This is a genomic window from Rummeliibacillus sp. JY-2-4R (assembly GCF_053847205.1).
The window spans coordinates 1,038,089-1,095,759 of sequence record NZ_CM132623.1; the positions used below are offsets into that span (position 1 = coordinate 1,038,089).

The following is a 57,671-nucleotide window of genomic DNA, read 5'->3' on the forward strand; positions in this document are numbered from 1 at the left end:
TTGTTGATAGTAAGGCAGCAAAAGAGTGGGATTTCCCGCTCTTTTCTGTTGTTATGACAACTATATATGTCAGGAGGATTGTATGAGCAAAGTTACAACTGAAGTAGAACAACTGGTGACGCCAATTGTTGAAAGTTTAAAACTTGAATTAGTTGAAGTGGAATTTATTAAAGAAGGCCGTGATTGGTTTCTACGCGTATATGTGGATACTCCTGAAGGAAACATTGATATTGAGCAATGTGCTCAAGTAAGTGAATTATTAAGCGTAAAACTGGACGAAGTAGATCCAATTGAACAAAATTATTTCCTTGAAGTATCCTCTCCGGGTGCAGAACGACCACTTAAAAAAGATGCAGACTTTGAAAAAGCAATAAATCAATTTGTGCATATTAAATCATATGAAGCGATTAATGGTATGAAAGAATTTGAAGGATATCTAAAATCGTACACAGACGAAGGACTTGAACTTGCTGTACAGATCAAAACAAGAAAAATTACAGTTCAAATACCGAAAGATAAAATTGCGAAAGCTCGTTTAGCAATTGATTTTTCAGCAGAACGTTAACTTTAGGAGTGAAATTACTATGAGTAAGGAATTAGTCGGTGCCCTAAGCGCACTTGAAGCGAAAGGTATCTCTAAAGAGGTAATTGTCGAAGCAATTGAGGCGGCACTTATTAATGCGTATAAAAAGAATTACAACCAAGCAGCAAATGTCCGAGTAGAACTTAACTTAGAACGAGGTACAATGAAATTATATTCTCGTAAAGATGTAGTTGATGAAGTTGAAGATGAACGCTTACAAATTTCATTAGCTGATGCACAAAGAATTAACCCAAATTATGAAATCGGTGATATTGTAGAGGAAGAAGAAACACCTCGTAATTTTGGGCGTATTGCGGCAACTACTGCAAAACAAATCGTTACACAACGTTTCCGTGAAGCAGAACGTGGCATAATATACGAAGAATATGTAGACCGTGCGGATGATATTATTAATGGTGTCGTTGAACGTTTAGATGCACGTAATATTTATGTAGGTATCGGTAAAATTGAAGCCGTACTTCCACAAAACGAACAAATTCCAGGTGAAGTATATAAACCTCATGATCGTATTAAAGTCTATATTACAAAAGTCGAACGTACTTCTCGTGGACCTCAAGTATTCGTTTCTCGTACTCATCCTGGTCTATTACGCCGTCTATTTGAACTTGAAGTGCCTGAAATTTTCGAAGGTACTGTAGAAATTAAATCCATCGCCAGAGAAGCTGGAGATCGTTCAAAAATCTCAGTTTTAGCACACAATGAAGAGGTAGATCCAGTTGGTGCATGTGTTGGTGCTAAAGGCGCACGCGTTCAAGCAATTGTTAACGAATTACATGATGAAAAAATTGATATCGTTGAATGGTCTGAAGATCCAGTTGTTTTCGTAGCAAATGCTTTAAGTCCTTCACAAGTATTAGACGTTCAAGTTAATGAAGAAGAAAAATCTACAACAGTTGTAGTACCTGATTACCAATTATCATTAGCAATTGGTAAACGTGGTCAAAATGCTCGATTAGCAGCAAAACTTACTGGCTGGAAAATCGATATTAAAAGCGAAACAGACGCGAGAGAAATTGGAATTTATCCTCGTCCGGAAGTACAAACAGATGTCTATGAAGATGTTTTAGTAGAATCTGCAAGTGTTGATGAAGAAATCGAAGTCGATTTATATAAAGACGACGAAGAATAAGAGTAGATTGTATTAGTAGTGAATTCATTTCAAACTAATTGACTTTCGAACCAAGAAGAAAGGTGAGTTCTAATGCCAATCAATCGTAAAGTGCCTTTAAGAAAATGCATCGCTACAGGCGAAATGCTTCCTAAGAAAGAAATGATTCGTGTCGTCCGTACTAAAGAAGGGGAAGTCACTGTTGACCTAACAGGTAAGAAATCTGGCCGTGGTGCATATGTTTCTAAATCAGAAGCAGCGATCAAAACAGCTAAGGAAAAAAACGTGTTTGAACGTCAACTTGAAGTGAAAATTCCTGATCAAGTATATGATGATTTATATGCAATAGTACGGAAGGAACCAACTTCATGAATCCAGAACAAGAAATATATAATTTATTAGGTTTAGCCACTCGAGCTCGTAAAGTAGTTACTGGAGAGGAACAAGTAATTAAAGAAGTTCGAGGACAAAAAGCAAAACTTGTGATTTTATCAACCGACGCTTCAAAAAATACACGAAAAAAAATGCAAGATAAATGTAATTCTTTTAACGTTGAGCTACATGAATTTGCGACAAGAGATATTCTTGGACACGCTATTGGTAGGGAGGCGAGAGTTTCCGTAGCTATTATGGACAGTGGTTTTGCTAAAAAGCTGTCACAGCTACTCAACGAAATCTAACCGGGGGTGAATACATGACAAAATTACGAGTTCATGAATATGCGAAACAAGTAAGTAAGTCAAGTAAAGAAGTAATTGAACAACTATCTAAGCTCCAAATTGACGTAAAAAATCATATGTCTATGTTAGAAAAAGAAGCGATTAGCAAATTGGATGGTGTATATAAAAAGAATAGCGGTACACAACCAACTCATCAAAACATGCAAAAAGGACAGCCAGGAACTCGTCCTGTAGCAAGAAAAGATCAAAACTCTTCTAGTCCTGCTCAAACAAAACAAATAAATAGCCAAGGAAGTACTATGACTAACAATTCAACTTCAAAAGATCAATCAAAATCAAAACAAAATTCAAATAATAGTCAAAATCGTTCAAATAATAACGGAAATCATGGAAATAATAACAATCATGGTGGCCGTGGAGGTAACAATAACCAAAACGGAAATCGTAACTTTAACCAAAGAAGAAAACCGGGCATTCATGGTGGTCAACGTCGCAAAAATCGTCCACAGCAAACACCACAACCTGCAGTTAAAAAAGAATTACCAGAAAAAATTACATTTTATGAATCATTATCAGTTGGCGAATTAGCGAAAAAATTAGGTCGCGAACCATCTGAAATTATCAAAAAGTTATTTTTACTTGGTGTAATGGCTACAATTAACCAAGAATTAGATCAAGATGCCATTGAATTAATCTGTGCTGATTATGGTGTAGCAGTAGAAGAAGAAGTACGTATCGATGTGACTGACCTAGATACCTATTTCGAAGAAGCTGAAAACGAAAAAGCAGAAGATCAAAAAGAACGACCACCAGTTGTTACTATTATGGGTCACGTAGACCATGGTAAAACAACATTATTGGATTCAATCCGTAATACAAAAGTGACAGAAGGCGAAGCTGGCGGTATTACCCAACATATTGGTGCTTATCAAGTAGATGTTAAGGACAAAAAAATCACCTTCTTAGATACACCAGGACACGCTGCGTTTACAACTATGCGTGCACGTGGAGCAAAAATCACTGATATCACCATTTTAGTTGTAGCTGCTGATGACGGTGTAATGCCTCAAACAATTGAAGCAATTAACCATGCAAAAGCTGCAGAAGTGCCAATTATTGTTGCGGTAAACAAAATCGATAAGCCTACTGCAAATCCAGACAGAGTTATGCAAGAATTAACTGAACATGGTTTAATTCCTGAAGATTGGGGTGGCGATACAATTTTCGTTCCAATTTCTGCGTTAACAGGAGTAGGAATTGATCAATTACTTGAAATGATTTTACTTGTTTCTGAAGTAGGAGAATTAAAAGCAAATCCTAATCGCCATGCAATTGGTTCAGTAATTGAAGCTCAATTAGATAAAGGGCGTGGCTCAGTAGCTACATTATTAGTACAAAACGGAACTTTACATGTAGGTGATCCAATCGTAGTCGGCCATACCTATGGTAGAGTACGTGCTATGGTCAATGATGTAGGTCGTCGTGTTAAATCTGCAGGACCATCAACACCAGTTGAAATTACTGGTTTAAATGAAGTCCCTCAAGCAGGAGATCGCTTTGTTGTATTTGATGACGAAAAAACAGCTCGTCAAGTAGGTGAAGCTCGTGAAGCTACAGCAATTCAAGCGCAACGTACTGAAAAACAACGTGTTACACTTGATAACCTGTTTGAACAAATGAAACAAGGCGATATGAAAGAATTAAACTTAATTGTTAAAGCAGATGTTCAAGGTACAGTGGAAGCCATGGCTGCTTCACTTATGAAAATTGACGTTGAAGGCGTTAATGTGAAAATTATTCATACAGGTGCAGGTGCCATCACAGAATCAGATATTTCACTTGCCGCAGCTTCTAATGCTATCGTAATCGGCTTCAATGTACGTCCAGATGTGAATGCGAAGCGTGCTGCTGAAGCAGAAGGCGTAGATATTCGTCTTCATAAAATTATTTATAAAGTAATTGAAGAAATTGAAGCTGCTATGAAAGGTATGCTTGATCCAGAATTCGAAGAAAAAGTGATTGGTTCTGCCGAAATTCGTGAAACATTTAAAGTTTCTAAAGTCGGTACAATTGCTGGTGGTTATGTAACAACTGGTAAACTTACACGCGATAGTGGTGTTCGAGTAATCCGTGATGGTATTGTAATCTTCGAAGGTGTATTAGATTCTTTAAAACGTTTTAAAGACGATGCAAAAGAAGTTGCAAAAGGTTATGAATGTGGTTTTACAATCAAAGACTACAATGATATTAAAGTCGGAGATGAAATTGAAGCATTCATTATGGAAGAGATTAAACGCTAATGATTGTCTATGCAGAGTGTGAATTCTTCGTCCCTTCTGCACATTCGCTAAAAGAGAAAAGAGCAGTATTGCAGCGTATGATTACTCGTACGAAACAAAAGTACAATGTCTCAATAGCGGAAATTGATCATCAAGACGTTTGGCAAAGAACCCTTCTGGCACTTGTAACAGTTGCATCCTCACAACAAGCAGCAGAAAAAGAATTAAGTCGTGCTATTGCCTTTTTAGAATCAAATCCTGAATGGCAATGCCAAAACATACAACGAGAGTTTTTATAGAACAAAAGAGGTGAATCGATATGTCAATGCGTTCAAACCGTGTTGCAGAACAAATGAAAAAAGAACTTGCTGATGTTATTAGTCGTAAGCTAAAAGATCCAAGAGTTGGATTTGTAACTGTAACAGATGTAGATGTAACAGGAGATCTACAACAAGCAACAGTCTATATTACTTGTTTAGGTACAGAAAGAGAACGTCAAGATACGATGAAAGGTCTCGAAAAAGCAAAAGGCTTTATTCGTTCTGAAATTAGCCATCGTATTCGTTTACGAATAACACCAGAAATTACATTTGAGTTTGACTCATCTGTTGAGTACGGTAATCGAATTGACACATTGTTACGTCAACTTAACGATTCGCAAGAACAATAATCAAAAAGCCTGCAGATAAAAATTTGCAGGCTTTTTCTAATATAAAGTGAAACGTGCCCGTTAAAAGGAAGATAGCCTAAAAGCGTGACATCATGTCACAACGGCTATCTGACCCACATCCTGTGGGCCCCCGACAAGAACTGGAAGGCCTGACAGATGCACATCTTTTTAGCTTTCGACAGAGCGATTAAAGTGCTAAAAGAGCTATTAAAAAATCTTATTTTAAGCAAAGGAGTGAACATGCATGCAGCATGGCATTCTCCCATTATGGAAAGAAAGAGGCATGACCTCTCATGATTGTGTTTTTAAAATCCGTAAAATCCTACATACTAAGAAAGTAGGGCATACAGGTACATTAGACCCTGGTGTTGAAGGCGTTTTACCCATTTGTATTGGTAATGCAACAAGGCTGGCCGAATACTTAACTAATGCTGGTAAAGTATATGAAGCAATAATAGAAATCGGAACTGCTACAACCACAGAAGATGCTGAGGGTGAAGTGGTTGAAGAAGATTCATCAGAAAAGCGCCTTACCCGTGCGCAAATTCTAGGAGCTCTAAAATCATTAACTGGTGTTATTTCTCAAACACCACCAATGTTTTCAGCAGTGAAGGTTAATGGTCGAAAATTATATGAATACGCTAGAAATGGTGAAACCGTGGAGCGACCTACTCGCCAAATTACAATTTACTCGATAGAATTATTGAGTGATGACGAAGTCTATGAAGGCAAGACGATTAACTTTCCAGTTCGTATAGCATGTAGTAAAGGGACATATATTCGTACATTAGCTGTTCAAATCGGTGAAGCACTTGGATATCCAGCTCATATGGCATCTTTAATTCGTACAAAATCTGGTACTTTTACAAAAGAGGATTGTGTCACATTAGAGAAATTACAAGAATTAGCAACTAGCAATCATTTAGAAGAATGCATTAAACCATTAGAGTATGCACTGATTGATTTCCCTAAAATAGAAATTACTTTAGATACTCATAAAAAAATTACGAATGGTCAAGTGCTACCAAGTCATCCTTATCTTAAAGAACATGATAAAATAGTTTATATGGAAAATAACAAAGCGGTTGCGGTTTATGTCCAGCATCCGGATAAAAAGGGATTTATGAAGCCAGAAAAAATGTTCCCGAAAGTTGATTAGGAGGCAGTCGCATGAAAGTCATTCAACTGATGTACCCTCATCAAATTAGTTCACATGAAATTAATGGACCATATTCTTTAGCAATTGGATTTTTTGATGGCGTACATCTTGGACATCAAGCTGTTATTGAAGAAGCAAAAAAAATTGCAAAAGACAAAAAGTCAAAGCTTGCAGTAATGACGTTTGATCCACATCCATCAATTGTATTAGGTCAGCGAAAAGAGCAAGTATTTTATATTACGCCATTAAAACAAAAACTTGAGATACTAAAAGAACTACAAATAGATACAGTTTTTGTTGTGCGTTTTACATCTGATTTTGCAAAATTAAGTCCACAACAATTTGTAGATGTATTTATCCGAAATTTAAATGTTCAACATGTAACTGCCGGATTTGATTTTACATTTGGAGTGAAGGGAAGCGGAACGATGAAGGATTTTGAGGGAATGAGCAATGGCGATTATGGAGTGTCAGTTGTAGAAAAGCAACAACTAGCCTCAGAGAAAATAAGCTCAACTCGTATTCGTCATGCATTAAAAGAAGGGGATATGGAGCAAGTTCGAGAGTTTCTTGGACGACCATATCAAATACCAGGAATAGTAGTACATGGCGATAAGCGCGGAAGACAAATTGGCTTTCCTACAGCAAATGTACAAGAAGCAGAAGGATCCTTCATACCTGCAACAGGTGTTTATGCAGTTCGCATAGAAGTGCAAAATAAGTGGCATGATGGTGTATGCAATGTAGGATATAAACCTACCTTTAAAAGCCCTGATGAAAAGAATTTAACAATAGAAGTATTTATCAATAATTTTGACAAAAACATTTATGGTGAAGAAGTAAAAGTTGATTGGTACAAGTACATTCGTGGTGAAAAAAAATTCGATGGTATTGAATCATTAAAAGCGCAAATTGAATTAGATAAACTACATGCACTAGAATATTTGAGTCACTGTTAGTCCAATTAAATATAGTTGCATGAGATAAAGCTTTGTGTTAATATTTTTAGAGTGACTTGTATAAAAGGTCACTTAACCATTACTTGGCACATCGAATCACCAACGAGTAGCTCAGTAATTGGGGATATTTTAATTTAGGAGGTGAAACGGATGGCACTTACACAAGAACGTAAAAATGAGATCATTGCTGAATTCCGTACACACGAAAGTGATACTGGTTCACCAGAAGTTCAAATCGCTGTTCTTACAGAAGAGATTAACAACTTAAACGAACATTTACGTGTTCACAAAAAAGACCACCACTCTCGTCGCGGTTTATTCAAAATGGTCGGACGTCGTCGTAACTTATTAAAATACTTACGTGAAAATGACGTACAACGCTACCGTGAAATCATTACAAAACTCGGCTTACGTCGATAAAATGCACTTTTCGAAAGCGGGCTTGTCCCGCTTTTTCTTTATGTTTTAATAAATAAACCCTCCTAATTTATAATTGAAACTAATGAATAAAGAAATGTTTCGCAATGCATAAATATTTTTGATAAACTACAAGTAACTACATAACATAATCACATACGTGATCAGGTTTTCTTTTTAAGAGAGGAGTTCAGTATATGAACGAGAAACAGGTATTTACCTACGAATGGGCAGGGCGACCTTTACAAGTTGAAGTCGGGCAGCTCGCAAAACAAGCAAATGGAGCCGTTATGGTCCGCTACGGGGAAACTGCTGTATTATGTAATGCAACGATGTCAAAACAAGCGAAACAAACAGACTTCTTCCCATTGACAGTGAACTATGAAGAAAAGCTATATGCTGCAGGTAAAATCCCAGGTGGGTTTATTAAACGAGAAGGCCGACCATCTGAAAAAGCAGTGCTTACATCGCGCTTAATCGATCGTCCAATCCGTCCACTTTTCCCTGATGGATTCAGAAATGAAGTACAAGTTATTTCTATGGTAATGTCAGCAGATCCAGATTGTAGTACAGAAATGGCAGCAATGGTTGGTTCATCTCTTGCACTAATGGTTTCTGATATTCCATTTGATGGTCCGATTGCCGGCGTTCAAGTTGGTATGATAAACGATAAATTCATCGTTAACCCAACAGTTGAACAATGGAAGGATTCAACAATCAATTTAACAGTTGCAGGTACAAAAGATGCGATTAACATGGTTGAAGCAGGTGCTCTAGAAGTTCCGGAAGAAACAATGCTTGAAGCAATCATGTTTGGTCATGAAGAAATCAAAAAACTAATCGCATTCCAAGAAGAAGTAACAGCACAAGCTGGTAAAGAAAAGATTGAAGTAACTCTTCACGAATTAGATGCTGAGTTAACAGAAGTAATCACAGCCGAATATGAAGAAAAAATGGTTGCAGCAATCCAAACACATGAAAAACATGCACGAGACGAAGCGATTGAGTCGGTAAAAGCTGAAGTCGTTGCAAAATATGAAGAACAAGAAGCAGACGAAGATACATTAAAACAAGTTTCACAAATTTTAGATAAAATGGTTAAAGAGGAAGTTCGTCGTTTAATCACTGAAGAAAAAATTCGTCCAGATGGTCGTAAATTAGATGAAATTCGTCCATTATCATCTGAAGTAGGTCTATTACCACGTGCTCATGGTTCAGGTTTATTTACTCGTGGACAAACACAAGCATTATCAATTTGTACATTAGGTTCATTGAGTGATGTTCAAATTATCGATGGTCTTGGTGTAGAAGAATCTAAACGCTTTATGCATCATTACAACTTCCCACAATTCTCAGTTGGTGAAACAGGACCTATGCGTGGACCAGGTCGCCGTGAAATCGGTCATGGTGCTTTAGGCGAACGTGCTCTATCAGCGATCATTCCTGATGAAAAAGACTTCCCATATACAATCCGTTGCGTATCAGAAGTTTTAGAATCAAATGGTTCAACTTCACAAGCAAGTATTTGTGGATCATGCTTAGCACTTATGGATGCAGGTGTACCAATTAAAGCGCCAGTAGCTGGTATTGCGATGGGACTTGTGAAAAAAGGAGATTATTACTCCATTTTAACTGATATTCAAGGGATGGAAGACCACCTTGGTGATATGGACTTTAAAGTTGCAGGTACAGCTAAAGGTGTTACTGCACTTCAAATGGATATTAAAATTGATGGCTTATCTCGTGAAATCTTACATGAAGCGTTGGTACAAGCAAAACGCGGTCGCATGATTATTCTTGACTCAATGCTTGCAACAATTTCTGGGCCTCGTAATCATTTATCAACTTATGCACCAAAAATCAAGAGTATCCATATCAATCCAGATAAAATCCGTGATGTTATCGGACCTGGTGGTAAACAAATTAACAAAATCATCGAAGAAACTGGCGTGAAAATAGATACTGAACAAGATGGTACAATTTTCATCTCATCTTCTGATGAAACGATGATTAACCGTGCAAAAGAAATTATTGAAAATATTGTTCGCGAAGCAAAAGTAGGCGAATATTATATGGGGAAAGTAAAACGAATTGAAAAATTCGGCGCATTCCTTGAAATTTTCCCTGGAAAAGACGGCTTACTTCATATCTCTGAAATTCAGGAAGAACGTACAAAAGCTGTTGAAGATGTCTTAAAATTGGGTGATGAGGTATTGGTTAAAGTGATTGAAATCGATCACCAAGGTCGCGTTAACTTATCACGCAAAGTTGTACTTAAAGAAGAAAAAGAACGTGCAGAAGAAAACTAATATCAAAGCGATTTAGGATAATTTGTTCGAACAGGCGAAAAGCAATTGCCTACAATACAAAGAAATATAGGTGTAAGCTGATTTGTTCTAGCATATACTTCAATATGAATTTGTAAAAAGGCTCACATTTAAAAACAACCAGGGTTGTCCATGTTAATTCGGGCAACCTTTTTTACATAAGGAGGAAACTGATTGGTTACAAAACATGTTTGCCAAAATGGCGTTCGGATTTTAGTAGAAAAATTACCATATGTACGTTCTGTATCTATGGGGATATGGGTAAATGTAGGTTCTTCCAATGAGTGCACAGAGGAAAATGGGATTACACATTTTATAGAACATATGCTTTTTAAAGGTACATACAGTAGAACAGCAAAAGAAATTGCAGAATCTTTTGATCGAATGGGTGGTCAGTTAAATGCTTTCACTTCAAAAGAAAATACCTGCTACTATGCTGTTACATTAGACCAACATGCAAAAGAAGCCATTACTATTCTAGCTGATATGTTCTTTAATTCTAAATTTGAAGAATCAGAAATTGAGAAAGAACGACAAGTAATTTTTGAAGAGATGGCAATGGTAGAAGATACACCAGATGATGATGTAGATGAACGCCTTTGGAGTGCCATGTATCCAAATCATCCAATGGGAGCTCCAATTTTAGGTACAGAAGAGACACTGACTACTTTTACAAAAGAAAAAATCGAAGCATATATGAATGAGCATTATACCCCAGATAAAGTAGTGATTTCTATTGCAGGGAATATATCGAATAAATTAGTTAATCAAGTGATTTCTCTTTTTGGCCAATTTACAAGAACAAATCAGCAACAAAAGTCTTTACATATAGCTAATCCTTTATTTATCCCAGGAAAAGTGAAAAAAGAAAGTAATACAGAACAATCTCATCTTGCTTTAGGCTTTGAGGGTTTGACAATTAATGATCCAAATCTTATGAGCTTACTTGTACTTAACAATATTTTGGGGGATACGACATCTTCAAGGTTATTTCAGAAAGTAAGAGAAGAAAAAGCATTAGCTTATTCCATTTTTTCCTACTATTCTTCCTATGAAAATGCTGGAGCTTTTATGATTTATGGAGGTACTTCACCAGAAAAGCTTTCAGAACTTGAAGAAACAATACTTCAAATCACTGATCAATTAGTTACTAATGGGGTATCAAATATAGAAATTCAATATGCCAAAGAACAATTAGAAAGTAATTTATTATTAGGCCTTGAAACTTCAAATGATTTTATGAACCACAATGCTAAAAATGAGTTAATATATGGTAAAGAAAAGACTGTAGAACAAACGTTACAAGAACTAAGCGATGTTAACGAAGTCAGTGTAAATCAAATCATTCAAGGAATTTTGACAAAACCATATGCAAGATCTGTTATACAACCAGCTAAGGGGATATAGTCTTATCTCCTTAGCTTTTTTATGCACGGGAAAAGCTTGGGCGTCATACACTGTTAATACGGGAAAAAAGGAGGGATTGAATGCTCTTATCGGAGCTTGCTGACAAAGAGTTAATCCAGATTAAAGATGGAGTTCGGTGTGGTTTACTTGCTGAAACTGAGTGCTTGATTAATGCTCAAACAGGTCAAATTTATGGTTTTGAATTAGTAAATAAAGGATATCGCTTACCTTTTCAATCAAAAGAAGCGAAAACCCAATCTTTCATTCCATGGACTGAAATATCGTTAATTGGGGAAGACCGCATATTATTTCATAATACACAGCCGTTATCTTCGGGGTATATAAAATGACGAATGAAACATGGTTAATACTGGGAAAAGATTTGCGATTTAAGGAGTTAGCATTACAACTTTCTCAGAACTTTGAGAATGTAATTTATAAATATTCAGATCAATGGAATGATGAAATTCAAAAAATTGTAACGAAAGAGAAGCCTCAACGAATTGTACTTCCTATACATGCTGTAGAATTGCCAAAATACGCTTTTAAAGAATTGCCTAGTAATACTGCGATATTTGTCGGGAAAAGCAATCAAACGCTACAACAAGAGTTACAATACCTAAATGAAGAGCGCATCATTTACTATTTACAAGATGAGTCATATATTTGGTTAAATGCGAGACTAACAGCTGAGGGAATGGTTTGTGCATTTTATGAACTTGAAAAATCATCTATTTATGGTAAGTCTTTTTATATAACAGGATTTGGACGTGTAGCGAAAATGCTTGCATATATGCTACACAGATTAGGGGCAAATGTTCATATCCTAGCACGTTCAAATAGTCAAATTCAAGAAGCAATCGCGTATGGGTATGTTGCTTCACAGTTATTACCTGAAAACATGAAGCAATCGTATTACCTAATCAACACTATTCCAAATAAGTGGTTGACCGAAGAATTTAATGTATTAATTGATCATGAAGTGAGAATCTTTGATTTGGCATCTGCACCAGGATGCTTAAATTTAGAGGATTATTCTTCTGTAAATTATAAATTACTACCAGGTTTGCCTGGGAAATACTATCCTCAGGACGCAGCAAATCTTTTAGCACAAGTCATCGTTCGTAAAAATAACGAATTAAGAGAGGGATAACAATGTTAGAAGGAAAACGAATTGGACTTGGTATTACGGCATCACATTGTACTTACGGAGATGTAGTTCCTAAAATTACAACATTAACAGAACAAGGTGCTACCGTAGTGCCAATTATTACAAACTCAGTATTAACGGCAGCGACTCGCTTTGGCACAGGTGAAGAGTGGATTGAAAAAATAGAAGAATTAGCTGGGCATAAAGTAGTTAAGAGTATCGTAGAGGCAGAACCATTTGGACCATCGAATCCGCTTGATTGTATGGTTATTGCTCCAATGACTGGAAACTCGATAAGCAGATTTGCAAATGCAGCAACTGACTCTGCTGTATTAATGGCTGCGAAAGCTACCTTACGAAATGGTAGCCCAGTTGTATTGGGGATTTCTACAAATGATGCACTTGGGCTAAACGGGGTAAACGTTATGAAGTTGATTAACACAAAGAATATTTTCTTTATACCATTTGGGCAAGACGATCCGATTAGTAAACCTAATTCATTAATTTCTGATTTTACACAATTATTACCTACCGTTGTTGCCTCTTTAGAAAAGAAACAATTACAGCCACTGATAATCCAATATACAAAATAATTAAATTATTATACAAAAACTTTGTAAATTATGATACAATAGCGCCATTATCTAATGAAGAGTTGAGGAGAGATGTATGATGGCTAAAGAATATACAGTAGCAGTTGTAGGAGCTACAGGAGCAGTTGGTACAAAAATGATGGAGCAACTTGCAAAGCGTGAGTTTCCTATTGGAAAATTGAAGTTACTAGCATCAAAACGTTCTGCTGGTAAGGAACTAACTTTTAATGGTCAAACATACACAATTGAAGAGGCTACTCCTGAAGCATTTGAGGGTGTAGACTTTGCATTATTCAGTGCTGGAGGTTCAGTTTCAAAAGCATTAGCACCTGCTGCAGCAGAACGTGGGGCAGTTGTAATTGATAATACAAGTGCATTTCGCATGGATCCAGAAGTTCCTTTAGTTGTACCGGAAGTAAATCCACAAGATTTGAAAGAGCACAAAGGGATTATTGCAAATCCAAACTGTTCTACTATTCAAATGGTTGCAGCACTAGAACCAATTCGACAAAGCTATGGATTGAAAAACGTAATCGTCTCTACATATCAAGCTGTGTCTGGATCAGGAATCAGTGCAATCGAAGAGCTAAAAGAACAAAGTTTACATTTTGATGATCCACAACATGTTGAGGCAAACATTTTACCAGTAAAAGGTGATAAAAAACACTATCCGATCGCTCGTAATGTGATTCCACAAATTGATGTCTTCACTGAAAATGGATTCACATACGAAGAGATGAAAATGATTAATGAGACAAAGAAAATCATGCATGCAAAAGAACTTCCAGTGGCAGCAACTTGTGTTCGTGTACCAGTAGTAGCTGGACATTCTGAGTCTGTATATATTGAAATCGATCAAACAGGTGTAACTGTTGAAGATTTAATTAAAGTATTGCAAAATGCACCGGGTGTCATTGTGCAAGATGATATTACATCACAAGTTTACCCAATGCCAATTTTCGCTGAGGGTGAAGATGCAGTGTTTGTAGGACGTATTCGTAAAGATTTAACAAAAGATAATGCATTCCATCTTTGGGTTGTATCAGACAATTTACTAAAAGGTGCAGCATTAAATTCAATTCAAATTGCAGAAAGAATGATTGAAGATGGATTAATCTAAGGAGGCACTACAAATGGATATTGGTAATATTGCTACTGCGATGATTACTCCTTTCCATGAAAATGGCTCAATCCACTATCCTATGGTTTCAGAATTAGTTGAACATTTAATATCGAATGGTACTGATTCGATAGTAGTTTGTGGTACGACAGGGGAATCACCAACATTATCCCATGAAGAAAAGGTTAATTTATTTCAATTTGTTGTGAAAACAGTTGATAAAAGAATTCCAGTCATTGCAGGAACAGGCAGCAATAATACACAAAATTCAATAGACCTCACAAAAGAAGCAGAATCAGCAGGTGTTGATGGCATTATGTTAGTAGCACCATATTATAACAAGCCTAGTCAGCTAGGCTTGTATACTCATTTTGCAACTATAGCAAAATCCACTTCATTGCCGATTATGGTATATAACATTCCAGGACGCTCAATCGTTAATATCCTTCCACAAACAATAATTGAATTGAGTAGGGTTCCGAACATCAAAATTGTGAAAGAGGCAAGTGGTAATCTTGACCAAATGACTGAAATCTTAGCAAGTTCTCCACATGGCTTTAAAGTGTATTCCGGAGATGATGGATTAACACTACCACTTTTAGCAATTGGCGGTTCAGGAATTGTTTCTGTTGCATCACATATCGTAGGTAACGATATGCAGAGAATGATTCATGCATTTAAAAACGGAAGACATGCTGAGTCAGCTACAATCCATCAGGCGTTACTGCCATTAATTCGTGGACTATTTGCAACTCCAAGCCCATCCACCTTAAAATATGCACTAAGTAAATTGGGAATCGGCACTGACACTGTAAGACTACCAATTGTGGCTCTTACAGATAAAGAAAAGTCAGCGTTTGATTGTATATGGGAAGAATATTTGGAAAAGCAAAAACAGTTTTAAATAAGATTTTGAATGGGCGGAATCGTCCATTCTTTTTTTTGTTTGTGAAAACTCTCAACTACAGATATAATGAGAGTAAGTGGTTTGTGTTCGGGATTATTTTAGGAGGAAGACAAGTGGCAAAAACAAAAAATGAAGTTATTCGCGTCATTCCATTAGGTGGCGTTAGTGAAATTGGCAAGGCTATGTATGTCGTTGAAATCGATGAAGAGCTTTTTGTCGTAGATAGTGGACTAATGTTTCCTGAGGATGAAATGTTAGGAATAGATTACGTTATTCCTGATATGTCGTACTTAGAAGAAAACAAAACACGTGTAAAAGGGATCTTCCTTACACATGGTCATGAAGATGCGATCGGTTCTATAGCATATCTTCTACAAAAAGTGAGTGCACCTGTATATGGTTCTAAATTGACAATAGCATTAGCTAAAGAACATTTAAAAGATTTACCAGCACCATATCCTGTTAAATTTTTTGAAGTAACAAGCAAAAGTCGTATGAATTTCCAATCTACATATGTGACGTTTTTCCATACAACACATAGTATTCCAGATTCTTTAGGCATTGCTTTCCATACTTCTGAAGGAGCTATTGTCCACACAGGTGAGTTTAAATTCGATCAGTCTGCTCAAGGTAAATATAAACCTGATATAGCAAAAATGGCTAATTTAGGTGAAGAAGGCGTCTTTATCTTAATGTCTGATTCAACTGAAGCAGAACGCCCAGGATATACAATCCCTGAAAATGTAGTAAAGGAAAAATTAGCTCATACATTCCATCATGCGGAAGGTAGAATATTAGTAGCCCTTTATGCATCGAATTTTATACGCATTCAACAAGTGTTTGACCAAGCAACTGCTGCGGATCGTAAAATTGTTGTAGTTGGTCGTAGTTTGGAGCATGTATTTGAAATAGGTATGCGATTAGGATATCTGTCTGTTGATCCGGATCGAATCATTCCTATTAGTAAAATTAACAACTATCGAGATGAAGAAATAGTAGCAATTATTACAGGAAATCAAGGTGAACCACTAGAAGGATTAGAAAAAATTATCCGTAAACACCACCGCGATATCCGTATTAAATCATCAGATACAATTCTCATAACATTTACACCTTCACCCGGAATGGAAGTTCAAATAGCTGATACGATGAATAGCCTTGCAAAAGCAGGTGCTAAAGTATTATCAGCTGATACGAAGGTACATGTATCAGGACATGGATCTCAAGAAGATTTGAAATTGATGTTAAATCTTATGAAACCTAAATACTTTATCCCAATACAAGGCGAATACCGTAGCCTAATCGCTCATTCTAAATTAGCTCAACAAACTGGTCTTTCTAAATCTCAAATTTTTATCGCAGATAAAGGAGATATCGTCGAATATAAAGGCGGTAAAATGCGAATGAGTGGTCGAGTAACTGCTGGTAACGTCCTGATTGACGGTATTGGTGTCGGTGATGTTGGAAATATTGTATTACGTGATCGTAAATTACTAAGCCAAGATGGAATTTTCATCGTTGTTGTAACAATTAATCGTCAAATGAAAAAGATTGCTTCAGGACCGGAAATATTATCACGTGGATTTGTTTATGTGAGAGAATCTGAAGAACTATTAAGCGAATCTTCAGAACTAGTAAAAGTAGTTGTCGAAAAGTATGTGAATAAAGGCTCTTATGAATGGACAAACATAAAACAAGAAATCCGTGACACGCTAAACTCTTATTTATTCCAAAAAACAAAACGCCGCCCAATGATTATCCCGATTATTATGGAATATTAGCGTTAAGCGGACAAAAAGGATTTCCTAACCTCTCTCATGGTAGGAAATCCTTTTTTCCTTTCAAATTAGAAGATAACAAAATTATTTCGAAATGAAATTATACATAATATGTCAATGAAAGTAGGTGGAAAAATGGCAGTAGCAAAAAAGAAACCAGCTAAAACAAAAAAAACAACAACATCCAAATCAAAGAAAGAATATCCGTTGAGATATGAAATTATTGGTCTAATATTAATCGGCTTTTCTATCGTCATATTTTTTGAATATGGAATTGTTGGGAGATTACTTCAAGGATTAGCGTTGTTTTTGTTTGGTAACTGGGCCGTTGTTGTTCCATTTTTACTAGTTGTGAGTGCAATATTATTAATGGTAAAACGTACAATTCCTAATTTCAAGAATAGATTAATTTTAGGGTGTTTATTGATTACTGGGGGACTTACCCTTTTTAGTCATATTGCATTGTTTGAACAATTGTTTGAAGGAAATGAAATACAAAGTAACTCTGTATTAAGAGAGACTTGGCGTATTTTAATTACTAGTGATGGGATTAAGAATCATAGCAATGCACTAGGAGGAGGCATAATTGGCTCCATACTATTTGCATGTTTCTATGCACTATTTGACTCCGCAGGTGCGAAAATAGCTGGTTGGTTAATGGTCCTTATAGGGATTGTGTTAATTTCAGGTAAGGCATTGATTCCATACTTAGTAAGTGTGTGGCCATCAATTACAAAATCAATTTCTGAAATGAAAGAGGAATCAAATCAATCAGTAAGTCGGCGTAAAGAAGCAAAAAAGAAGAAGGCTTCTAATAATAAGGATAATAATCGTAAAAGCAGAAAAAATGATCAACAAGAAGTATCTACTCATGAAGAAGAGCATCATGCTGCAACAGAAATAGAGGCAATGCCGGTAGAAGAGCGAAGAGAACCTATTATTTCTGCGTTTACACAAAGAGTTCATCAAGAACTTGAGGAACCGGATCAGACTACTACCGAAGAGGACAATACACATCAAGACGTAGATCATCCACCAATTGATACATTAGATGTGGTAGAAAATGAAGCGTATCAATTACCATCTATGAATAATTTGAGACTACCACCACATACAGATCAAAGTGGTGAATTTGAAATTATTCAAGATAACGCACGTAAATTAGAACAAACTTTCCAATCTTTTGGTGTAAAAGCGACCGTAACGCAAGTGCATTTAGGACCAGCTGTTACTGAATACGAAGTTTTGCCCGATCGTGGTGTCAAAGTTAGCAAAATTGTGGGGCTTCAAGATGACTTAGCATTAGCGCTGGCAGCTAAAGATATTCGAATTGAAGCACCAATCCCAGGGAAATCTGCAGTAGGTATAGAGGTACCAAATAAAGAAGTTGCTATTGTTAGCTTGAGGGAAGTTCTGGAATCTAAAGAAAATAATAGACCTGATGAAAAACTATTAATTGGGTTAGGAAGAGATATTACCGGTGAGGCAAAACTAGCAAAGTTGAACAAAATGCCACATTTACTTGTTGCTGGGTCGACAGGAAGTGGGAAATCTGTTTGTATTAACGGAATTATTATAAGTATTTTGATGAGAGCCAAGCCTCACGAAGTGAAAATGATGATGATTGACCCGAAAATGGTAGAATTGAATGTTTATAACGGGATTCCGCACCTATTAGCTCCTGTAGTAACAGATGCTCGTAAAGCTTCTCAAGCATTGAAAAAGGTAGTAGCTGAAATGGAGAGAAGATATGATCTTTTTTCTCATACTGGAACTCGAAATATTGAGGGTTATAATGAACATGTCGATCGATTTAATGAAGAAAACGGAGAAAAGCATCCTAAAATGCCATTTATTGTGGTCATCGTAGATGAATTAGCAGATTTAATGATGGTTGCTTCAAGTGATGTTGAGGATTCAATTACCAGATTGGCACAAATGGCCCGTGCAGCAGGGATTCACTTAATCATTGCTACTCAAAGACCAAGTGTTGATGTAATCACGGGGATTATTAAAGCGAATATTCCTTCACGTATAGCGTTTGCCGTTTCCTCAGCAATTGATTCGAGAACGATCCTTGATATGGGTGGTGCAGAACGTCTTTTAGGTAGAGGGGATATGTTATTCTTGCCGGCTGGAGAATCAAAGCCTGTGCGGGTACAAGGTGCATTTGTTTCTGATCAGGAAGTAGAACAGATAGTAGACTTTGTTATAGCACAGCAAAAAGCCCAATACCAAGAGGAAATGATCCCAACTGAAGAAGAAGAAATTCAGGATTTAGATGATACAGATGACCTTTACGAAGAAGCTGTACAGTTAGTAGCATCACAAGATACGGCGTCAGTATCATTTCTTCAAAGAAAGCTAAAAATAGGCTACGCACGTGCAGCACGGATAATGGATCAGATGGAGGAAAGAGGAATTGTTGGACCAGCTGAAAAAAGTAAACCAAGAGAAGTTTTGATTGGAAAATAGATTAATTAGATAGATGAATCAATTTCATAATATAAACATATAAAAATATACGAACATTTATTGAATTTTAATTTACTATTTGTTTTCGCCACAGAAGGCTACTCTTATTAGAAGGAATCTATTAAAGAGCTTTAACTAAATTAATGTAGAGGCAATGGAAGCCTAGCACAATAGAAATTTCCTTCTGAAGCGATAAAACAAAAAAACGAACATTTTTGATTGAAATAAATAAAATGTTCGTTTTTGTTTGTTAAAATTACTTTAAATTGTAAAAAAAGTTTATTTTGCTAATTGTGAGATATTTTTTTCTCTGTTTTAATACAGTTTTTTTTGAAAGTTATTTATTTACCTAAATAAACATGGTATAGTAATGCTTGATTAGTAGGAATGTTTTACGTCTGATGTCTGATCTTTACTGGTGGTGGTATAAATGACAATCAAGTCGGATCATCGTCATCTCTATCTTCAAGTTATTGATAAATTAAAGGCGGATATTGAGGATGGTGTTTATAAAGAAAATACTAAACTACCTTCTGAATTTGAATTATCAAAATCTCTTGGAGTCAGTCGTGCAACATTACGAGAAGCACTTAGACTGTTGGAAGAAGAAAATATTATAGTTCGAAGACATGGTGTAGGAACTTTTGTTAACACGAAACCCTTATTTACATCAGGAATTGAACAATTATCAAGTATTTCCTCAATGATTGAGGATGCTGGAATGCAGCCTGGAACAAACTACATAAGTTCACTAGAGTTGCTTCCTAATGAAGAAGATATAAAACGCTTTCAATGCGATGTTGATGAACCTGTAATAACAATAGAACGTGTGCGTACAGCAGACGGCGAACCGGTTGTATATTGTGTTGATCAAGTACCTGCGAAGTATTTACCAGCAGATTTCTTGAGTCGACATAATTCATCCATTTTCTCAGCTTTGGAGGAATCTGGTGAGATTCATGTTGAATATGCGGTAACCTTCATTGATCCTGTAGGTTACCATAATCAAGTTTCTCCAATATTAAATTGTGGTCGCGATAAAGCACTTTTAGTTTTAAAACAGCTCCATTATGATAATAACGATCGTGTGGTGCTCTATTCACGTAACTATTTTAGAGCTGATAAATTCAGCTTCCATGTAGTACGAAAACGTGTGTAAACATGTATTCATTCCTGCTATTTCAAAATGTCAAAAAATTATTATTATTTTTAGGGGGATTTCTAGTGAAAAAGCGCAAAATTGGCCTAGCTCTTTCTGCACTTCTAGCTTCAGGTACTTTACTTGCAGCATGTGGTAATAACAATAACGCGAATGAATCAAAAAGTGGTAACGGAAAAGACACATTTTCTGTAGCAATGTTAACTGATACTGGTGGTATTGATGACCGTTCATTTAACCAATCAACTTGGGAAGGTATCCAACAGTTTGGGAAAGATACTGGTTTAGAAAAAGGTGACGGTGGTTATGATTACCTTCAATCTGCTTCTGAAAGTGATTTCACTACAAACATTAACAACCTCGTTCGTCGTAATTTTGATCTAGTATTTGCCGTGGGATATAAACTACATGATTCTGTAGTCGAAGTAGCTGAACAACAAAAAAATGCTAAAATCGCAATCATTGATTCAGTAGTTGAAGGTCAAGATAATGTTGCTTCTATTATTTTCCGTGCAAACGAAGCATCTTATCTAGCAGGCGCAGCAGCTGCTCTACAATCTAAAACTGGTAAAATCGGCTTTATCGGCGGTATGGAAGGCGACATCGTTGGCGGATTCGAAGCTGGTTTTGTGGCTGGTGCTAAAGCAGCAAATCCTAAAGTTAAAGTTGATGTACAATATGCAGGTTCATTTAGTGATGCTGCAAAAGGCCAAGCAATTGCGAAACGTATGTACGATTCTGGTGCTGATATTATCTTCCATGCAGCAGGTGGTTCAGGTAACGGTCTATTTACAGAAGCTAAAGAACGTAAGAAAAAAGATTCAAATGCTGATGTATGGGTAATCGGTGTTGACCGTGACCAATACGATGAAGGTAAAGTAGACGACAAAACAAATGTTACTTTGACTTCAGTATTAAAACGTGTTGATGTTGCAGCTGAAGACATTTCTAAACAATCTAAAGATGGCAAATTCCCTGGTGGTAAAACAATTTCATTTGGTTTAAAAGATGACGGTGTTGCATTAGCTGATTCACATGGTGCAATCAGTGCAGACGTACAAAAGAAAATAGATGATTACAAAGATAAAATTATTAATGGTGACATTAAAGTTCCTGAGAAACCAGAAAAATAATCTTTAACCATCATCATAAAGATCAGCCTTTTCTGGTCTTTATGATGTTTTAAACTATTAAAAAATTAATAGATGAAGGTATTTAAAGATTTAAATCGTGTATTTATTAACATACCATACATCAATTATTTGATTGTGTAAAATGATAGATAATTATCAATTATTTAATTACTCATTAGCTTTAAATACTTTCTTGTGTAAATTTTTTTAACCAAGTTAATTAAATTGAAACAAAAAATAAATAGTATCCAAGGGAGTGAACACATTGGAATATGTGATAGAGATGCTTGGAATTCGCAAACAATTTGGCGATTTTGTAGCAAACGATAATATCACTCTTCAGCTGAAAAAAGGAGAGATTCATGCACTATTAGGAGAAAATGGTGCAGGGAAATCAACGTTAATGAACGTACTTTTTGGTTTATATCAACCAGAAGCAGGTACTATTCGAGTTCACGGTAAGGACGTAAAAATTACCGATCCGAATAAAGCAAATGTTCTTGGAATAGGCATGGTTCATCAACACTTCATGTTAGTTGAAAATTTTACAGTCACAGAAAATATCATACTAGGTAGCGAACCTACTACAGCAGGTATGATTAATATTCGAGATGCAGCAAAAAAAGTACAAGAATTATCAGAAAAGTATGGTTTAAATGTTGACGCAAATGCGAAAATTGAAGACATTTCAGTTGGTATGCAACAACGTGTCGAAATTTTAAAAACATTATATCGCGGTGCGGAAATTTTAATCTTTGATGAACCAACTGCTTCTCTTACACCACAAGAGATACTTGAATTAATGCAGATTATGAAACGCCTGATAGAAGAAGGTAAATCTATTATTTTAATTACGCATAAATTAAAAGAAATAATGGAAGTAACAGATCGCGTAACCATTATTCGTAAAGGTAAAGGGATTGGTACGGTTACTACAGCTGATACAAACCCTGACCAACTTGCAGAAATGATGGTTGGTCGTCAAGTTGTATTTAAGACAGAAAAAACAGAAGCTCATCCTACTGATATTGTATTAAATATTGAGAATTTAACGGTAAGTGACAATCGTGGAGTAGAGAAAGTTAAGCATTTAAATCTTTCTGTTAGAGCTGGAGAAATTGTGGGTATTGCAGGGATTGATGGTAACGGACAATCCGAATTAATCGAAGCTATAACTGGTCTTCGGAAAGTGAAACACGGAAGTGTGACTCTTAAAGGAAAGAATATTACGGGGTTAAAACCACGTAAAATTACTGAATCAGGAATTGGACATATCCCTCAAGACCGTCACAAACATGGTCTGGTTTTAGATTTTCCGATAGGTCATAATATCGTATTACAAACTTATTATCAACAACCAGTTTCAAAAGCAGGCATTATTGATTATAAGCACGTTAATGATATTGCCAAGAAAATTATTGAAGAATATGACGTTCGTACACCAAGTGAAATGACTCCTGCACGTGCATTATCAGGTGGTAACCAACAAAAGGCAATTATTGGTCGTGAGATAGATCGTGATCCAGAGTTGCTTATTGCGGCACTACCAACCCGTGGTCTTGATGTGGGGGCAATTGAGTTTATTCATAAGAGACTCATTGAACAACGTGATAAAGGGAAAGCAGTATTGCTCATTTCGTTTGAATTAGATGAAGTTATGAACGTTTCTGATACGATTGCGGTTATTCATGATGGTCAAATTATTGATACTGTAAAACCTCATGAAACAACAGAACAAGAATTAGGTTTATTAATGGCTGGTCATTCACAAATTCATGAAAAGCAAAAGGTAGGTGACGAATAGTGTCTAAACGAATGACAAATTTTCTTGTCCCAATTGTCTCTATCTTATTAGGCCTAATCGTAGGTGCAATTGTGATGTCTGTCAGTGGATTTAGTCCTGTAGATGGTTATATTGCATTGTGGAATGGTGTCTTTGGAGATAGTTATAATATGGGAGAAACCATTCGTCAAATTACACCATATGTGTTTGCTGGTCTAGCTGTAGCTTTTGCATTCCGGACAGGCTTATTTAATATCGGTGTAGAAGGTCAATTAATTGTAGGGTGGTTAGCAGCTGCTTATGTTGGTTATGCAGTGGATCTTCCTAAAATTATTCACATTCCTTTAGCACTACTTGCAGCAGCAGTTGCAGGTGGATTATGGGCTTTTATCCCTGGATTATTAAAAGCTAAATTACAAGTGCATGAAGTTATCGTTACAATCATGATGAACTATATTGCACTTTATGTAGTTAATGCGGTTATTACAACATTATCTGGTGGTGGCGAAAAAACAGACAAAATCCATGAATCTGCATCACTACGCTCACCATTTTTTGAATCGATTACACAATTTTCTAGAATGCATTGGGGATTTGTAATAGCCATACTTGCTGTTATTGTTATGTGGTTCATACTTGAGAAAACAACCCGTGGATTTGAGTTAAAAGCAGTTGGATTTAACCAACATGCGTCTGAATACTCAGGGATGAGTGTAAGTAAAAACATTGTTCTAGCTATGGTGATTTCAGGAATGTTTGCTGGTCTTGGTGGTGCTATGGAAGCATTAGGTACTTTCGGTAACATGACTAAGATGACAGGATTTACTGGAATTGGTTTTGATGGAATCGCTGTAGCCTTGCTTGGTGCCAACCAACCATTTGGTGTTCTATTAGGAGCCATTCTGTTTGGTTCATTAAAAAATGGCGGTTTGAATATGCCAAACGAAGCAGGTATTCCGGTGGAAATTGTTTCAATTGTTACTGCGTTGATTATTTTCTTCGTAGCATCTGGTTATATCATCCGAGTAGCACTTGAACGTTTAAGTAAGAAAAAAAAGGAGGAAAAATAACATGAGTTTTTTAGATGTGTTATATTTCATTATTCCTTCTGCCATCTACTATGCAGCACCGCTAATTATGACTGCAATTGGCGGTGTATTCACTGAACGATCAGGTGTTGTTAACATCGGTCTTGAAGGTGTAATGATTATTGGAGCCTTCAGTAGTATTGTATTCAACTTAACATTTGCAAATGAGCTTGGTGGATTTACACCATGGGTTGGTTTACTTGTAGCTATGGCTGTAGGGACTGTATTTTCATTAATCTTAGCAGTTGCAGCTGTTTCATTCCGAGCTGATCAAACTGTTGCAGGGGTTGCACTTAACTTGCTTGGTTTAGCGGTTTCAGTATTCTCCGTTAAAATGTTATATGATAAGGGTCAAACAGATACAATTTCAGAACGTTTTTCACGTTTTGACATTCCTATTTTAAAAGATATTCCTCTATTAGGGAAAATGCTATTTAGGGATGTGTATGGAACTTCCATATTAGCTATTGTTGTGGCATTCATTGCGTGGTTTGTCATCTATAAAACACCTTTTGGTCTGCGATTACGTGCAGTAGGTGAACACCCAATGGCAGCAGATACAATGGGGGTTAACGTATCCAAAATGCGTTATATTGCTGTGATGATTTCAGGTGCACTTGGCGGTATTGGAGGTGCGATTTTTGCACAAGCAATAGCAGGTAACTTTAGTCAAAGTACAATTAGCGGCCAAGGTTTCATGGCTATTGCAGCTATGATATTCGGTAAATGGCATCCACTTGGTGCTATGGGAGCAGCTCTATTCTTTGGCTTTGCACAATCTTTAAGTATTGCAGGTGCTTCTATTCCAGTAATTAAAGACGTACCTGAAGTAATTTTATTAATTTTACCTTATGTATTAACAATCTTAGCTTTAGCAGGATTTATCGGAAAAGCAAGAGCTCCAAAGGCTTCTGGTACACCTTATATTAAAGGAAAACGTTAATCAAAACTGCTATACGATTATTCTATTTTAAAAAAATATAGTATTCAATAAACGGAAATCTGCCACTCTTTTTATAGATTGGCAGATTTTTATTTTATGAATAAGTATGTTGTTTTACGAGCAAGTTGGTGATTTTCACATAGAATAGGTCAAACTTTTAGATTTACAATAGAAAAGTGGAGCCGAAAAGTAGTTTTTACGGGAAAGTTAAAAATGAAATTACTTAGTTATAAAGTCTAAGTTGTAACCTACTTTTACATTAGTTGCAATTTTATTCAATTGGCATGTATAGTTGGGGTAATGGTTTGTTATATTAAGTAGATAGGAGGGGTTTGAATGTTTAAATCCATTGAAATAGCAAAAGACGTTCATATTCATACAAGAGTAACCGATCAATTCAAAACCGTGAATTTTTCGCTTAAATTTAGAAGACCTTTAAAGGAAGAGGAAGCAGCACAAAGAACTGTTTTATCAAATGTGTTGCAACATAGTAATGCCAAATTCCCATCTACTGCTAGTATGCGTATGTATCTTGATGATTTATACGGTACAGTATTGTATTTAGATACATCTAAAAAAGGCAATGAACATGTTGTATTATTAAATGTTGAAACAGTCAATGATCAATACTTGCAACATGGAGATGTATTAGGAAAAGTATTAGAATTAATGCATACTGTACTATTCGAACCAAATTATGAGAATGGTGTCTTCAAAGAAAATATCGTAACGCGTGAAAAAGAAATGGTTAAAGAACGTATACAATCCATTTTTGATGATAAATCTCGTTACGCACAAAATCGCTTAACGAAAATTTTAGCTCCAAATCATCCAGCTTCCATTTCTGCAAATGGCACAATTCCAGCAGTAGAAGTAATTACCCCACAATCTTTAAAGGATACATATCAACACATGATAGAAGAAGATGTGATTGATATCTATGTAGTAGGGGATATAGATGAGGATAAAATGATCGAAGAATTAAAAAAAGCATTACCATTCGGCGATCGTAAGTTGGTATTTGAAAATCAAAGCATGCCTAAAATCGAACCAACTGATTCTTACGTAAAAGAAACGCAAGAAATGAAACAAGGAAAACTGCATATCGGTTTTACTACTCCTGTTTTCTTTAAAGACGCAGATTTCCCGAAGATGCAAATCTTTAATGGCATTTTTGGTGGCTATCCACATGCCAAGCTATTTATGAATGTTCGTGAAAAAGAAAGCATGGCTTACTATTGTTCAAGTTCTTATTCTGCACAATATGGCTTAGTTTACGTCATGTCTGGTATCGATGCAGAAAATGAAAAGAAAGCAACACAATTAATTGATGAACAATTAAAAGCTATGCAAAATGGTGAAATAACGGATTTAGAAATTACACAAACAAAGGCAATGCTCCAAAATCAATTGAAAGAAGCTTTAGATTCTGCACGAGGTCAAATTGAAATTTTCGATCAATATAAAGATTTAGATGAGGAATTCAGTGTTGAAGCTTGGCAAGCAAAATGGCAAGCGGTGACTAAACAAGACGTCGTAGATATGGCAAAGCAATTGCATAAAGAAACCGTCTATTTCTTGAGTGGAATGGAGGACCAAAAATAATGGAAACAATTCGTTTTGATCAATTAGATGAGACTTTGTATTATGAAAAACTTGAGAATGGTTTAGATGTTTATATTTTGCCGAAAAAGGGCTTCTCTAAAACATTCGTTACATTTACTACGAAATATGGTTCAGTTGACCGTTCTTTTGTACCACTTGGTGAACAAGAAGCAATCACAGTCCCCGACGGAATTGCACACTTTTTAGAACATAAAATGTTTGAAAAAGAGGATGGAGATGTATTCCAAAAGTTTAGTGAATATGGTGCTTCAGCAAATGCCTTTACTTCATTTACAAGAACAGCTTATCTGTTTTCTGCAACCAATCATGTATTTGAAAGTACTGAAACATTATTGAATTTTGTTCAAGAACCTTACTTCACTGAAAAAACGGTTAACAAAGAAAAAGGGATTATTGGTCAAGAAATTACAATGTATGACGACCAACCTGATTGGCGTTTATATTTTGGTGCAATCGAGAATATGTTCAAGGAACATCCTGTTAAAATTGATATCGCGGGTACCGTAGAATCGATTGACAAAATTACAGCAGACCATTTATACACTTGCTATAATACGTTCTATCATCCATCCAATATGTTGTTATTTGCAATTGGAGCTTTAGAACCTGAAAAGATGATGGAACTTATTCGGAAAAATCAAGCAAAAAAAGAATTCGCTAAACCAACAACAATTAAGCGAATTGAAGTTAAAGAACAAACAGAGGTTGCTATTCCCGAACGCTCATTACGGATGGATGTGTCAAAGTCAAAGGTATCTGTAGGTCTAAAAGCAAAGGAAACAAGTCTATCTGGGCGTGAAATGTTAAAACATGAACTTGCGATTAGTTTAACATTAGATATTTTATTTGGCCGATCATCTGATTTTTACACAAAGGTGTATGAAGAAGGATTAATTGATGAATCTTACTCATACGATTTTTCTTTAGAACATGGATTTGGCTTTGCGATGATTGGTTCTGATACGTATAAACCAGACGAACTAGTTCAAGCTATTAAAGGACAATTGAAAAAAGCAGAGGAAAAATGGCCTTTTGGGGAAGAAGAATTAGAAAGAGTAAAACGTCGTAGAATTGGATTTAATTTGAGAGCGCTAAATTCGATTGAATTTATTGCTAATCAGTTTACACGTTATAAATTTAATGATATGAATTTATTTGATTCTGTTTCTGCAATTGAAGAGTTGACCGTAGCAGATGTGCAAGAAGCTTTTAAATCTCTACAGGGAGAATCACAACAAACTGTATTTAAAATTTTACCGTTAGAAGATCATTCAAAGACTGATTCAGTAAAAGAAGGTTAATCATTAATATGAAGAAATTTGCGTTAGTATTAGGCGCTTCCGGTTCAATCGGAAGTGCCATCTGTCATGAATTAGCGATGGACGGTTGGTCGTTATATATGCAATACAATGACAATAAAACAAGCATACAGGGTTTGGTTCAAAATCTTATAAAAGAATTTCCTGATCAAGAGTTTATGACAATACAAGCTGATTTAACTAGTGATGATGGTGCTAAGAAAATCTCCCAATCTATTTTTTCATTAGAAGCTATTGTTATCGCAAGTGGTCATGCATTATATAAACTAGTGGAAGATACGACAGTTGAAGAGATGAATACACTTTGGAAGGTACATGTTCAAACCCCAATTCAGTTGATAAGCTTACTTACTTCTAAACTACGGCAGCATAGTGTTAGCTATATTACAATCATAGGTTCAATCTGGGGTGAAACAGGTGGAGCTTACGAAACTTTATACTCAACTGTAAAAGGTGCAATACATGCATTCGTTAAAGCATATGCCAAAGAAGTATCTTACAATGGAATTCGTGTTAATGCAGTCGCACCGGGATTAATAGATACGAAGATGAATGGACATTTAAGTGATGAAGAAATGTCTACTTTAATAGATGAAATTCCGTTAGAGCGCGCTGGTAAGCCAGAAGAAGTAGCCTACTTAGTAGCATTTCTACAATCTGGAAAAGCAGATTATATAACAGGGCAAATACTAAGCATTAATGGTGGTTGGTACATATAATTGTAGTTTTAATACATTCTCAAAAATGATAGTGTTAAAAGATTATAGTAGGGTAAAGTATAGTATTGAATAGTAATGTATATACGTTTTTTTGTGTTCTGGGATGCCCTAAAAGTGTTTAATTACACTTTTAAGAAATCCCTTTCCTTTTTTTCTTTTCTTCTATGGGAAAATCGGCTATTATGGAACATAGAAAATGTTTTAAGCGTCTTATAATAGAAGGGATCGTTGTATCGTGAGAGAATGGTATTTTGAATATGAAATACAGATCAATCGCCCCGGATTATTAGGTGATATTGCATCATTATTAGGAATGCTTCGCGTTAATATAGTTACAATCAATGGTGTTGACCAAGTACGAAGAGGAATGCTTTTACGTGCTGAGAACGAAGAGCAAATTGAGCGCTTTAGAAATATTGTTTCAACTATGGAAATGATTAAAGTTACTAAATTCCGACAACCTACTACACGGGATCGTTTAGCAATTCGGCATGGTCGTTATATTCAAAGAGAAGCGGATGAGAAAAAGACATTTAGATTTGTTCGAGATGAGCTTGGAATTCTTGTAGATTTTATGGCTGAGATTTTCAAAAAGGAAGGCCGGAAATTAATTGGAATTCGTGGTATGCCTCGTGTTGGTAAAACTGAGTCAATTGTCGCATCAAGTGTTTGTGCAAATAAAAAATGGATATTCCTATCTTCGACTATGATTAAACAAACTTTACGTAATCGACTTTTGGGAGATGAATTTAACAGTAACAATGTATTCATCTTAGATGGAGTAGTTACAAGACGTTCGTCGGACGAGGGACATCAACAATTGGTTCGTGAAATAATGCAATTACCGACAATTATCGTGATTGAACATCCTGATATGTTCGTGCAATATTCTGAATATACAATTGATGACTTCGATTATATTATCGAATTAAGACATCATCCAGATGAAGAAATTACATACGAGGTGTTAGAACGTAATAATAGCTTTCTGCAAGATTCGGGTGGTTTCGGCGGTTTTGGAGGATTTAATTTTTAACAGGAAGGTGTTTACAATTGACAGAACTAGGAGCTCGTTTAAAGGAAGCGAGAGTGTCAAAAGGTTATAGTCTGGATGATTTGCAAGAAATTACTAAAATTCAAAAAAGGTATTTATCTGCTATTGAAGAAGGTAATTTTAACATGATGCCTGGGACATTCTATGTACGAGCATTTATCAAACAGTACGCAGAAGCAGTGGGCTTAGATTCAATCGAATTGTTGGAAACTTATAAAGGTGAAATACCTGCAAATAAAACGGCAGAAAATGTATCAGCAACGGCGAACATCCAACAACCTCAAGCTAGAAGAAGTCTTACAAAAAAAACAGCTGGAGGAAGTTCTGATTGGATGCCGAAGATAATTGTTGCCTTATTTATCATCATTATTATTGCAGCGATTTGGTTTTTAAAACAACACAATTCTAGCAGCAGTGTTGTAGATGATCCAAAACCACAAGACGTTCAAGTTGAAACAGACGTTAAAACCAATAGTAATAAGGATAAACAAGCTCAAGAAAATACTGCAGCAAAAGACACAAATGTGTCAGATCAACAATCACAAAAAGATCAAGCGGCAAACGATAAAGTGGTACAAAAAATATCAAAAGGTACATTAGAAAGTGATAATGAAACAACAACATACTCATTAACAGGTGCTAAAGACTTTAAAGTGAAAGTTGAAGTTAGTGGTACTACATGGGTAGGAATACAAGACGAAAATGGTAACGAGCTAACGGGTACAGCAAAAATGTATAATGCTGGTGAAAAAGTTGAAGTCGATGCTAAAGGAAAGAAAAGTGTTCGAGTTAGACTTGGTGCATCTGCAAATGGTACTGTATATGTAAATGATGAAAAAATTAAATTTGCAGCATCTCCTTCAGAACGTTATACTCAAAATATTGTTATTAAATTCGAGTAAGGGAACAGTCATCTGATGAAGATGACTTTTTCCTTTGTTAAGAAAGGTGAAACAAATGAATATTCCGAATAGAATTACAGTCTCTCGAATCTGCCTAATTCCTATTTTCGTACTTGTAATGGTATTAGACTTTGGCTTTGGAGATATGTCTATTTTGGGCGTTACTTTACCAGTAGAGCATTTTGTCGGGGCTATGATATTTATTATTGCATCGTTGACTGACTGGATTGATGGTCATTATGCACGTAAGTACAATTTAGTTACTAATTTAGGGAAATTTTTGGATCCATTAGCGGATAAATTATTAGTATCATCTGCCTTTATCTTATTGGTTGAATTAGGTTATGCACCTGCATGGGTGGTCATTATTATTATCAGTCGTGAATTTGCAGTAACAGGTTTACGATTAATCTGTGCTGAACAAGGTGAAGTGGTAGCTGCTAACCAACTAGGTAAAATAAAAACTTGGGCACAAATTGTAGCAATTTCTTCGTTATTACTTCACAATATTATCTTTGAAATGTGGGGAATTCCTTTTGGTACAATTATGCTTTATATAGCACTATTCTTTACAATTTGGTCTGGTTTAGATTACTTCTATTTAAATCGCAAAGTTTTGTTGGAATCAAAATAATGGTTTTGTTTTCGCTAAAGAATATAATTAAATAAAATGAAAGGCTCATTTTATGAATCAATCATATATAACCACTGTTGTGAGGGTTTGATTGATAGTAAACGAATGGGCCTTTTTTTTAACTAATTGATAGGGGGATATTATAAATGAATGCTGAAATTATTGCTGTAGGTTCGGAATTATTATTAGGGCAAATTACAAATACTAATGCACGTTTTATCTCCAGCCAACTGTCTGAACTAGGCATTAATGTTTACTATCAAACTGTAGTAGGAGACAATTCAAATAGGCTACTAGAAGCAATTAAAATTGCAGAAACTCGTTCTGATTTAATCATTTTTTCTGGTGGATTAGGACCAACAAAAGACGATTTAACAAAGGAGACAATAGCGAAACACTTACATACTGATCTAGTAGAAGATGAGTTCGCTATGAAGGCGATTGAAGACTTTTTTGCCAAACGGAACCGAGTTATGACTGCTAATAACCGAAAACAAGCACTTGTATTAAAAGGCTGTGAAGTTTTAGTAAATAAGAATGGCATGGCTCCAGGAATGATATATGATTATGATCATCGTACCTATATTTTACTGCCAGGTCCACCTAAAGAAATTGAACCAATGTTTCAATTTGAAGCAAAGCCAAAGCTCTTATCGCGTATGCACCAAGGGTCTAAAATTGTCTCTCATGTATTGCGTTTTTACGGAATTGGTGAAGCTGAACTAGAAGATAAAATTCAAGATTTATTGGATAATCAAACTAATCCAACGATTGCACCACTAGCATCTGATGGTGAAGTGACACTTCGAATAACAGCAAATACTGAAAATGACGAAAAAGCTTGGAAGTTGATTAACGCAACAAAAGACAAAATATTAGATAGAGTTGGAAAATATTTCTACGGTGTAGATGATGATTCACTATCAAGTAAAATAGCCGAAATGCTTATAAATAATAATCTAACAATTGCAGCTGCTGAAAGTTTAACAGCGGGACTATTCACATCAGAGCTTGCAGAAAATACAGGTATTGGTCAATCATTACTCGGTGGCATGGTTACTTATAATGAGCAAGTAAAAAAAGAGCAATTGGGTATGCCGAAAGAAATTTTAAATGAGTTTGGCGTAGTAAGCGCTGAGTGTGCAGGAGCGATGGCAAAATTAGTGAGAGAAAAATTTAAATCTAATATTGGTGTTGGTTTAACAGGTGCAGCTGGGCCAGATGCACATGGTGATCAACCTGCAGGAACAGTATGGATTGGCATCGCTATCGATAATGATCAACCTAAAACCTATCAATTACATTTATCAAGTATGCGAAATACAAATAGACTGCTTGCGGTGAAATTTGCTTTTCACTATATAATTCAATTATTAAACGAAAAAGGCTATTCAAAAATATAAAAAGTGTACAAAATTAAATTTTGATAAGAAAAAGACAAGCAAAATAGACATTTTATATGCTTTTAGTCTATTAAATTTTAATTCTGCACAAAAAAATTACGAATAAACGTTCGCTTTTTTCTTGTGTTTTTCTCAAAAAAGAAGTATAGTAGAGACAGAAATAAAAGTGAACTTACTTTTAAGGAGGAACTAGATTGGACGAACGTAAAGCGGCATTAGATATGGCTCTGAAACAAATTGAAAAACAATTTGGTAAAGGGTCTGTGATGAAATTAGGAGAACAGGCAGACCGTCGAATTTCTACATCTTCAAGTGGCTCTTTAGCACTTGATACTGCACTTGGAGTTGGTGGATATCCACGAGGTCGAGTCATTGAAATATACGGACCAGAAAGTTCTGGTAAAACAACAGTAGCACTACATGCTATCGCAGAAGTACAAGCAAATGGAGGGCAAGCAGCATTTATCGATGCTGAACATGCTCTTGATCCTGCTTATGCTTCTAAACTTGGCGTTAATATCGACGAATTGTTACTTTCTCAACCAGATACTGGTGAACAAGCTTTAGAAATTGCTGAAGCCCTTGTACGAAGTGGTGCCATTGATATTATCGTTATTGACTCAGTAGCAGCACTTGTTCCGAAAGCAGAGATTGAAGGCGAAATGGGAGACTCTCATATGGGTTTGCAAGCTCGCTTAATGTCTCAAGCATTACGAAAACTATCTGGAATTATCAATAAATCTAATACGATTGCAATCTTCATCAACCAAGTTCGTGAAAAGATTGGTGTTATGTTCGGTAACCCTGAAACAACACCAGGTGGACGTGCACTTAAATTCTACGCTTCTGTACGTTTAGAAGTGCGTCGTGCAGAATCAATTAAACAAGGTAATGAAATGGTTGGTAACCGTACGAAGATTAAAGTTGTGAAAAATAAAGTAGCTCCACCATTTAAAACTGCTGAAGTTGATATTATGTATGGAGAAGGCATATCAAAAGAAGGCGAAATTATCGATATCGGTGTTGAAAAGGATATCGTAGAAAAAAGTGGCTCATGGTATGCATATGAAGATGAACGATTAGGACAAGGTCGTGAAAATGCTAAGCAATTCTTAAAAGAAAATCCAGAAATCCGTGATGAAATTGCGCAAAAAATACGTGTTGCTTCAGGTATTGGTGATGGTCAAGTAGTTGTTCCTGAAGAAACTGAATCAGATGAAACTCCTTCATTATTTGATGGAGAATAGACTGTTCAATAGAACTTTACACAAAAAGCAGAATATAGTTTTGTAAAATAGCTGGAAAATCTTTAGTTTACTATTTTCATCTAACGAGTTGGCTGCCCTAAAAGAGATATAAACACTCTTAGGGCAGCCTATTTTATATATATCCAAAAACTGTGAATCCTTGACAGGTCTATGTATCAACTATACAATTAAGTTGTATTATTTCTAAAATTGAAATGAAATTGGCACTATATTGAATATTCAATGTAAAGCCGATGAAAGAGAATATGAAAACAGCAAGAGGAGGTGTTCGAATGATGTACTACATCATCTCCGCTTTGCTAGGAATCATCGTCGGTGCCGCTGTTATCTATTTCGTTATGAAAAAAGTGAACGATTCAAAAGTGTCAGGTGCAAGGATTACTGCTGAGGTTATTATTGAAGAAGCTAAAAAAGAAGCAGAATCGCTTAAGAAAGAAGCACTACTTGAAGCAAAAGATGAAACTCACATACTTCGAACTGAAGCAGAAAATGACATCCGTGAACGCCGGGCAGAACTTATGAAACAAGAAAACCGGTTAGTGCAAAGAGAAGAAAATCTTGATCGCAAGGATGACGCTCTGAATAAGAGAGAATCAGGATTAGAGCGAAAAGAAGAAGCTCTATCTGAAAGACAACAGCATATTGTACAGATGGAAAGCAAAGTGGAAGAACTTGTTGCTAAACAACAGTCCGAAATTGAACGCATTTCAGCATTAACTCGTGATGAAGCAAAAGCAATTATACTAAAACAAGTAGAAAATGAGTTATCAACTGATATTGCCGTTATGACTAAAGAAGCTGAAACACGCGCAAAAGAGGATGCTGACAAAAAGGCTCGGGAAATTTTATCACTTGCCATTCAACGCTTTGCAGCAGACCACGTTGCAGAAACGACTGTATCTGTCGTTAACTTACCAAATGATGAGATGAAAGGCCGAATTATTGGCCGTGAAGGTCGTAACATTAGAACACTTGAAACGTTAACTGGTATCGATTTAATCATCGATGATACTCCAGAAGCCGTTATATTATCAGGCTTTGATCCTATACGTCGTGAAACTGCACGACTAGCACTAGAAAAACTAGTACAAGATGGCCGAATTCATCCAGCTCGTATTGAAGAAATGGTGGAAAAATCAAGACGTGAAGTTGATGAGCAAATAAGAGAAACTGGTGAACAAACAACATTTGAAGTTGGAATTCACAATCTACATCCCGATTTAATGAAAATTCTTGGCCGTATGAAATATCGTACAAGCTATGGTCAAAACGTCTTAAAACACTCAATTGAAGTAGCTCATTTAACTGGGTTATTAGCTGCTGAATTAGGTGAAGATGTAACATTGGCCAAACGAGCAGGTTTACTACACGATATTGGTAAAGCAATTGACCACGAAGTAGAAGGTAGCCATGTTGAAATTGGGGTAGAGTTGGCTACTAAATATAATGAGCACCCTGTAGTTATTAATAGTATTGCTTCGCATCATGGTGATACAGAGCCTACTTCTGTGATTGCAGTATTAGTTGCTGCTGCAGATGCATTATCAGCAGCTCGTCCAGGTGCACGGAGCGAAACATTAGAAAACTATATTCGTCGTCTTGAAAGACTAGAGGAAATTTCTGAATCCTTTGATGGTGTAGAAAAGTCCTTTGCAATTCAAGCTGGACGTGAAATTCGTATTATTGTTAGACCTGACCAAATTGATGATTTAGCATCACATCGTTTGGCAAGGGATATCCGAAAACAAATTGAGGATGAACTTGATTATCCAGGACATATTAAGGTAACCGTAATACGAGAAACAAGAGCTGTAGAATACGCAAAATAATTGATAATTCAAAAAATAACTTAATTGATAAAAAGGCTTCTTTGAACTTCGGTTGAGAAGCCTTTTTATATGGAAAAGAGTGAATAAAATGAAAGTATTATTTATAGGTGATATTGTAGGAGATATCGGATTAGATACAGTTGAATCCTATTTACCTAGATTAAAAAGAAAATATAACGTGGATGTTGTGATTGCTAATGGTGAGAATGCAGCAGCTGGTAGAGGAATGACGAAGCGTATTTATCAAAGATTACTTATGGTCGGTGTAGATGTGATTACAATGGGAAATCACACATGGGATAATAAAGAAATTTTTGATTTTATCGATGATGCTGATTATTTAATTCGCCCTGCAAATTTTTCAGATGAAGCACCAGGTAAAGGAATGGTGTCTATTACAAAAAATGGTCAATCCATTTCGGTTATTAATTTGCATGGCCGCGTATTTTTGCCACCACATGAAGATCCATTCGCAAAAGCAGAAGAATTAGTTGAAGAAGCAAAAAAAATATCGCCACTTATTTTCGTGGATTTTCATGCTGAAACAACAAGTGAAAAAATAGCATTAGGATGGCATTTAAATGGGAAAGTATCTGCTGTTGTTGGTACTCATACGCATGTTCAAACTGCTGATGCACGAATTTTCCCTGGGGGTACAGCATTTATATCGGATGTTGGGATGACTGGTCCCTATGATGAAGTTTTAGGTATGAAAAAAGAAAACGTTTTGTATCGTTTTAAAACAAATATGCCTACACGTTTTGAAGTTCCAAAACAAGGTAGGGAAGTATTTAGTGGCTTTTTTGTTGAACTAGATAATAAATCAGGTAAAGCGATAAAATTTGAACGTATATATATTAATGAGGATTATCCTTTCATACCATAATTTAGTCTATCTCATGCGTGACGTGCATACAATGTTCCATGGACAATCAAAAATGTCCCCGATTTTTCAAACTAAGGGAGGAATAGTTGTGGATTCATTGAAAGTATCGTCTCGCTCCAACCCAAATTCCGTAGCAGGTGCATTAGTGGCAGTGATTAGAGAGCAAGGATATGCAGAGATGCAAGCAGTAGGGGCAGGTGCACTCAATCAAGCTGTAAAAGCGATCGCGATTGCGAGAGGCTTTGTAGCGCCGAGTGGTACAGATTTAACTTGTTCGCCAGCATTTACAGATATACTAATCGCTGGTGAAGACCGAACAGCTTTAAAACTACTCGTAGAAAAACGAGGCAGATAGTCAAAAAAGCGAAACGCGCCCGTTTTAAGGAAGATAGCCTAAATTCGCGACATCGTTGTCGCAACGGCTATCTGACCCACTTCGTGTGGGCCCCTGACAAGCGCTGGAGGAACCGAATCGTCCTCAAGGGTCAGGCGCGTTGAGCTGGATAGAGATAAAAGCGGAGGCGGCTTGTCCAGATCCGAAATCATTGGAAGGTCCGACAGATGCGCATTTTTTCAGCTTTCGACCGAGGGACTGTTTCAAGGAAGATAGCCTAAGTTCATGTATTCTGAAATAACGACTATCTGCCATTGTTTTCGCGAGACATATAAACGGAAATACCGGATAATATCCGGTATTTTTTTGTTGTTTTGAAAGAAAATATACATAGGCCGAATTATTATCGTTACAGATTGATGAACAATGACTTCAGTCAAAGGTCTGATTTTATAGCGAAATCCGATAATAACAATAGTTTCATGTGCATGTTCATGATAAACTTATGAAGAATAAAAAAGTAAAGACGTTTATTATTAAGGAGTGTTGATTATGTTACATCAGCTTTCATGGAAAGTCGGTGGGCAACAAGGGGAAGGTATTGAAAGTACCGGAGAAATCTTCTCAACAGCGATGAACCGATTAGGTTACCATTTATATGGATACCGTCACTTCTCTTCCCGTATTAAGGGTGGCCATACGAATAATAAAATTAATGTACGTACATCAACTGTACATACAATTCCAGATGAGTTAGATATATTAGTTGCATTTGACCAAGAAACAATAGAGGTTAACTATAAAGAATTAACAGCTGAAGGAGTTATTTTAGCAGACGCTAAATTTAACCCTGTAAAGCCAGAAGATTGCCCAGCAGAATTATATGTAGTTCCGTTTACTGACATCGCTACAGAACTCGGCACTTCGCTCATGAAAAACATGGTTGCAATAGGTGCAACTGCAGCATTGATGAATCTTGAAGATGAAGTATTCCAAAGTGTAGTCAACGAAATTTTTGGCCGTAAAGGTGAAGCAGTTGTACAAAAAAATATGGAAGCAATCGCAAAAGGTCATGAAATTATGAATGACCTTTTAAAGACGCAAGTAGGTAAATTTGAACTGGAACCAGGTGATGGAAAGCACCGGTTATTTATGATTGGTAATGAAGCGATTGCTCTTGGTGCACTTGCAGCTGGTGCTCGTTTAATGAGTGCATACCCAATCACTCCAGCATCAGAAATCATGGAGTATCTAATCAAAAAGCTTCCTAAATTTGGTGGGACTGTTATTCAAACAGAAGATGAAATTGCAGCTGCCACTATGGCTATTGGTGCTAACTACGGTGGCGTCCGTGCATTTACTGCATCAGCTGGTCCTGGTTTGTCACTAATGATGGAATCACTTGGACTTGCTGGTATGACTGAAACACCTTTAGTTGTTGTTGATACACAACGAGGTGGCCCATCAACTGGTCTACCTACTAAACAAGAACAATCTGATTTAATGGCGATGCTTTATGGTACACATGGTGAAATTCCAAAGGTTGTAATTGCACCATCAACTGGTGAAGAAGCATTCTACGATACGATTCAAGCATTCAATATCGCAGATGAATTACAATTACCAGTAATTGTACTTTCAGACTTGCAGTTATCACTAGGTAAACAAACAGTAGAGCCATTTGACTACTCTAAAATTAAGATTAACCGTGGAAAATTAAACATGGATGATCTTCCAGAAATTGAAGATAAACAATACTTTAAACGTTATGAAGTAACAGAAGATGGTATTTCAACTCGAGTTGTTCCAGGCCAAAAATATGGTATTCACCATGTAACAGGTGTTGAGCATAATGAAGAAGGAAAACCATCTGAGGCAGCAGGAAATCGAAAAGTTCAAATGGACAAACGTTTCCGTAAGTTACAGCATGTACATTTTAATATGCCTGTATTTACAGATGCACCAAACGAGGAAGCAGATCTATTATTAGTAGGTTTTGGATCTACAAAAGGTGTACTAGAAGAAATACGTCCATTACTTGATGCAGAAGGAATTAAAACGAATCACGCACATATTCGTCTAATTCATCCTTTCCCAATAGATGACATGAAACCATTAATTGATCATGCGAAAAAGGTAATCGTTGTTGAAAACAACGCGACAGGTCAATTAGCTAATATTATGAAATTGAACATGGGTTACCATGATAAAATTGTAAATTTAACAAAATACGACGGTACACCATTCTTACCAAAAGAATTACTTGGTCGTGTAAAGGAGTTGCTAACAGATGGTAACATTTAAGGATTTCCGAAATACTGTAAAACCTAACTGGTGCCCTGGATGTGGTGACTTTTCAGTACAAGCAGCTATCCAACGTGCAGCAGCAAATCTTAATATAGAACCACATAATCTAGCAGTTGTTTCTGGTATAGGTTGTTCAGGACGAGTAGCAGGATATATTAATTCATATGGTTTGCATGGCATTCATGGTCGTGCACTTCCAATTGCTCAAGGCTTAAAAATGGCAAATCGAGACTTAAATGTCATTGCATCCGGTGGAGATGGAGATGGCTTTGCTATCGGAATGGGGCATACAATTCACTCGATTCGTCGTAATATCGATATCACTTATGTTGTGATGGATAACCAAATCTATGGCTTAACAAAAGGACAAACTTCACCTCGTTCAGCTGCTGGTTTTGTTACAAAATCAACACCAGGTGGAGCAATTGAGCCATCTTTAAAACCATTGGAAGTGGCCCTATCATCTGGTGCTACATTTGTTGCTCAAAGCTTTTCAACAGATTTAAAAGAACTAACAGCTATTATTGAAGCGGGTATGAAGCATAAAGGCTTCTCATTTATCAATGTATTTAGTCCTTGCGTAACATATAACAAAGTCAACACATATGATTGGTTTAAAGAACATATCACAAAACTATCAAGCATTGAAGGCTATGATGCAACAAACCGTGCAGAAGCAATGAGAACTGTAATGGATTATGAAGGACTCGTAACAGGGATTATTTATCAAAATGATGAAGAACCTTCATATCAAGAAAAAGTAGTAGGCTATCATGAAGAACCACTAAACAAAGCAGACATAATGATGAAAGAAGAAGAATTAAACGATTTAATGAAAGAATTTATGTAATTCAATTTCATTTCAATCTATTTATGAAAAAATCGTCCATATCTAATTTTGGGCGATTTTTTTTGCTATTTTTCGTTCATGAATATGACGAATATAAAACATTTAAATCTCTTATCTTGTAGGAATGCACTACTTTTAAGTATAATAGTAAAATGGGTATACGTACGAAAGGAGTTTACCGATGAACGAAGAACAAAGACTTGATAGTCAACAAGCAATAAATACAAAGTCTTCTACAACAGAAAAAGACTATAGTAAATATTTTGAGTCAACCTATACGCAGCCTTCTTTAAAGGATGCAAAGAAACGTGGAAAAGAAGAAATTCAATATCATAAGGATTTTAAAATTAATCAACAATACTTGGGAATGGGAACTGGACGCAAGTTTTTGATTCGCACTTACGGTTGCCAAATGAATGAACATGATACAGAAGTGATGGCCGGAATTTTCATGCAATTAGGATATGAGCCAACTGAAGATGTTGAAGAAGCAAATGTGATCTTAATGAATACATGTGCAATTCGTGAAAATGCTGAAAACCGAGTATTTGGGGAATTAGGTCATTTAAAACCTTTAAAACTAAAAAATCCAGATTTACTAATTGGTGTTTGTGGTTGTATGTCTCAAGAAGAAGCAGTTGTGAAAAAAATATTAAAGACATATGACCAAGTTGATATGATTTTTGGAACACATAATATTCATCGTTTACCGGAAATCTTAAACGAAGCTTATTTATCGAAAGAAATGGTAATTGAAGTGTGGTCTAAGGAAGGGGACGTCATTGAAAACCTTCCAAAAGTACGTAAAGGCAATACAAAAGCATGGGTTAATATTATGTATGGTTGCGATAAGTTTTGTACATACTGTATCGTTCCATATACACGAGGTAAAGAACGTAGCAGAAAACCAGAAGATATCATTCAAGAAGTTCGTAGCTTAGCAGCGCAAGGCTATATGGAAATTACTTTGCTAGGTCAAAATGTTAATGCATACGGAAAAGACTTTGATGGTCAAAATTATCGTTTAGGCGATTTAATGGATGATTTACGGAAAATTAATATTCCACGTATTCGTTTCACAACAAGTCATCCAAGAGATTTTGATGATCACTTAATTGAAGTGTTAGCGAAAAAAGGAAATTTAGTTGAACATATACATTTACCAGTTCAATCTGGGTCTAGTGAAATGTTGAAAATTATGGCACGTAAATATACACGAGAAAGCTATTTAGAGTTGGTGCATAAAATTCGTAAAGCAATACCCGATGTCGCACTCACTACAGATATTATTGTAGGCTTCCCAAATGAATCAGAAGAACAATTTGAAGAAACTCTTTCTTTATATAGGGAAGTAGGCTTTGAAATGGCCTATACGTATGTATATTCTCCTCGTGAAGGAACACCAGCAGCGAAGATGGTAGATAATGTACCTTTAGAAGTGAAAAAAGATCGTCTACAACGATTAAATGACGTAGTAAATGAATACTGCGGACAAGCTTTAAAAAAATACGATGGTCAAATCGTAGAAGTTTTAGTTGAAGGTGAAAGCAAAAGAAATCCAGAAGTTTTGGCTGGATATACAAGAAAAAATAAACTTGTTAACTTCGTCGCACCTAATGAAGTGATTGGAAAACTCGTGAAAGTGAAAATAACTGAAGCGAAAACCTGGTCATTACAAGGTGAATTTTTAGAAGTTGTATCAAACCAAGAGGTGAATGTATAATGGCAAATGTATTTACAAAAGACGATATTATTGAGAAAGCACATGAAATTGCACATATGATTGCTAATACTGAAGAAGTTGAATTCTTTAAACAAGCAGAAGCGCAAATTAATGAAAATCAATTTGTTCGTGAAAAAATCGCAAGTTTAAAAAGCTTACAAAAACAAGCTGTAAACTTCCAACATTATGGAAAAGAAAAAGCATTAAAGTTAATCGAAGAAAAAATAGATAAGATCGAGGAAGAAATCGATTCTTTACCAATTGTTGTAGAGTTCAAACAATCACAAGGTGATGTTAATGATTTACTCCAACTTGTAGCAAACACAATTGCTAATAATGTGACAGATGAAATTGTTGAATCAACTGGTGGAGATGTTTTGCGTGGCGAAACAGGCTCTAAAGTACGCAACTCTGAACCAGGAAGTTGTTCATAACACTGTAGTTAATAAAAGGAGGTTTCCTTAGAGCATTATTATTCTAAGGAACCCTCCTTTTTTGTCGATTTTCTTTTTAGAATTAGGCACCCGCTAGGCAGATGTCGCATATGATGTGGTGAACGCAAGCAAAGGAGGAATTACGCTGAAACAGTTTCGTCATATTGTGACAAAAGCAGTGGTTGCGAAGGGTAAAAAGAGAACAGAAAGCAGTGAAACACTACGTCCAACTAATAGACCGTCAAGTATTTTGGGTTGTTGGGTTATCAATCATACTTATTCCGCTCATAAAAACGGAAAATTTGTAGAAGTATCAGGTAAATTCGATGTTAATGTATGGTATGCATACAACAATCATTCTAAAACTGCAGTATTTTCTGAATCTATTCCATATCGTGAAAGAATCAAACTGAATTATCGTGATGGAGATTCAACAGGTAAAGAAGAAGTGCATATTCGAGTAATACAACATCCGAATTGCATTGAAGCGGTAATCAGTCCAGATGGGGAGCATTTTAACATCACCATTGAAAGAGAATTATTAGCAGAGGTTGTTGGAGAAACAACTATTTGTATCAACATTCATCCAATCGATTTTGAGGAGGAATGGGAGTTTGAAGACGAAAGCTCATCCACATCTCATGGTGTAGGTTCAGTTGGATCTTCAAGTTCATCAAGTTCGTCATCATCCTCTTCATCATCATCAGAACTATCCAGCTTTGAATCATCATCATTCCATAAATAAGAAAAAAAAGTCGGGAGCTTTACACCGACTTTTTTTACATAGATAAAGGTTTATGGGGAATAAAAAGTACAACTGTTAAATAACAGATAGAAAATTTTTTCTAAATTTTAATTGATTTAAGTAATTTTTTTTCTTATAATTAAGTATATGAAAATGCTTACATTCAATACAGAACAAATAATTCACACAATAAAAGAGGGATGTTAAATTGGACGCTTATTTAATAATCATTACATTATTAGCGATTGGCATTGTTATAGTCGCTGTATCAGTCTTTAAATGGCATGCATTTATTAGTTTATTAATTGCTAGTCTATTTCTTGCCATCTTCACTGGTATGAAGTTAGATGAAATTGTAAAGGCCTATGAAACGGGTGTTGGAGGAACACTTGGTCACTTAATCGGTATCATTGCATTAGGTGCCATATTAGGTAAAATGCTCGCTGAGTCAGGAGCCGGTTTAAGAATTGCGAATTTCTTTATAAAAGTTTTTGGTGAAAAGAAACTACCATGGGCAATGTTCTTTTCAGGATTCATTATTGGGATTCCAGTTTTCTTCGAAGTAGGTATTTTAATCTTACTTCCACTTGTAATCTCAATTCAAAAAGCTTCTAAGAAAAATATTTTATTAATTGCTTTACCAGCGATTGCTGGATTATCCATTGTACATGGTTTGGTTCCTCCACATCCTGGAGCTGTTGCCGCAATCGGAATTTATAACGCAAATTTAGGAAAAGTACTTCTTTATTCATTAATTATTGCGATTCCATCAGGTATTATTGGTGGACCTCTTTTTGCAAAATTTATAAGTAAACGTGTAAAACCTGTTGAAGAACCTGAATTTATACATGTAGATAAGAAAGCAGAAGATCAAATGCCAAGTACATTTATCTCATTCTTCACTATTTTACTGCCAGTTATATTAATGGTTCTTGGAACGACGGCTCCTTATATGCATGCAAATAAATCACTTGAAAGTTTATTTACATTTGTAGGAAGTCCGTTAATTGCATTACTTATCTCTGTATTTTCAGCTTATTATTTCCTTGGGTTCCGTCTAGGACAAGATAAAAAAGCAATAAAGAAATTTACAGAAGATTGTTTAGTACCAGTAGGCTCTATTGTTTTAATTATTGGTGCTGGTGGTGGATTTAAACAAATATTGATTGATAGTGGAGTAGGCGATACGATCGGTCATTTAGCTCAAAACTTCTCGGTATCACCACTAGTATTAGCGTTTGTTATTGCAGGGTTAATCCGAATAGCAACTGGCTCTGCTACTGTGGCACTTACTACAGCAGCTGGGATTGTATCTCCGATTATTGCGAATATGTCAGGAGTTAACCTAGAACTTCTTGTTATTGTTACTGGAGCAGGTTCATTAATGTTCTCACATGTTAATGATGCAGGATTCTGGATGGTTAAAGAATATTTAGGATTATCTATTAATGAAACATTCAAAACGTGGACTGCATTAGAAACAATTCTTTCATTTGTAGCATTTGTTTGTGCGTTAATCGTGGATGCAATTATTTAGTAGTAAAAGGATTAATGATTGGAAGATATGGAGAAGATTTTGTATAGAACACAAAATCTTCTCCTATTATTTTATACACGTGTTTTAGAAATGGCGTGTCGTATTTTTTCAAGTGTATGATTTGCTTCTTCTTTATGTTGGACCATCGTATTGACATATAGTGCATCAATAATACTTAGTTGACCGATTCTTGATGACAGTGCTTCTGAACGATATTCTGTTTCTTCTGAACTAGTATAAAGGGCAACATCTGCAATTTGACTAATAGGAGATTTAGGAAATCCCGTAATTGCTAGGATGGAGGCGCCGTTTTCTTTCGCAACTTTGGAAATTTGTAATGTATCACGATTTCGGCCGGAGTGTGAAATCACAACAGCTAAATCTTCATTTGAAAGTTGAGAAGCAGACATTAATTGAAAATGGGAATCTATAAATGCAAAGCATTTTACACCTGTACGGACAAATTTATGATAAGCGTCCATGGCAACGACAGAGGACCCGCCAGTACCATAAAAATAAATGCTCTTTGCGTGATTCATCAATGTAATGGCTTTATTAATGGAAGGTTCATCCAAAATATGCATGGTATTTTCAAGAGTTTGGATATTCGATTTGAAAATCTTCTCAAACAATGTTTTTGAATCATCTTCTTCTGAAATTTCTTCATGAATTTGCTTAATAGGCGAAACGGCTTCAGAAGCTAGTGCAATCTTCATTGCTTGATAGCCTTTAAAACCTAAGCGCTTACAAAATCTGAAAACAGTAGCGTCAGCAATATTTAAATCGGCAGAAACTTCATTGATCGTTTTATTAATAATGTTTGAAGGATTTTCTTGAATATAATCTGCAATTTTCTTTTCTTTTTCACTTAGACGAGGATAAAGTGAATAAATTTTTTTAATCGTATTATGAGACATTAAATGGCTTCCTTTCTAACAATAATCGTATCGATAGTATACCATAATGAATAGAAAGAAAAAATTTTTCTCTATATGTATATAAAAAAGAAAATATTTTTAGTATAATGGTATCAAAGCAAGCAAAACAAAAAGGAGCGTTTTTTATGAATATTGGGTTAGTTGGTTTAGGAAAAATGGGTTTCAATCTTGGAATGAATTTAATGAAACACCAACATACAGTATTTGCATTTGATGTAAATTCTGAAGCAGTTAGAAATTTCTCAACAAATGGTGGTCAAACTTTTGATTCTTTAAGCGGTTTAGTTGCTGCGTTACCAACGCCACGTGTGATTTGGTTAATGGTACCAGCTGGAGAAATCACAGTAAGTACAATTGAACAATTAAAAGAAATGCTCGTTGAAGGTGATATCTTAATCGATGGAGGAAACTCTCATTACAAAGAAGCTATTCGATTTGCTGAAGAGTTGAAACAAAAAGGTATTTCCTTTATGGATATTGGTACAAGTGGGGGTACTTCAGGTGCATTAAATGGTGCATGTATGATGATAGGTGGGGAAGAAAAAGCATTTAAAGTAATCGAACCATTCATCAAAGATGTATGTGTAAATTCAGGCTATTTATATGCAGGGAAATCTGGTAGCGGACATTTCTTGAAAATGATTCATAACGGAATAGAATATGGGATGATGCAAGCAATTGCAGAAGGTTTTGAAGTATTAGAAAAAAGCCCATTTGATTACGACTATGAAAAAGTTGCTGAAATGTGGAATCATGGATCTGTAATCCGTTCTTGGTTAATGGAATTAACTCAAAATGCCTTTTCTAAAGACCCAAAACTAGATGATATTAAAGGTATTATGCATTCTTCAGGAGAAGGGAAATGGACAGTTGAAACTGCACTTGAATTACAAGCGCCAGTACCAGTAATAACGCTTGCTCTTATGACACGTTATCGTTCATTAGAAGATGATACATTTACAGGTAAAGTAGTAGCAGCATTACGCAACGAATTTGGTGGACATGCTGTAGAGAAAAAATAGGATTATATAATTCGGCCAGTTATCTAAAATTTAGATAACTGGATTTTTTTATTGTAATATTAAAAAAATTTTCGTTCATAAAACTAAAATAAAAAATTATTTTCATTCTTGACTAAAAAAGTTATAATAAATATTGTCGCTTTTTAGACTGCTTAGCACAACATTGTTGGACTAAAGCATTTCTTTCATACATTACATACGATTAAATTCGTAAAATATTAATATGCAAGGTGGGTTTTATTTGAACAAAACAAAAGAAAAATTATGGTCAAGCCAATATATTTTAACAATTACCTTGACGTTTTTATTTTTTCTTGGAATGCAATCTCTGCTAGGGGGATTTCCTGTTTATATAACGAAGATAACAAGTAACCCTACAAACGGCGGATTAATGACTACGGCTTTTATGATGGCAGCAGTTTTTTCACGACCTTTTGTAGGAATACTATTAGAAAAAATATCGATGAAAAAGTTACTTTGGATTACAATCATTACGGCATTTATCGCGATTAGTTGTTGTTTCTTTACAACTTCCATATGGTTTTTTCTCATATTACGAGTTATTCAAGGAATTTCTTTTGGGTTCGCTTCAACAATATTTGCAACATTTACCACAAATAATATTCCTCAAGCACGTTTAGGAGAAGGAATTGGTTTTTTTGGAATGGCAACTAGTATAGGAACTACGTTAGGCCCTATGATAGCAATAAATATATTAAATTCTTTCCCCTTCAAACTCCTATTAACATTTTCCATAAGCATCATGGTAATGATTTTCATAGCAAGTTTTTGGATTGCTCAAAAAAGACCGTCTCCTTCTAAGAATAGGGATAAAGAAAAGCTTTCTATCATTAATTCTGCTTTTGATAAAAGAGCGTTTATTCCTTGCTTTTTAGTTATGGTTTTTTATCTCACATTTGCTGGGATTGTTAACTTTTTAGATGGTTTAGGCAAAACTGTAGGAATTGGACCGAAAAGTTCTTTATTCTTTGGCGTTTTAGTAATAATGCTTGTATTGACACGTCCTTTTTCTGGACGTATTTATGATTCAAAAGGTCATCAATACTTACTATATCCATCAGCAATTTTCTGTATCATAGGGCTGGTTTTATTAGCAAATATGAAGTCTGTTTCCGGGTTAATTATTGCTGCAGTTTTTTATGGAGTTGCATATGGTGTAATGCAACCAACATTTCAGGCATGGGCTGTAAGTCAAGTGGATATTAACAAACAGGCGACTGCCAATGCTATGGCACTTAGTTTTATGGATTTAGGACAGGCATTAGGAGCTGTAATGCTTGGAGTTGTTGCAGGGCAAATGGGTTATAGCGATATGTATTATGTTACAGCTTTTCTTGCAGTTTGTATTTTATTGATTTATAGCTTCACAGAAATGCGTAAAAAAAGAATCATTTTACATTCCTAAATTATCAAAATAAATAAGCCATAGGGTCTAATTTATGACCCTATGGCTTTATTGTGTTCTATTATTTTACATGTAAATGGAGTTAAATTATTTAACCCATTTTTCTTGGAATTTTGTAATGTCATGATATTCTTGTTCAAGTATTCGTGAAATTCGGATGAAAATAGGGATTAATTCTACATAAACCTCAACATTTTCTGGAATTGGGTTATGAACATGAGTAGATCCAACCCATTCAGAAACAATAGAAAAGTCATCGATTTCACCTAATGCATACATGCCGAGCACAATTGCTCCTAAACAAGAACTTTCAAAACTTTCAGGAACAGACACTTCTTGATCAAAAATGTCTGCCATCATTTGACGCCAAAGATCCGATCTTGCAAAACCACCTGTTGCTTGAATTTTATTTGGAATACCGATTACTTCTTGTAAGGCGATAAAGACAGTATATAAATTGAAAATGACGCCCTCTAATACAGCACGAATCATGTGTTCTTTTTTGTGATGTAACCCTAAGCCAAAAAATGAACCTCGCGCGTTTGCATTCCAGAGTGGTGCGCGTTCTCCAGCTAAATACGGATGGAATATCAAACCATCAGATCCTGGTTTTACATTTGAAGCAATTTTAGTTAATACATCATATGGATCAATTCCTAAGCGTTTTGCCGTTTCAACTTCACTCGCTGCTAATTCATCACGTACCCATCTAAAGGTCATTCCACCATTATTGACAGGCCCTCCAACTACCCAATGCTTATCTGTTAAAACATAACAGAAAATTCGCCCCTTAGGATCTGTAACGGGGTGATCTGTAACAGTTCGAATAGCTCCACTTGTACCGATTGTTATGGCTACTACACCTGGATCGATTGCGTTGACACCAAGATTGGAAAGTACACCATCATTTGCACCAATGACGAATGGAATATGTGAAGGAATACCAATTTCTTCTGAGATGCTTTGTTTTAAACCTTCTAAATGATAAGTGGTAGGAACCAATTCGGATAATTGCTCAGCGGTAATACCAGCAACTTCTAAAGCATCTTCATCCCATTCACAATTTGCAAGATTGAACATACCTGTTGCAGATGCAATAGAATGATCTACGATGTAGCGGCCGAAAAAGTTATGGAATACATACTCTTTCATACTGATAAATTTATAAGTTTGATTGAAGATTTCTGACTTTTCGTGTCGTAACCAAGTAATTTTACATAATGGGGACATGGGATGAATAGGTGTTCCAGTACGTCTATAGATTTCATGACCGTTTAGTTCTTTCTTGATTTTATCTGCCCATTCTGTAGCACGGGTATCCGCCCATGTGATACAGTTCGTTAAGGGTTTGCCGTTTTTATCAATAGCAATTACACTATGCATTGCAGCACTAAAAGACACAAGTTTTAAATCATTTGGATCAATATCGCTTTTTTGCATGGCTACTCGAATTGCTTCTTTAACAGCAACTAAAATTTCCTCTGGATTCTGTTCAGCAACACTAGGAATAGGACTATATAATGGATAACCAGCATGGTGCATGCTAATAACTTGTCCATTTCCACCAAATAATACAGCTTTTGTATTAGTTGTTCCTATATCAACGCCTAGATAATAAGACATTTTTGACATTGCAAATTAATCTCCTTTATATAACACATCAATAGTAAATAAAATTTTTTTCTACACTAATAATATTAACAGAAAAAATATTTCGTGCATTATCTATTTTAATGGACTAATAGAATTATGAAAAGGATTACATTGAAAATATTATTTTTTAGAATTGATTTTTTGGGTATTTGAATTCGACTTCATTTTTCTGTTTTCCTTATATTCTGTGCAATTACTCAAAAATAAATCAAAATTAGCAAGTATTGATACTTTTTCGTAAATTAGTATGAAACGATTTTTCGACATTGTTTTGTTATAATAAAGATAAGATATCGCGACACAGGAGAGGTAATAAAATGGCTTACACACCAATGATTCAACAATATTTACAAGTAAAAGCAGAATATCAAGATGCTTTTTTATTTTTCCGTTTAGGGGATTTTTATGAAATGTTCTTTGATGATGCTTTAAAAGCATCACAAATATTAGAAATAACATTAACTAGCAGAGATGCTGGGATGAAAGAGCGTATTCCAATGTGTGGCGTACCACATCATTCTGCACAAAACTATATTGAAACACTTGTTCAAAAAGGATATAAAGTAGCAATTTGCGAGCAAACTGAAGATCCCAAAGTTGCTAAAGGTGTCGTTAAACGTGAAGTCATTCAACTAATTACACCCGGAACTATTTTGGAAGGTAAATCAATTGAAGGAAAATCCAATCATTTCATTGCTGCAAGCACAAAACTTACAGACTCGAAGTTTGCCTTTAGTTATTTAGATTTATCTACTGGAGAGTCAACTACGACATTTGTTGTTGGTGACAATAAGGATTTAATTCAACAGTTACAAGCATTCGATATTCGCGAAATTGTTGTAAAAGATGATCTATATTCAGAATTACATGAGCTTGCTCAAAATTATTCAATTGTATTGTCACTTGAAAATGAGGGAATGGCAGAAGAGAGCTCGAATTATTTGGTAGAAGTGCCAGGAGAATTACATGAGGCTTGTCGTATTTTATTACATTATATTGAACGGACTCAAATGCGTTCATTATCTCATATTCAACCATTTACTTATCATGAAATTAAAAACTATTTGAACATTGATACCAATTCAAAGCGAAATTTAGAGCTTATTCAATCGCTGCGAGGCGGAGACCAAAAAGGAACATTATTATGGCTTCTAGATGAAACGGCTACAGCGATGGGTGGCCGTAAATTAAAACAATGGATTCATCAACCTTTAGCGAGCAGAAAATCAATTGAGAAAAGATTAAGTATCGTAACAGATTTATTAGAAGATTATTTTGTACGAGCTGAACTACAAGAGCTATTAAAAAAAGTTTATGATTTAGAGCGGTTAGCAGGACGTGTCGCATTTGGAAATGTTGGTGGTCGAGATCTTGCACAATTACGAGAATCCTTAAGACAAGTACCTGACATCAAAGCTCAACTAATCAATTCAGGAAAAGAGCATTTAATACCTCTTGGTGAAGCACTTGATTTATGTGCAGATGTGGAAAGTTATTTAAGCGATGCGATAACAGATCATCCTCCAATTTCTATTAAAGAAGGCGATGTTATTCGTGAAGGATTTAATGAAAAGCTAGATCAATTACGCTATGCATCTCGAAACGGAAAAGATTGGATTGCACAACTAGAACAAAAAGAGCGAGAAGTTACAGGAATTAAAAATTTGAAAATCGGTTATAATCGAATCTTTGGTTATTATATCGAAGTGACTAAATCGAATATTCAATCGGTAGACCTTACGCGATATGAACGTAAGCAAACATTAGCAAATGCAGAACGTTATATTACTGAAGAGTTAAAAGAAAAAGAAGCAATTATTCTGAACGCTGAGGAAGAAAGTTTAGAACTTGAATATCAATTATTTACAGAAATCAGAGAGCATTTAAAACAATTTATTCCTAGAGTACAAGCTTTAGCTTCTGACATTAGTGAACTAGACGTTTTCACAAGTTTTGCAGTAGTGACAGAAAAATATCACTTTATTAAACCAACTTTCCATGAGGGGCGTTCTCTTAAAATAGTGAATGGTCGTCATCCAGTAGTTGAAAAAATGATGAATAAGCAATTGTATGTACCAAATGATTGTATTTTAGATACAAATCAAAACATGATGCTGATTACAGGGCCTAATATGTCTGGTAAAAGTACGTATATGAGACAAGTAGCATTAATCACTGTCATGGCTCAAATGGGTTGTTATGTTCCAGCAGATGAAGCTGAGCTTCCAATTACTGATCAAATTTTCACTCGCATTGGAGCAGCGGATGATTTAGCAGGTGGTCAAAGTACTTTTATGGTCGAGATGTTAGAATCTCAGCATGCTATTACTAATGCTACTGCTAATAGCTTATTGTTATTCGATGAAATTGGTCGGGGAACTTCAACATATGATGGGATGGCTTTAGCCCAATCAATGATGGAATATATCCATAATACAATTGGAGCTAATACATTATTTTCTACACATTACCATGAACTTACGATTTTAGAAAATGAATTGGAGCGTCTGCAAAATGTTCATGTATCGGCAACTGAACAAGATGGTAAAGTGGTCTTCTTGCACAAGGTTAAAAAAGGACCTGCAGACAAAAGTTATGGAATTCATGTAGCAGAATTAGCGGAACTTCCAAAGCCAATCATTGAACGAGCACGAGTTTTACTTACTGAATTTGAAGCAAACGATATTGAGCCGACATTACGACAAAAAACAAATGTAACAACTGAAGTTCCTATTGAACAATCACCGGTTGAAGAATTTCCGCAAATGGTAACTACTGTTCAAGAAGAGCCTACAACTCAACTTTCTTTATTTGAAGAGGAAGGGTCTGTTGCAAAAGAAGTAGTTGAGCCAAATATCTCACCAATTGAAAAAGAAGTACTAGAAAAGTTGAAAACACTAAATGTATCTGGAACAACACCAATGGATGCATTACAACTTGTTTATTCATTGCAACAAACATTATCCCGCATTAACGGGCAGTAAGAGTCAACTGCAAGGCTTTAGAACATTCAAAGAAACAGCGGTTGGGATAACTGAACTTAAAAGCTCGATTGGTGAGATATAGTGAAACTTACCGATTCGATAGCAGAGGTTTAGTGGAACCAATCGACAGTACGAACGGGACTAACAATCAGAGGTGCCAATTAAAAACGCCACGACAATCGCAACGTTGGCACTAGTACATCCTGTACGTCGGAAAATGTCACTGATTGAAGTTCACTTTATTAACAAAATAGGAGGTGCCTTAAATGGGGCATATTCATATAATGGATGAATTTTTATCCAATAAAATTGCTGCAGGAGAAGTGGTGGAACGCCCTTCCTCTGTAGTAAAAGAATTAGTTGAAAATGCCATTGATGCAGGCAGTACCTCAATTGAAGTGGTATTAGAAGAAGCAGGGATGACATCCATCCAAATTATTGATAATGGATGTGGAATGGATGAAGAGGATGCGCTGATATCATTCCAAAGACATGCTACAAGTAAAATTAATAATGAGCACGACTTATTCCGTATTCGCACCCTTGGATTCCGAGGCGAAGCATTAGCAAGTATCGCCTCTGTATCGAAAGTGGATTTAATCACTTCTAATGGTGAAAGTGGAATCGAAGTGCACCTTGAGGGGGGGCATGTCACTGAAAAGAAACCAGGTTCTCTTCGTAAAGGTACGGATATTACAGTTTCTCAGTTGTTTTTCAATACACCAGCACGCTTGAAGTATATGAAAACAATTCAAACAGAACTTGGTCATACAATTGACTTGATGAATCGACTTGCATTATGTTATCCGAATATAGCTTTTAAATTGACACACCATGATCATGAATTACTTCAAACCAATGGTCGAGGAGATTTACGTCAAGTGCTTGCAGCAATATATGGAGTGGCAAATGCCAAGAAAATGGTTCATTTTGAAGGCGAGTCAAAAGACTATAAGATATCAGGATATGCTACAATACCGGAAATCACGAGAGCTTCCAAAAATTACATTTCCATATTTGTAAATGGTCGCTGGGTACGACACTATACAATTCAAAAAGCGATAATTGATGCATATCATACATTCTTACCAATAGGAAGATTTCCAATATCAGTAATTCATGTAGAAGGCGATCCATTCTTGACTGATGTAAATGTGCATCCAGCGAAGCAACAAATTCGCCTTAGCAAAGAGGACGATTTAATGAAATTAATCGAAGAATCTTTGCATAAAGCAATTCGTAATTCGATGCAAGCACCAGAAATTGCACAGAAAAAGAAAAAAACACCGCCATCATCGGAACAAATTAATTTTTGGAAAACCATTAATTACAACACAACTAATATGCCACAATTCAATGAAAAACCTAAAATGGAAGAAAAACCCAGCAATGTTGATGCAAATACGATAGATGAAGAAGTTTCCCAACGGTTTAAAGATCAATTATTACAAGAAGAGCCGGTGCCTTCGAAGGGATTTGCAGTAGGAGAGAATTGGGAATCCATCAAACAATCACAAGTATTGAATTCGCAAAAAACAATTGAAGAGGATATTTGGGAAGATGAAGAGGACGTTCAAGAAGAAATTGTACCAACAGAAACACCGCAAGAACCATTTCCAGAGTTGGAAGTAGTTGGACAAATTCATGGCACATATATTGTTGCACAAAGTGCAGATGGTTTTTATTTGATTGACCAACATGCAGCGCAAGAACGTATAAAATATGAATACTTTAAAGACAAAGTAGGAGAAGTAGATGCTTCGGAACGTCAATCATTATTATTTCCTCTAACATTCCACTATTCTGCAGACGAAGCGTTACAATTACGAGAAAATGCTCAAGCTTTAGAAGAAGTAGGTGTATTTCTTGAAGAATTTGGTCAAAATTCTTTTGTTATACGTGAATATCCAACGTGGTTTCCAAAGGATTTTGAAAATGAAATTATTGAAGAATTAATTGAACAGGTATTAAAAGAACGTAAAACGGATATAAAGAAGTTACGTGAATCAGCGGCCATCATGATGAGTTGTAAACGATCCATAAAAGCAAATCACTATTTAGATCAATCCCAAATGGAACAATTATTAAAAGATTTAAAAACAAGAGTTAACCCATTTACTTGTCCACATGGTAGGCCGGTAATAGTTCATTTTAGAACATATGAAATCGAGAAAATGTTTAAGCGTGTTATGTAATGTAGTCACTTTCACGAATGGAGGATTTATATGTTTTCAAGTACTAAAAGAGAGCAAGTAATCGATACTTTAAATCAATATTCATTTGATGTATTAGTTGTAGGTGGGGGGATTACAGGTGCCGGTATTGCTTTAGATGCTGTATCTAGGGGGTTATCCGTAGCATTAGTGGAAATGCAAGACTTCGCCAGTGGAACATCAAGTCGCTCCACTAAATTAGTACATGGGGGATTACGATACTTAAAGCAACTTCAACTTGATGTCGTAAAAGAAACAGGTAGTGAAAGGGAAATCGTGTATGAAAACGGTGTGCATATAACTAAACCAGAATGGATGTTACTCCCTATTTATAAAGGTGGTGCATTAGGTTCTTTTACAACATCGCTCGGATTAAAAGTTTATGACAAATTAGCTCATGTAAAAAAATCAGAGAGACGATTTATGTTAAATAGAGAAGAGACAATAAAAAAAGAACCGTTACTTAAGACCGATGATCTTAAAAGTAGTGGCTATTATGTTGAGTACAGGACAGATGATGCACGTTTAACAGTAGAAGTAATAAAGAAAGCTGTCGAATTAGGAGCAATATGTTTAAACTATGCGAAAGTAGAAGAGTTTGAATATGAAGGTAAGAAGATTGTAGGTGCTATTGTCCGTGACCAAATTACCCAAAAAAAGTGGTTCTTACAAGCAACAACAGTAGTAAATGCAACTGGTCCTTGGGTTGACCAATTACGGCAAAAAGACAAAATATCAAATAATAAGAAATTAAGATTAACAAAAGGTGTTCATATTGTGATCGACCAATCACGATTCCCTTTAAAACAATCAATCTATTTTGATACCAAGGATAATCGTATGGTATTTGCGATTCCTCGAGATGGCAAAACATATGTTGGAACGACTGATACTTTTTATGATGCAGACCCGCAAAAACCATTTGCAAAAGATGAAGATATAGACTATTTAATTGAAGCAATCCATTTTATGTTTCCGAACATTAAAGTTTCACGTGAAAACGTTGAATCTTGCTGGGCAGGTCTACGTCCACTTATTTTTGAAGAGGGAAAAGACCCTTCGGAAATTTCAAGAAAGGACGAAATATGGCAATCAAAAACAGGATTATTAACAATTGCAGGTGGTAAATTAACCGGATATCGTAAAATGGCTGAGAACGTTGTAGATCAAATTATCTCACAACAAAAGTTTAAAAAGGCTGGTCCATGTATCACTGCCTCTTTATCATTATCTGGAGCAAAAGACTTAAATCCACAAAACTTCGAATCGTATCTACAGTACAAAGCAAAAGAAGGTACTACCTATGGTCTAACGAGGGATGAAGCATATCAATTAGTACATCTTTATGGTACAAATATTGATGATGTCTATCGTATTATTTCAACATTGGATTTGCGAGAAAATCAACAATTACCTCTAGCATTACATGCACAGTTACTTTATGCTATTCAATACGAAATGGCCTATACTCCATCAGATTTCTTTGTCCGACGCTCTTCCAAAATGTTCTTTGATATTGATAGCGTAAAAAAATACAAAGATAAAGTAGTTCAATATATGAGTGATTATTTGCAATACACATATGTAGAAAAACAACAATATCAAAATGAACTAGAAGAACTTATTTATGATGCTTCACGCTTTTATAAGGAGGAAGTAAGTGAATAGAGAATATCTGACGTTAGCCACAGGTGATGGCTACAAGCTTTCTGTTACGGTATTTGAACCATCGAAAAATCCTATAGGACATATTCATATTTTACATGGTATGGCAGAACATCAAGAACGTTATTTTACTTTTGCAGAAAGCTTACGACATGTTGGGTACTTGGTGTCAATGCATGATCATAGAGGACATGGCCGAACTGCTAAACTTAACCATTCGACAAAAGGGTATTTCGGTGAACATCACGGTTTTGATAAAGTGGTAGATGATGTTAAGCAAGTAACAAATTATGTACGCCAAAATCGTCAATTATCACCAATGATTTTATTCGGTCATAGTTTGGGGTCTTTTATTGCAAGAAGATACAGTGAATTATATAGTATCGAATTAGGTAAGGTAATTTATTGTGGAACAGGATCTACTAGCTTAGCACATGTTGCTGGCTTGAATTTAGCTAAAA

Annotated in this window: 49 protein-coding genes (1 of these 49 cut by a window edge); 47 read left to right on the plus strand and 2 right to left on the minus strand. The window is 35.6% G+C overall.

Translation table 11 applies throughout. The features are described 5' to 3' along the window. Window positions 1-82: 82 nt before the first annotated feature. The 41 genes from rimP (at window position 83) to ACWV26_RS05030 (ending at window position 45,309) form a co-directional block, all read left to right on the plus strand. Window positions 83-565, plus strand: a complete 483-nt coding sequence (gene rimP / locus ACWV26_RS04830; protein WP_455897241.1) for a ribosome maturation factor RimP — start codon at window positions 83-85, stop codon at window positions 563-565. 19 nt (window positions 566-584) lie between these two features. Next, a complete protein-coding gene (gene nusA / locus ACWV26_RS04835) occupies window positions 585-1,733 on the plus strand; it encodes a transcription termination factor NusA (RefSeq protein WP_455897242.1) in 1,149 nt (382 codons plus the stop codon). 72 nt (window positions 1,734-1,805) lie between these two features. Beyond that, a complete protein-coding gene (rnpM, locus tag ACWV26_RS04840; RefSeq protein ID WP_455897243.1) occupies window positions 1,806-2,084 on the plus strand; it encodes an RNase P modulator RnpM in 279 nt (92 codons plus the stop codon). Next, the gene (locus ACWV26_RS04845) at window positions 2,081-2,392 is read left to right on the plus strand and encodes a YlxQ family RNA-binding protein (protein ID WP_455897244.1); all 312 of its coding nucleotides are present in this window, start codon (window positions 2,081-2,083) and stop codon (window positions 2,390-2,392) included. The genes rnpM and ACWV26_RS04845 overlap by 4 nt, the downstream gene beginning before the upstream one ends. A gap of 14 nt (window positions 2,393-2,406) precedes the next feature. After that, on the plus strand, window positions 2,407-4,692 hold the full coding sequence (infB, locus tag ACWV26_RS04850) for a translation initiation factor IF-2 (RefSeq protein ID WP_455897245.1): 2,286 nt from the start codon (window positions 2,407-2,409) through the stop codon (window positions 4,690-4,692). Further along, a complete protein-coding gene (locus ACWV26_RS04855; RefSeq protein ID WP_455897246.1) occupies window positions 4,692-4,970 on the plus strand; it encodes a DUF503 domain-containing protein in 279 nt (92 codons plus the stop codon). Before infB ends, ACWV26_RS04855 begins: the two co-directional genes overlap by 1 nt. A 20-nt stretch (window positions 4,971-4,990) precedes the next feature. Then, window positions 4,991-5,341, plus strand: coding sequence for a 30S ribosome-binding factor RbfA (gene rbfA, locus ACWV26_RS04860; RefSeq protein ID WP_455897247.1), 351 nt, complete (start codon window positions 4,991-4,993; stop codon window positions 5,339-5,341). Window positions 5,342-5,585: 244 nt separating this feature from the next. Beyond that, on the plus strand, window positions 5,586-6,500 hold the full coding sequence (gene truB / locus ACWV26_RS04865) for a tRNA pseudouridine(55) synthase TruB (RefSeq protein WP_455897248.1): 915 nt from the start codon (window positions 5,586-5,588) through the stop codon (window positions 6,498-6,500). An 11-nt stretch (window positions 6,501-6,511) separates the two neighbouring features. Then, window positions 6,512-7,459 carry a bifunctional riboflavin kinase/FAD synthetase gene (locus ACWV26_RS04870; protein WP_455897249.1) on the plus strand — a complete coding sequence of 316 codons (948 nt, stop codon included), beginning with the start codon at window positions 6,512-6,514 and terminating at the stop codon, window positions 7,457-7,459. A 150-nt stretch (window positions 7,460-7,609) separates the two neighbouring features. Then, window positions 7,610-7,879, plus strand: coding sequence for a 30S ribosomal protein S15 (gene rpsO, locus ACWV26_RS04875; protein ID WP_455897250.1), 270 nt, complete (start codon window positions 7,610-7,612; stop codon window positions 7,877-7,879). Window positions 7,880-8,073: 194 nt separating this feature from the next. Next, window positions 8,074-10,185, plus strand: coding sequence for a polyribonucleotide nucleotidyltransferase (pnp, locus tag ACWV26_RS04880; RefSeq protein WP_455897251.1), 2,112 nt, complete (start codon window positions 8,074-8,076; stop codon window positions 10,183-10,185). Between the two features lie 192 nt (window positions 10,186-10,377). Beyond that, window positions 10,378-11,610 carry a M16 family metallopeptidase gene (locus ACWV26_RS04885; protein ID WP_455897252.1) on the plus strand — a complete coding sequence of 411 codons (1,233 nt, stop codon included), beginning with the start codon at window positions 10,378-10,380 and terminating at the stop codon, window positions 11,608-11,610. An 80-nt stretch (window positions 11,611-11,690) separates the two neighbouring features. Next, window positions 11,691-11,960, plus strand: coding sequence for a YlmC/YmxH family sporulation protein (locus ACWV26_RS04890; protein ID WP_455897253.1), 270 nt, complete (start codon window positions 11,691-11,693; stop codon window positions 11,958-11,960). Continuing rightward, on the plus strand, window positions 11,957-12,763 hold the full coding sequence (locus ACWV26_RS04895; RefSeq protein WP_455897254.1) for an NAD(P)-dependent oxidoreductase: 807 nt from the start codon (window positions 11,957-11,959) through the stop codon (window positions 12,761-12,763). Before ACWV26_RS04890 ends, ACWV26_RS04895 begins: the two co-directional genes overlap by 4 nt. 2 nt (window positions 12,764-12,765) lie before the next feature. Then, the gene (locus ACWV26_RS04900) at window positions 12,766-13,353 is read left to right on the plus strand and encodes a dipicolinate synthase subunit B (RefSeq protein WP_455897255.1); all 588 of its coding nucleotides are present in this window, start codon (window positions 12,766-12,768) and stop codon (window positions 13,351-13,353) included. Between the two features lie 79 nt (window positions 13,354-13,432). Further along, window positions 13,433-14,473, plus strand: a complete 1,041-nt coding sequence (locus ACWV26_RS04905) for an aspartate-semialdehyde dehydrogenase (RefSeq protein ID WP_455897256.1) — start codon at window positions 13,433-13,435, stop codon at window positions 14,471-14,473. Between the two features lie 13 nt (window positions 14,474-14,486). Beyond that, window positions 14,487-15,377 (plus strand): 4-hydroxy-tetrahydrodipicolinate synthase, encoded by an 891-nt coding sequence (gene dapA, locus ACWV26_RS04910; RefSeq protein ID WP_455897257.1) that lies wholly within the window; start codon window positions 14,487-14,489, stop codon window positions 15,375-15,377. 116 nt (window positions 15,378-15,493) lie between these two features. Continuing rightward, entirely contained in the window at window positions 15,494-17,161 is a 1,668-nt protein-coding gene (locus ACWV26_RS04915; protein WP_455897258.1) for a ribonuclease J, read from the plus strand. A 132-nt stretch (window positions 17,162-17,293) separates the two neighbouring features. Next, window positions 17,294-19,633, plus strand: a complete 2,340-nt coding sequence (locus ACWV26_RS04920) for a DNA translocase FtsK (RefSeq protein WP_455897259.1) — start codon at window positions 17,294-17,296, stop codon at window positions 19,631-19,633. Between the two features lie 430 nt (window positions 19,634-20,063). Continuing rightward, on the plus strand, window positions 20,064-20,792 hold the full coding sequence (locus ACWV26_RS04925; RefSeq protein WP_455897260.1) for a GntR family transcriptional regulator: 729 nt from the start codon (window positions 20,064-20,066) through the stop codon (window positions 20,790-20,792). Window positions 20,793-20,857: 65 nt separating this feature from the next. Next, complete coding sequence (locus ACWV26_RS04930) at window positions 20,858-21,925, plus strand: BMP family lipoprotein (protein ID WP_455897261.1); 1,068 nt, start codon at window positions 20,858-20,860, stop codon at window positions 21,923-21,925. A gap of 265 nt (window positions 21,926-22,190) precedes the next feature. Continuing rightward, window positions 22,191-23,729 carry an ABC transporter ATP-binding protein gene (locus tag ACWV26_RS04935; protein WP_455897262.1) on the plus strand — a complete coding sequence of 513 codons (1,539 nt, stop codon included), beginning with the start codon at window positions 22,191-22,193 and terminating at the stop codon, window positions 23,727-23,729. Further along, window positions 23,729-24,778, plus strand: a complete 1,050-nt coding sequence (locus ACWV26_RS04940; RefSeq protein ID WP_455897263.1) for an ABC transporter permease — start codon at window positions 23,729-23,731, stop codon at window positions 24,776-24,778. Before ACWV26_RS04935 ends, ACWV26_RS04940 begins: the two co-directional genes overlap by 1 nt. A 1-nt stretch (window position 24,779) precedes the next feature. Continuing rightward, on the plus strand, window positions 24,780-25,739 hold the full coding sequence (locus ACWV26_RS04945) for an ABC transporter permease (protein ID WP_455897264.1): 960 nt from the start codon (window positions 24,780-24,782) through the stop codon (window positions 25,737-25,739). 336 nt (window positions 25,740-26,075) lie between these two features. Next, window positions 26,076-27,344 carry an EF-P 5-aminopentanol modification-associated protein YfmF gene (yfmF, locus tag ACWV26_RS04950; protein WP_455897265.1) on the plus strand — a complete coding sequence of 423 codons (1,269 nt, stop codon included), beginning with the start codon at window positions 26,076-26,078 and terminating at the stop codon, window positions 27,342-27,344. Beyond that, entirely contained in the window at window positions 27,344-28,666 is a 1,323-nt protein-coding gene (gene yfmH / locus ACWV26_RS04955) for an EF-P 5-aminopentanol modification-associated protein YfmH (RefSeq protein WP_455897266.1), read from the plus strand. The genes yfmF and yfmH overlap by 1 nt, the downstream gene beginning before the upstream one ends. 8 nt (window positions 28,667-28,674) lie before the next feature. Beyond that, a complete protein-coding gene (ymfI, locus tag ACWV26_RS04960; RefSeq protein WP_455897267.1) occupies window positions 28,675-29,403 on the plus strand; it encodes an elongation factor P 5-aminopentanone reductase in 729 nt (242 codons plus the stop codon). Window positions 29,404-29,638: 235 nt separating this feature from the next. Next, a complete protein-coding gene (locus tag ACWV26_RS04965; RefSeq protein ID WP_455897268.1) occupies window positions 29,639-30,439 on the plus strand; it encodes a DUF3388 domain-containing protein in 801 nt (266 codons plus the stop codon). A 17-nt stretch (window positions 30,440-30,456) separates the two neighbouring features. Then, the gene (locus ACWV26_RS04970; protein ID WP_455897269.1) at window positions 30,457-31,359 is read left to right on the plus strand and encodes a RodZ domain-containing protein; all 903 of its coding nucleotides are present in this window, start codon (window positions 30,457-30,459) and stop codon (window positions 31,357-31,359) included. A 55-nt stretch (window positions 31,360-31,414) separates the two neighbouring features. Then, entirely contained in the window at window positions 31,415-31,993 is a 579-nt protein-coding gene (pgsA, locus tag ACWV26_RS04975; protein WP_455897270.1) for a CDP-diacylglycerol--glycerol-3-phosphate 3-phosphatidyltransferase, read from the plus strand. A 146-nt stretch (window positions 31,994-32,139) separates the two neighbouring features. Beyond that, a complete protein-coding gene (locus ACWV26_RS04980; RefSeq protein WP_455897271.1) occupies window positions 32,140-33,396 on the plus strand; it encodes a competence/damage-inducible protein A in 1,257 nt (418 codons plus the stop codon). A gap of 194 nt (window positions 33,397-33,590) precedes the next feature. Then, window positions 33,591-34,643, plus strand: coding sequence for a recombinase RecA (recA, locus tag ACWV26_RS04985; protein ID WP_455897272.1), 1,053 nt, complete (start codon window positions 33,591-33,593; stop codon window positions 34,641-34,643). 296 nt (window positions 34,644-34,939) lie between these two features. Beyond that, window positions 34,940-36,493: a ribonuclease Y gene (gene rny / locus ACWV26_RS04990; protein WP_455898179.1), complete on the plus strand. Its 1,554-nt coding sequence runs from the start codon at window positions 34,940-34,942 to the stop codon at window positions 36,491-36,493. 88 nt (window positions 36,494-36,581) lie between these two features. Beyond that, window positions 36,582-37,379: a TIGR00282 family metallophosphoesterase gene (locus tag ACWV26_RS04995; protein WP_455897273.1), complete on the plus strand. Its 798-nt coding sequence runs from the start codon at window positions 36,582-36,584 to the stop codon at window positions 37,377-37,379. A gap of 88 nt (window positions 37,380-37,467) precedes the next feature. Continuing rightward, complete coding sequence (locus ACWV26_RS05000; RefSeq protein ID WP_102692595.1) at window positions 37,468-37,734, plus strand: stage V sporulation protein S; 267 nt, start codon at window positions 37,468-37,470, stop codon at window positions 37,732-37,734. Between the two features lie 531 nt (window positions 37,735-38,265). Further along, the gene (locus tag ACWV26_RS05005) at window positions 38,266-40,017 is read left to right on the plus strand and encodes a 2-oxoacid:acceptor oxidoreductase subunit alpha (protein ID WP_455897274.1); all 1,752 of its coding nucleotides are present in this window, start codon (window positions 38,266-38,268) and stop codon (window positions 40,015-40,017) included. Then, window positions 40,004-40,870: a 2-oxoacid:ferredoxin oxidoreductase subunit beta gene (locus ACWV26_RS05010; protein ID WP_455897275.1), complete on the plus strand. Its 867-nt coding sequence runs from the start codon at window positions 40,004-40,006 to the stop codon at window positions 40,868-40,870. The genes ACWV26_RS05005 and ACWV26_RS05010 overlap by 14 nt, the downstream gene beginning before the upstream one ends. A gap of 181 nt (window positions 40,871-41,051) precedes the next feature. After that, entirely contained in the window at window positions 41,052-42,593 is a 1,542-nt protein-coding gene (miaB, locus tag ACWV26_RS05015; RefSeq protein WP_455897276.1) for a tRNA (N6-isopentenyl adenosine(37)-C2)-methylthiotransferase MiaB, read from the plus strand. After that, window positions 42,593-43,027, plus strand: a complete 435-nt coding sequence (locus ACWV26_RS05020; protein WP_455897277.1) for a RicAFT regulatory complex protein RicA family protein — start codon at window positions 42,593-42,595, stop codon at window positions 43,025-43,027. Before miaB ends, ACWV26_RS05020 begins: the two co-directional genes overlap by 1 nt. Before the next feature lie 145 nt (window positions 43,028-43,172). After that, window positions 43,173-43,772: an outer spore coat protein CotE gene (gene cotE, locus ACWV26_RS05025; protein WP_455898180.1), complete on the plus strand. Its 600-nt coding sequence runs from the start codon at window positions 43,173-43,175 to the stop codon at window positions 43,770-43,772. A gap of 208 nt (window positions 43,773-43,980) precedes the next feature. Continuing rightward, window positions 43,981-45,309, plus strand: coding sequence for a GntP family permease (locus ACWV26_RS05030; RefSeq protein WP_455897278.1), 1,329 nt, complete (start codon window positions 43,981-43,983; stop codon window positions 45,307-45,309). Window positions 45,310-45,380: 71 nt separating this feature from the next. Here the strand turns inward: ACWV26_RS05030 and ACWV26_RS05035 are convergent, their stop codons facing one another. Next, window positions 45,381-46,226 (minus strand): MurR/RpiR family transcriptional regulator, encoded by an 846-nt coding sequence (locus ACWV26_RS05035; RefSeq protein ID WP_455897279.1) that lies wholly within the window; start codon window positions 46,224-46,226, stop codon window positions 45,381-45,383. Window positions 46,227-46,372: 146 nt separating this feature from the next. Here ACWV26_RS05035 and gnd point away from each other — a divergent pair, with 146 nt between their 5' ends. Both gnd and ACWV26_RS05045 read left to right on the plus strand, forming a co-directional pair. Then, window positions 46,373-47,269: a phosphogluconate dehydrogenase (NAD(+)-dependent, decarboxylating) gene (gene gnd / locus ACWV26_RS05040; protein WP_455897280.1), complete on the plus strand. Its 897-nt coding sequence runs from the start codon at window positions 46,373-46,375 to the stop codon at window positions 47,267-47,269. Window positions 47,270-47,510: 241 nt separating this feature from the next. Next, window positions 47,511-48,695 carry an MFS transporter gene (locus tag ACWV26_RS05045; RefSeq protein WP_455897281.1) on the plus strand — a complete coding sequence of 395 codons (1,185 nt, stop codon included), beginning with the start codon at window positions 47,511-47,513 and terminating at the stop codon, window positions 48,693-48,695. Window positions 48,696-48,782: 87 nt separating this feature from the next. Here ACWV26_RS05045 and gntK read toward each other — a convergent pair whose 3' ends face one another. Beyond that, window positions 48,783-50,327 (minus strand): gluconokinase, encoded by a 1,545-nt coding sequence (gene gntK / locus ACWV26_RS05050; protein WP_455897282.1) that lies wholly within the window; start codon window positions 50,325-50,327, stop codon window positions 48,783-48,785. A gap of 338 nt (window positions 50,328-50,665) precedes the next feature. Between gntK and mutS the strand changes: the two genes are divergently transcribed. The 4 genes from mutS to ACWV26_RS05070 form a co-directional block, all read left to right on the plus strand. Next, entirely contained in the window at window positions 50,666-53,332 is a 2,667-nt protein-coding gene (mutS, locus tag ACWV26_RS05055) for a DNA mismatch repair protein MutS (RefSeq protein WP_455897283.1), read from the plus strand. A gap of 266 nt (window positions 53,333-53,598) precedes the next feature. Then, the gene (mutL, locus tag ACWV26_RS05060; protein ID WP_455897284.1) at window positions 53,599-55,527 is read left to right on the plus strand and encodes a DNA mismatch repair endonuclease MutL; all 1,929 of its coding nucleotides are present in this window, start codon (window positions 53,599-53,601) and stop codon (window positions 55,525-55,527) included. Between the two features lie 30 nt (window positions 55,528-55,557). Beyond that, window positions 55,558-57,213, plus strand: a complete 1,656-nt coding sequence (locus ACWV26_RS05065) for a glycerol-3-phosphate dehydrogenase/oxidase (RefSeq protein ID WP_455897285.1) — start codon at window positions 55,558-55,560, stop codon at window positions 57,211-57,213. Beyond that, window positions 57,206-57,671, plus strand: the 5' portion of a protein-coding gene (locus tag ACWV26_RS05070) for an alpha/beta fold hydrolase (protein ID WP_455897286.1). 458 nt of this gene lie beyond the right edge of the window; 466 of the gene's 924 nt are visible here — the first part of the coding sequence; its start codon is at window positions 57,206-57,208; its stop codon lies beyond the right edge, outside the window. The genes ACWV26_RS05065 and ACWV26_RS05070 overlap by 8 nt, the downstream gene beginning before the upstream one ends.

Coding starts and splice junctions, on each gene's coding strand:
- ACWV26_RS04945 (WP_455897264.1), top strand. CDS start 24,780: ATGAGTTTTTTAGATGTGTTATATTTCATTATTCCTTCTGCCATCTAC.
- rny (WP_455898179.1), top strand. CDS start 34,940: ATGTACTACATCATCTCCGCTTTGCTAGGAATCATCGTCGGTGCCGCT.
- miaB (WP_455897276.1), top strand. CDS start 41,052: ATGAACGAAGAACAAAGACTTGATAGTCAACAAGCAATAAATACAAAG.
- ACWV26_RS04845 (WP_455897244.1), top strand. CDS start 2,081: ATGAATCCAGAACAAGAAATATATAATTTATTAGGTTTAGCCACTCGA.
- gntK (WP_455897282.1), bottom strand. CDS start 50,327: ATGTCAAAAATGTCTTATTATCTAGGCGTTGATATAGGAACAACTAAT.
- ACWV26_RS05020 (WP_455897277.1), top strand. CDS start 42,593: ATGGCAAATGTATTTACAAAAGACGATATTATTGAGAAAGCACATGAA.
- ACWV26_RS04900 (WP_455897255.1), top strand. CDS start 12,766: ATGTTAGAAGGAAAACGAATTGGACTTGGTATTACGGCATCACATTGT.
- rimP (WP_455897241.1), top strand. CDS start 83: ATGAGCAAAGTTACAACTGAAGTAGAACAACTGGTGACGCCAATTGTT.
- pgsA (WP_455897270.1), top strand. CDS start 31,415: ATGAATATTCCGAATAGAATTACAGTCTCTCGAATCTGCCTAATTCCT.
- ACWV26_RS05010 (WP_455897275.1), top strand. CDS start 40,004: ATGGTAACATTTAAGGATTTCCGAAATACTGTAAAACCTAACTGGTGC.
- truB (WP_455897248.1), top strand. CDS start 5,586: ATGCAGCATGGCATTCTCCCATTATGGAAAGAAAGAGGCATGACCTCT.
- ACWV26_RS04870 (WP_455897249.1), top strand. CDS start 6,512: ATGAAAGTCATTCAACTGATGTACCCTCATCAAATTAGTTCACATGAA.
- gnd (WP_455897280.1), top strand. CDS start 46,373: ATGAATATTGGGTTAGTTGGTTTAGGAAAAATGGGTTTCAATCTTGGA.
- pnp (WP_455897251.1), top strand. CDS start 8,074: ATGAACGAGAAACAGGTATTTACCTACGAATGGGCAGGGCGACCTTTA.
- ACWV26_RS05065 (WP_455897285.1), top strand. CDS start 55,558: ATGTTTTCAAGTACTAAAAGAGAGCAAGTAATCGATACTTTAAATCAA.
- nusA (WP_455897242.1), top strand. CDS start 585: ATGAGTAAGGAATTAGTCGGTGCCCTAAGCGCACTTGAAGCGAAAGGT.
- rpsO (WP_455897250.1), top strand. CDS start 7,610: ATGGCACTTACACAAGAACGTAAAAATGAGATCATTGCTGAATTCCGT.
- ACWV26_RS05005 (WP_455897274.1), top strand. CDS start 38,266: ATGTTACATCAGCTTTCATGGAAAGTCGGTGGGCAACAAGGGGAAGGT.
- ACWV26_RS04895 (WP_455897254.1), top strand. CDS start 11,957: ATGACGAATGAAACATGGTTAATACTGGGAAAAGATTTGCGATTTAAG.
- infB (WP_455897245.1), top strand. CDS start 2,407: ATGACAAAATTACGAGTTCATGAATATGCGAAACAAGTAAGTAAGTCA.
- mutS (WP_455897283.1), top strand. CDS start 50,666: ATGGCTTACACACCAATGATTCAACAATATTTACAAGTAAAAGCAGAA.
- ACWV26_RS04980 (WP_455897271.1), top strand. CDS start 32,140: ATGAATGCTGAAATTATTGCTGTAGGTTCGGAATTATTATTAGGGCAA.
- mutL (WP_455897284.1), top strand. CDS start 53,599: ATGGGGCATATTCATATAATGGATGAATTTTTATCCAATAAAATTGCT.
- ACWV26_RS04855 (WP_455897246.1), top strand. CDS start 4,692: ATGATTGTCTATGCAGAGTGTGAATTCTTCGTCCCTTCTGCACATTCG.
- ACWV26_RS04905 (WP_455897256.1), top strand. CDS start 13,433: ATGGCTAAAGAATATACAGTAGCAGTTGTAGGAGCTACAGGAGCAGTT.
- ACWV26_RS04920 (WP_455897259.1), top strand. CDS start 17,294: ATGGCAGTAGCAAAAAAGAAACCAGCTAAAACAAAAAAAACAACAACA.
- rbfA (WP_455897247.1), top strand. CDS start 4,991: ATGTCAATGCGTTCAAACCGTGTTGCAGAACAAATGAAAAAAGAACTT.
- ACWV26_RS05035 (WP_455897279.1), bottom strand. CDS start 46,226: ATGTCTCATAATACGATTAAAAAAATTTATTCACTTTATCCTCGTCTA.
- ACWV26_RS04925 (WP_455897260.1), top strand. CDS start 20,064: ATGACAATCAAGTCGGATCATCGTCATCTCTATCTTCAAGTTATTGAT.
- ymfI (WP_455897267.1), top strand. CDS start 28,675: ATGAAGAAATTTGCGTTAGTATTAGGCGCTTCCGGTTCAATCGGAAGT.
- dapA (WP_455897257.1), top strand. CDS start 14,487: ATGGATATTGGTAATATTGCTACTGCGATGATTACTCCTTTCCATGAA.
- ACWV26_RS04890 (WP_455897253.1), top strand. CDS start 11,691: ATGCTCTTATCGGAGCTTGCTGACAAAGAGTTAATCCAGATTAAAGAT.
- rnpM (WP_455897243.1), top strand. CDS start 1,806: ATGCCAATCAATCGTAAAGTGCCTTTAAGAAAATGCATCGCTACAGGC.
- ACWV26_RS04995 (WP_455897273.1), top strand. CDS start 36,582: ATGAAAGTATTATTTATAGGTGATATTGTAGGAGATATCGGATTAGAT.
- yfmF (WP_455897265.1), top strand. CDS start 26,076: ATGTTTAAATCCATTGAAATAGCAAAAGACGTTCATATTCATACAAGA.
- yfmH (WP_455897266.1), top strand. CDS start 27,344: ATGGAAACAATTCGTTTTGATCAATTAGATGAGACTTTGTATTATGAA.